Annotated in this window: 59 protein-coding genes, 3 tRNA genes and 1 other RNA gene (1 of these 63 running past the window's edge); 24 read left to right on the top strand and 39 right to left on the bottom strand. The window is 58.2% G+C overall.

What is annotated here, in order from left to right; all coding sequences use genetic code 11:
- The first annotated feature begins 78 nt into the window (after nt 1-78).
- Entirely contained in the window at nt 79-1,128 is a 1,050-nt protein-coding gene (locus FJ320_02710; protein ID MBM3924886.1) for an ABC transporter ATP-binding protein, read from the top strand.
- On the top strand, nt 1,098-2,231 hold the full coding sequence (locus FJ320_02705; GenBank protein MBM3924885.1) for an ATP-binding cassette domain-containing protein: 1,134 nt from the start codon (nt 1,098-1,100) through the stop codon (nt 2,229-2,231). The genes FJ320_02710 and FJ320_02705 overlap by 31 nt, the downstream gene beginning before the upstream one ends.
- Before the next feature lie 387 nt (nt 2,232-2,618).
- Here FJ320_02705 and FJ320_02700 read toward each other — a convergent pair whose 3' ends face one another.
- From FJ320_02700 to FJ320_02690, 3 genes are all read right to left on the bottom strand, one after another.
- Nucleotides 2,619-3,578: an adenine nucleotide alpha hydrolase family protein gene (locus FJ320_02700; protein MBM3924884.1), complete on the bottom strand. Its 960-nt coding sequence runs from the start codon at nt 3,576-3,578 to the stop codon at nt 2,619-2,621.
- A gap of 2 nt (nt 3,579-3,580) precedes the next feature.
- Nucleotides 3,581-3,778: a MoaD/ThiS family protein gene (locus FJ320_02695; protein MBM3924883.1), complete on the bottom strand. Its 198-nt coding sequence runs from the start codon at nt 3,776-3,778 to the stop codon at nt 3,581-3,583.
- A 75-nt stretch (nt 3,779-3,853) separates the two neighbouring features.
- Nucleotides 3,854-4,105, bottom strand: coding sequence for a hypothetical protein (locus tag FJ320_02690; protein MBM3924882.1), 252 nt, complete (start codon nt 4,103-4,105; stop codon nt 3,854-3,856).
- A gap of 564 nt (nt 4,106-4,669) precedes the next feature.
- Here FJ320_02690 and FJ320_02685 point away from each other — a divergent pair.
- Nucleotides 4,670-5,149, top strand: coding sequence for a hemerythrin domain-containing protein (locus FJ320_02685; protein MBM3924881.1), 480 nt, complete (start codon nt 4,670-4,672; stop codon nt 5,147-5,149).
- Nucleotides 5,150-5,325: 176 nt separating this feature from the next.
- Here FJ320_02685 and uvrC read toward each other — a convergent pair whose 3' ends face one another.
- Genes uvrC through xerD form a run of 5 tightly spaced genes read right to left on the bottom strand, consistent with a single transcriptional unit; the run spans nt 5,326 to nt 9,763 of the window.
- Nucleotides 5,326-7,197 (bottom strand): excinuclease ABC subunit UvrC, encoded by a 1,872-nt coding sequence (gene uvrC, locus FJ320_02680; protein ID MBM3924880.1) that lies wholly within the window; start codon nt 7,195-7,197, stop codon nt 5,326-5,328.
- Nucleotides 7,198-7,203: 6 nt separating this feature from the next.
- The gene (locus tag FJ320_02675; protein MBM3924879.1) at nt 7,204-7,521 is read right to left on the bottom strand and encodes a hypothetical protein; all 318 of its coding nucleotides are present in this window, start codon (nt 7,519-7,521) and stop codon (nt 7,204-7,206) included.
- A 32-nt stretch (nt 7,522-7,553) separates the two neighbouring features.
- Nucleotides 7,554-8,258, bottom strand: coding sequence for a cytidylate kinase-like family protein (locus FJ320_02670; GenBank protein MBM3924878.1), 705 nt, complete (start codon nt 8,256-8,258; stop codon nt 7,554-7,556).
- Between the two features lie 47 nt (nt 8,259-8,305).
- The gene (locus FJ320_02665; GenBank protein ID MBM3924877.1) at nt 8,306-8,797 is read right to left on the bottom strand and encodes an RpiB/LacA/LacB family sugar-phosphate isomerase; all 492 of its coding nucleotides are present in this window, start codon (nt 8,795-8,797) and stop codon (nt 8,306-8,308) included.
- A 57-nt stretch (nt 8,798-8,854) separates the two neighbouring features.
- On the bottom strand, nt 8,855-9,763 hold the full coding sequence (gene xerD / locus FJ320_02660; GenBank protein ID MBM3924876.1) for a site-specific tyrosine recombinase XerD: 909 nt from the start codon (nt 9,761-9,763) through the stop codon (nt 8,855-8,857).
- A 130-nt stretch (nt 9,764-9,893) separates the two neighbouring features.
- Here xerD and FJ320_02655 point away from each other — a divergent pair, with 130 nt between their 5' ends.
- Genes FJ320_02655 through FJ320_02645 form a run of 3 tightly spaced genes read left to right on the top strand, consistent with a single transcriptional unit; the run spans nt 9,894 to nt 14,269 of the window.
- Complete coding sequence (locus FJ320_02655) at nt 9,894-10,586, top strand: PHP domain-containing protein (GenBank protein MBM3924875.1); 693 nt, start codon at nt 9,894-9,896, stop codon at nt 10,584-10,586.
- A gap of 21 nt (nt 10,587-10,607) precedes the next feature.
- Nucleotides 10,608-13,409 carry a DEAD/DEAH box helicase gene (locus FJ320_02650; protein ID MBM3924874.1) on the top strand — a complete coding sequence of 934 codons (2,802 nt, stop codon included), beginning with the start codon at nt 10,608-10,610 and terminating at the stop codon, nt 13,407-13,409.
- Nucleotides 13,406-14,269, top strand: a complete 864-nt coding sequence (locus tag FJ320_02645; protein ID MBM3924873.1) for a DNA-3-methyladenine glycosylase 2 family protein — start codon at nt 13,406-13,408, stop codon at nt 14,267-14,269. The genes FJ320_02650 and FJ320_02645 overlap by 4 nt, the downstream gene beginning before the upstream one ends.
- A gap of 35 nt (nt 14,270-14,304) precedes the next feature.
- On the opposite strand, the gene FJ320_02640 is transcribed toward FJ320_02645, so the two are convergent.
- The 3 genes from FJ320_02640 to FJ320_02630 form a co-directional block, all read right to left on the bottom strand.
- Entirely contained in the window at nt 14,305-14,532 is a 228-nt protein-coding gene (locus tag FJ320_02640; protein ID MBM3924872.1) for an addiction module toxin, HicA family, read from the bottom strand.
- A gap of 374 nt (nt 14,533-14,906) precedes the next feature.
- Complete coding sequence (locus FJ320_02635; protein MBM3924871.1) at nt 14,907-15,284, bottom strand: DUF309 domain-containing protein; 378 nt, start codon at nt 15,282-15,284, stop codon at nt 14,907-14,909.
- Nucleotides 15,285-15,361: 77 nt separating this feature from the next.
- A complete protein-coding gene (locus FJ320_02630) occupies nt 15,362-15,946 on the bottom strand; it encodes a sulfite oxidase-like oxidoreductase (GenBank protein ID MBM3924870.1) in 585 nt (194 codons plus the stop codon).
- A gap of 216 nt (nt 15,947-16,162) precedes the next feature.
- Between FJ320_02630 and FJ320_02625 the strand changes: the two genes are divergently transcribed.
- From FJ320_02625 to FJ320_02595, 7 genes are all read left to right on the top strand, one after another.
- Nucleotides 16,163-16,891, top strand: coding sequence for an ABC transporter ATP-binding protein (locus FJ320_02625; protein MBM3924869.1), 729 nt, complete (start codon nt 16,163-16,165; stop codon nt 16,889-16,891).
- Between the two features lie 44 nt (nt 16,892-16,935).
- Complete coding sequence (locus FJ320_02620; GenBank protein ID MBM3924868.1) at nt 16,936-17,565, top strand: heme ABC transporter permease CcmB; 630 nt, start codon at nt 16,936-16,938, stop codon at nt 17,563-17,565.
- 99 nt (nt 17,566-17,664) lie between these two features.
- Nucleotides 17,665-18,312: a cytochrome C assembly protein gene (locus tag FJ320_02615; GenBank protein ID MBM3924867.1), complete on the top strand. Its 648-nt coding sequence runs from the start codon at nt 17,665-17,667 to the stop codon at nt 18,310-18,312.
- A gap of 3 nt (nt 18,313-18,315) precedes the next feature.
- The gene (locus FJ320_02610; GenBank protein MBM3924866.1) at nt 18,316-18,498 is read left to right on the top strand and encodes a heme exporter protein CcmD; all 183 of its coding nucleotides are present in this window, start codon (nt 18,316-18,318) and stop codon (nt 18,496-18,498) included.
- Nucleotides 18,499-18,557: 59 nt separating this feature from the next.
- The gene (locus tag FJ320_02605; GenBank protein MBM3924865.1) at nt 18,558-19,031 is read left to right on the top strand and encodes a cytochrome c maturation protein CcmE; all 474 of its coding nucleotides are present in this window, start codon (nt 18,558-18,560) and stop codon (nt 19,029-19,031) included.
- Between the two features lie 427 nt (nt 19,032-19,458).
- Complete coding sequence (locus FJ320_02600) at nt 19,459-19,902, top strand: hypothetical protein (GenBank protein ID MBM3924864.1); 444 nt, start codon at nt 19,459-19,461, stop codon at nt 19,900-19,902.
- 78 nt (nt 19,903-19,980) lie between these two features.
- Nucleotides 19,981-20,280, top strand: a complete 300-nt coding sequence (locus FJ320_02595; protein ID MBM3924863.1) for a hypothetical protein — start codon at nt 19,981-19,983, stop codon at nt 20,278-20,280.
- A gap of 360 nt (nt 20,281-20,640) precedes the next feature.
- Here FJ320_02595 and FJ320_02590 read toward each other — a convergent pair whose 3' ends face one another.
- The 7 genes from FJ320_02590 to FJ320_02560 all read right to left on the bottom strand — a co-directional run bounded on the left by FJ320_02590 (nt 20,641) and on the right by FJ320_02560 (nt 24,269).
- Nucleotides 20,641-21,015, bottom strand: coding sequence for a hypothetical protein (locus FJ320_02590; GenBank protein ID MBM3924862.1), 375 nt, complete (start codon nt 21,013-21,015; stop codon nt 20,641-20,643).
- Between the two features lie 3 nt (nt 21,016-21,018).
- Nucleotides 21,019-21,267, bottom strand: a complete 249-nt coding sequence (locus tag FJ320_02585) for a hypothetical protein (protein ID MBM3924861.1) — start codon at nt 21,265-21,267, stop codon at nt 21,019-21,021.
- Between the two features lie 70 nt (nt 21,268-21,337).
- Entirely contained in the window at nt 21,338-22,078 is a 741-nt protein-coding gene (locus FJ320_02580) for a DUF3179 domain-containing protein (protein MBM3924860.1), read from the bottom strand.
- Nucleotides 22,079-22,099: 21 nt separating this feature from the next.
- Nucleotides 22,100-22,624, bottom strand: a complete 525-nt coding sequence (locus FJ320_02575; GenBank protein MBM3924859.1) for a DUF3179 domain-containing protein — start codon at nt 22,622-22,624, stop codon at nt 22,100-22,102.
- On the bottom strand, nt 22,625-23,146 hold the full coding sequence (locus FJ320_02570) for a cytochrome c (protein ID MBM3924858.1): 522 nt from the start codon (nt 23,144-23,146) through the stop codon (nt 22,625-22,627).
- A 21-nt stretch (nt 23,147-23,167) separates the two neighbouring features.
- Entirely contained in the window at nt 23,168-23,689 is a 522-nt protein-coding gene (locus FJ320_02565) for a hypothetical protein (protein ID MBM3924857.1), read from the bottom strand.
- Nucleotides 23,690-24,002: 313 nt separating this feature from the next.
- A complete protein-coding gene (locus FJ320_02560) occupies nt 24,003-24,269 on the bottom strand; it encodes a hypothetical protein (protein ID MBM3924856.1) in 267 nt (88 codons plus the stop codon).
- 115 nt (nt 24,270-24,384) lie between these two features.
- Between FJ320_02560 and FJ320_02555 the strand changes: the two genes are divergently transcribed.
- Nucleotides 24,385-24,945, top strand: a complete 561-nt coding sequence (locus FJ320_02555) for an RNA polymerase sigma factor (GenBank protein ID MBM3924855.1) — start codon at nt 24,385-24,387, stop codon at nt 24,943-24,945.
- Nucleotides 24,946-24,989: 44 nt separating this feature from the next.
- Here the strand turns inward: FJ320_02555 and FJ320_02550 are convergent, their stop codons facing one another.
- The 3 genes from FJ320_02550 to FJ320_02540 form a co-directional block, all read right to left on the bottom strand.
- Nucleotides 24,990-25,856: a 2-oxoacid:ferredoxin oxidoreductase subunit beta gene (locus FJ320_02550; protein ID MBM3924854.1), complete on the bottom strand. Its 867-nt coding sequence runs from the start codon at nt 25,854-25,856 to the stop codon at nt 24,990-24,992.
- Nucleotides 25,853-27,568, bottom strand: a complete 1,716-nt coding sequence (locus tag FJ320_02545; GenBank protein ID MBM3924853.1) for a 2-oxoacid:acceptor oxidoreductase subunit alpha — start codon at nt 27,566-27,568, stop codon at nt 25,853-25,855. The genes FJ320_02550 and FJ320_02545 overlap by 4 nt, the downstream gene beginning before the upstream one ends.
- A 338-nt stretch (nt 27,569-27,906) precedes the next feature.
- Nucleotides 27,907-28,773: an alpha/beta hydrolase gene (locus FJ320_02540; protein MBM3924852.1), complete on the bottom strand. Its 867-nt coding sequence runs from the start codon at nt 28,771-28,773 to the stop codon at nt 27,907-27,909.
- 113 nt (nt 28,774-28,886) lie between these two features.
- On the opposite strand from FJ320_02540, the gene FJ320_02535 reads away from it, so the two are divergent.
- Together FJ320_02535 and FJ320_02530 are read left to right on the top strand one after the other, a co-directional pair.
- The gene (locus FJ320_02535; GenBank protein ID MBM3924851.1) at nt 28,887-29,123 is read left to right on the top strand and encodes a type II toxin-antitoxin system HicB family antitoxin; all 237 of its coding nucleotides are present in this window, start codon (nt 28,887-28,889) and stop codon (nt 29,121-29,123) included.
- A gap of 14 nt (nt 29,124-29,137) precedes the next feature.
- On the top strand, nt 29,138-29,374 hold the full coding sequence (locus FJ320_02530) for an addiction module toxin, HicA family (protein MBM3924850.1): 237 nt from the start codon (nt 29,138-29,140) through the stop codon (nt 29,372-29,374).
- 124 nt (nt 29,375-29,498) lie between these two features.
- Here FJ320_02530 and FJ320_02525 read toward each other — a convergent pair.
- The 7 genes from FJ320_02525 to mnmA all read right to left on the bottom strand — a co-directional run bounded on the left by FJ320_02525 (nt 29,499) and on the right by mnmA (nt 34,095).
- Nucleotides 29,499-29,572, bottom strand: a tRNA-Gly gene (locus tag FJ320_02525).
- Nucleotides 29,573-29,619: 47 nt separating this feature from the next.
- Nucleotides 29,620-30,279, bottom strand: coding sequence for a haloacid dehalogenase (locus tag FJ320_02520; protein MBM3924849.1), 660 nt, complete (start codon nt 30,277-30,279; stop codon nt 29,620-29,622).
- On the bottom strand, nt 30,279-31,259 hold the full coding sequence (thiE, locus tag FJ320_02515) for a thiamine phosphate synthase (GenBank protein ID MBM3924848.1): 981 nt from the start codon (nt 31,257-31,259) through the stop codon (nt 30,279-30,281). The genes FJ320_02520 and thiE overlap by 1 nt, the downstream gene beginning before the upstream one ends.
- A 45-nt stretch (nt 31,260-31,304) precedes the next feature.
- On the bottom strand, nt 31,305-31,712 hold the full coding sequence (locus FJ320_02510; GenBank protein MBM3924847.1) for a zinc ribbon domain-containing protein: 408 nt from the start codon (nt 31,710-31,712) through the stop codon (nt 31,305-31,307).
- A 256-nt stretch (nt 31,713-31,968) separates the two neighbouring features.
- Nucleotides 31,969-32,349, bottom strand: coding sequence for a YraN family protein (locus tag FJ320_02505; GenBank protein MBM3924846.1), 381 nt, complete (start codon nt 32,347-32,349; stop codon nt 31,969-31,971).
- On the bottom strand, nt 32,349-32,984 hold the full coding sequence (locus FJ320_02500) for a ribonuclease HII (protein ID MBM3924845.1): 636 nt from the start codon (nt 32,982-32,984) through the stop codon (nt 32,349-32,351). The genes FJ320_02505 and FJ320_02500 overlap by 1 nt, the downstream gene beginning before the upstream one ends.
- Nucleotides 32,971-34,095, bottom strand: a complete 1,125-nt coding sequence (mnmA, locus tag FJ320_02495; protein ID MBM3924844.1) for a tRNA 2-thiouridine(34) synthase MnmA — start codon at nt 34,093-34,095, stop codon at nt 32,971-32,973. The genes FJ320_02500 and mnmA overlap by 14 nt, the downstream gene beginning before the upstream one ends.
- 119 nt (nt 34,096-34,214) lie before the next feature.
- Between mnmA and rsfS the strand changes: the two genes are divergently transcribed.
- Nucleotides 34,215-34,583 (top strand): ribosome silencing factor, encoded by a 369-nt coding sequence (rsfS, locus tag FJ320_02490; GenBank protein ID MBM3924843.1) that lies wholly within the window; start codon nt 34,215-34,217, stop codon nt 34,581-34,583.
- Here the strand turns inward: rsfS and FJ320_02485 are convergent.
- From FJ320_02485 to thiL, 4 genes are all read right to left on the bottom strand, one after another.
- Nucleotides 34,570-35,022: a nucleoside-diphosphate kinase gene (locus FJ320_02485; protein MBM3924842.1), complete on the bottom strand. Its 453-nt coding sequence runs from the start codon at nt 35,020-35,022 to the stop codon at nt 34,570-34,572. The two genes, rsfS and FJ320_02485, sit on opposite strands and share 14 nt — an antisense overlap.
- 193 nt (nt 35,023-35,215) lie before the next feature.
- Nucleotides 35,216-35,941: a tRNA (adenosine(37)-N6)-threonylcarbamoyltransferase complex dimerization subunit type 1 TsaB gene (tsaB, locus tag FJ320_02480; GenBank protein ID MBM3924841.1), complete on the bottom strand. Its 726-nt coding sequence runs from the start codon at nt 35,939-35,941 to the stop codon at nt 35,216-35,218.
- 2 nt (nt 35,942-35,943) lie between these two features.
- Nucleotides 35,944-36,423 carry a tRNA (adenosine(37)-N6)-threonylcarbamoyltransferase complex ATPase subunit type 1 TsaE gene (tsaE, locus tag FJ320_02475; GenBank protein ID MBM3924840.1) on the bottom strand — a complete coding sequence of 160 codons (480 nt, stop codon included), beginning with the start codon at nt 36,421-36,423 and terminating at the stop codon, nt 35,944-35,946.
- Nucleotides 36,424-36,608: 185 nt separating this feature from the next.
- Complete coding sequence (gene thiL / locus FJ320_02470) at nt 36,609-37,616, bottom strand: thiamine-phosphate kinase (GenBank protein MBM3924839.1); 1,008 nt, start codon at nt 37,614-37,616, stop codon at nt 36,609-36,611.
- On the opposite strand from thiL, the gene FJ320_02465 reads away from it, so the two are divergent.
- The 3 genes from FJ320_02465 (at nt 37,435) to FJ320_02455 (ending at nt 38,663) form a co-directional block, all read left to right on the top strand.
- Complete coding sequence (locus FJ320_02465; GenBank protein MBM3924838.1) at nt 37,435-38,406, top strand: metallophosphoesterase family protein; 972 nt, start codon at nt 37,435-37,437, stop codon at nt 38,404-38,406. The genes thiL and FJ320_02465 overlap by 182 nt on opposite strands.
- Before the next feature lie 35 nt (nt 38,407-38,441).
- Nucleotides 38,442-38,517, top strand: a tRNA-Lys gene (locus FJ320_02460).
- A 62-nt stretch (nt 38,518-38,579) separates the two neighbouring features.
- Nucleotides 38,580-38,663, top strand: a tRNA-Leu gene (locus FJ320_02455).
- A 277-nt stretch (nt 38,664-38,940) separates the two neighbouring features.
- On the opposite strand, the gene FJ320_02450 is transcribed toward FJ320_02455, so the two are convergent.
- The 4 genes from FJ320_02450 to FJ320_02435 form a co-directional block, all read right to left on the bottom strand.
- Nucleotides 38,941-39,348, bottom strand: coding sequence for a type II toxin-antitoxin system VapC family toxin (locus FJ320_02450; protein MBM3924837.1), 408 nt, complete (start codon nt 39,346-39,348; stop codon nt 38,941-38,943).
- Nucleotides 39,317-39,562 carry an AbrB/MazE/SpoVT family DNA-binding domain-containing protein gene (locus FJ320_02445; GenBank protein ID MBM3924836.1) on the bottom strand — a complete coding sequence of 82 codons (246 nt, stop codon included), beginning with the start codon at nt 39,560-39,562 and terminating at the stop codon, nt 39,317-39,319. Before FJ320_02445 ends, FJ320_02450 begins: the two co-directional genes overlap by 32 nt.
- Nucleotides 39,563-39,656: 94 nt before the next feature.
- Nucleotides 39,657-40,151: a DinB family protein gene (locus FJ320_02440; GenBank protein ID MBM3924835.1), complete on the bottom strand. Its 495-nt coding sequence runs from the start codon at nt 40,149-40,151 to the stop codon at nt 39,657-39,659.
- Nucleotides 40,152-40,246: 95 nt separating this feature from the next.
- Nucleotides 40,247-41,122 (bottom strand): UTP--glucose-1-phosphate uridylyltransferase, encoded by an 876-nt coding sequence (locus FJ320_02435; protein MBM3924834.1) that lies wholly within the window; start codon nt 41,120-41,122, stop codon nt 40,247-40,249.
- 101 nt (nt 41,123-41,223) lie between these two features.
- Between FJ320_02435 and ffs the strand changes: the two genes are divergently transcribed.
- The 4 genes from ffs to lgt all read left to right on the top strand — a co-directional run bounded on the left by ffs (nt 41,224) and on the right by lgt (nt 44,240).
- Nucleotides 41,224-41,487, top strand: an RNA gene (gene ffs, locus FJ320_02430) — signal recognition particle sRNA large type.
- Between the two features lie 52 nt (nt 41,488-41,539).
- A complete protein-coding gene (gene rsmA, locus FJ320_02425; GenBank protein MBM3924833.1) occupies nt 41,540-42,340 on the top strand; it encodes a ribosomal RNA small subunit methyltransferase A in 801 nt (266 codons plus the stop codon).
- Nucleotides 42,303-43,193 carry a 4-(cytidine 5'-diphospho)-2-C-methyl-D-erythritol kinase gene (gene ispE / locus FJ320_02420; GenBank protein MBM3924832.1) on the top strand — a complete coding sequence of 297 codons (891 nt, stop codon included), beginning with the start codon at nt 42,303-42,305 and terminating at the stop codon, nt 43,191-43,193. Before rsmA ends, ispE begins: the two co-directional genes overlap by 38 nt.
- Nucleotides 43,194-43,268: 75 nt before the next feature.
- Nucleotides 43,269-44,240, top strand: a complete 972-nt coding sequence (lgt, locus tag FJ320_02415) for a prolipoprotein diacylglyceryl transferase (GenBank protein MBM3924831.1) — start codon at nt 43,269-43,271, stop codon at nt 44,238-44,240.
- Here lgt and recJ read toward each other — a convergent pair.
- The 3 genes from recJ to FJ320_02400 all read right to left on the bottom strand — a co-directional run.
- Nucleotides 44,237-45,913: a single-stranded-DNA-specific exonuclease RecJ gene (gene recJ, locus FJ320_02410; protein MBM3924830.1), complete on the bottom strand. Its 1,677-nt coding sequence runs from the start codon at nt 45,911-45,913 to the stop codon at nt 44,237-44,239. The genes lgt and recJ overlap by 4 nt on opposite strands.
- A gap of 60 nt (nt 45,914-45,973) precedes the next feature.
- Nucleotides 45,974-47,218, bottom strand: a complete 1,245-nt coding sequence (gene fabF, locus FJ320_02405) for a beta-ketoacyl-ACP synthase II (protein ID MBM3924829.1) — start codon at nt 47,216-47,218, stop codon at nt 45,974-45,976.
- A gap of 105 nt (nt 47,219-47,323) precedes the next feature.
- Nucleotides 47,324-48,543, bottom strand: partial view of a B12-binding domain-containing radical SAM protein gene (locus FJ320_02400; protein ID MBM3924828.1) — the 3' portion only. 400 nt of this gene lie beyond the right edge of the window; only the last 1,220 of its 1,620 coding nucleotides appear in the window; its start codon lies off the right edge, out of view; it ends in the stop codon at nt 47,324-47,326.

Below are 48,543 nucleotides of genomic sequence, written 5' to 3'. Positions count from 1 at the left end.
CGGTGCTTTCTCTGAACCTGCTTGGCGACTGGACGCGCGATAACCTTGATCCTAGAACGAGACAGGCAGTACGGTAAGATGACTACTACTGACAAAAAGAAGTCGGAAGGCGTCAAGAGCAACGACAAGGTTGTTCTTGAGGTCAAGGACCTAAAGACCTACTTTTTTAATAAGTGGGGCACCGTGAAAGCGGTGGATGGAATCTCCTTCTTCGTGCGGCAAGGAGAGACTATAGGAATTGTGGGCGAGTCGGGATGCGGCAAGACAATGACTTCTCTGTCATTGCTCAGGCTTAATCCAAAGCCGGCATCGCGCATCATTGAAGGGGAGATTATTCTGGACGGCCAGAACATTCTTGATATACCAGAGCAGGAGATGCGCAGCGTCAGAGGGCGCAAGATTTCTATGATTTTGCAGGACCCGCAGACTTCGCTAAACCCTGTTTATACCGTAGGGAATCAGCTGGTTGAGGCCTTGGCTCATAGAAAAGATGAGACGGAAGAGGAGCGAGACCTTCGCAAGGACGCTGAGGCCGCGCTTCGCAGTGTCCGCGTAGCCGCCCCGGACCGACGACTGCACGACTTTCCTCATCAGATGAGCGGCGGTATGAAGCAGCGTGTGGTGGGTGCCATTGCCATGGCGTGCGACCCGATGGTGATTATAGCCGACGAGCCCACAACGGCGCTGGATGTGACCATCCAGCTTCAGTACCTGAGGCTCTTGAAGGACCTCCAGGCACGTACAGGCATGAGCATCATTTTCATCACCCATGACTTTGGCATTGTGGCGAGAATGTGCGACAGAGTCGCGGTGATGTATGCCGGGCGAATTGTTGAAGAGGGTCCGGTCAGGGAAATCTTCAACAATCCCGCGCATCCTTACACTGAGGCTTTGATTGGCTCAGTGCCCAAGATGGAAGAGAAGGTGGAGAGGCTGTACCAGATTGAGGGCCAGCCTCCGCAGCTATTCAATCTTCCCATAGGGTGCAGATTCGCGGCACGATGTCCTTACGCTAAGGATAAGTGCCGGGATGAGTACCCTGGTTTCTACCAGATAGGTAAAGATCACAAAGCAGCATGTTGGAGGCATGATCCAATATGGGAGACACTCCAGTCCTCCTCGAAGTAGAGAATCTAAAAAAGCATTTCGCGGTGACCCAAGGTCTTCTTTTCCAGAAGACAGTTGGGCACGTGAAGGCTGTGGATGGAATCAGTTTTACCATTAAAGATGGTGAAACCATGGGCCTTGTCGGCGAGTCTGGATGCGGCAAGACCACCACAGCTAAGACTCTCCTGCGGCTGGAGACCCCTACCTCCGGCGAAGTGAGGGTATATGGCAAGAACGTCCATGTGCTCAAGGGTGATGAGTTAAAGGACTACCGCGCAACTGTTCAGGCGGTATTCCAGGACCCATGGTCCTCTCTAAGCCCAAGGATGAGAGTTAAGGACATCGTCGCTGAGCCACTTGTGGTCAACCGTCGTGTGACCAAACAAGAAGTGAAGCAGAGGGTTGAAGAGCTGCTCAGCATGGTGGGGTTGCATCCCTATCAGGGAACCCTGTTCCCCCACGAGTTCAGCGGCGGCCAGCGCCAGCGCATTGCTGTAGCCAGCGGGCTGTCCTCATACCCCAAACTCATTCTGCTGGACGAGCCGGTTTCAGCCCTGGATGTGTCCATTAGAGCCCAGATAATGAACCTTCTAGTGGACTTACAGCAGCAGACGGCTGTGGCGTACTTGCTCATCGCCCACAACTTGGCCACGGTTCGTTATATGGCCCATCAAACGGCTGTAATGTACCTGGGCAAAATAGTTGAGTACGGCAATACGGAAGCTATCTTCAAAGAGCCGCTTCATCCGTACACTAAGGCCCTTTTCTCGGCAGCCCTGCCCTCGCATCCGGACGTAGTGCGGGAAGAGATAGTCCTGCCGGGCGAAGTACCGTCTCCCATTAACCCGCCGACGGGATGCAGCTTCCACCCTCGATGCCCGGTAGCCCTGTCCGACCCCAAGCTGATGGAACGCTGCAAGGGACAGATACCGTTGCTGGTTGAGGCCGCCAAGGACCATAAAGTGGCCTGTCATCTCTACACGGGTGGCGCTACTGGGACCACCGGTAGCATTCCTGCGGAGGTTGCGGTGTCATCTAACGGCGCTGCCGCCGCCAATGCCGCTGAGGCGTCCAAGACAGCCGCAGTTTCCAAGGATAGCGGCAAGTCCAAGGCAAGCAAATAGGACTCCCTGAAGCTGATTTTAAAGCCCCTTGTAGTTTTACAAGGGCCTTTTTCTTTAGCTTAATTTGCTGATGGAGCTTTCTAAGTTCTGTTATAGTACTGTCACTCAGTAGCAGGTGATTTGGACCGGCTGCTCAGATGTGGCGAATAGGCATCTTACTTCTAGTAGTACTTGCTATAGTTTTTTACTTCGTCTTTCGACCGGGCAAGGTTCTTAAACTCACGGCTACAGTCATCTACTCTCCCGTGTCGCCTTTCCGAGGTTCCGCAATTCCCCTGTGGGCTAGCTATTATTTAGGAAAGACTATGTACGAGGTCCCTCCGGAATCAGTAAGGCAACTCGAAGAGAACGTGAGGGCCATAGGATACGCAATGCTGGCGGTGCCAGTTACGCTGCTGGTGATTGTGATAACCCTTTAACGTCATGGGTGGTGCGCACCGTTAGCCGCGTCCGACCATGGAGGGCGCGGTCCCAGGTCCGGCAAAATGAGCAGACTTCCGCCGTAGTGGGCTGTCCGCATAGCGAACACTCCCCTAGCGTCACTTGGTCCTGCTGAAGTATTGGTTGGAGCCTTTCCAAGAACCCTTGAAGGAATTGCTGCTTGCTCCCTGGAGCCTCCACTTCTATCCGATTTAGCACGTCTTTATATAAGAGTGAATGAGCGCCGGCCGCATTGGGGCATTCTTCTTCTACGTAGTCTATGCCGCGCAGCAAACAATAGCTGGCCATCTCCCTTTCTGTGAGGGTATATAGAGGCTTTACTTTTTTAACCAGCTTTGCGTGAGTGCTGGCCAGGGCTGGCGACTGCCTGCCCAAAGATTGTGTGTCCCAGTGCAGTATGTTTCCCAAAAGGGTTGCCGCCTCGTCATCCAGATTATGGCCTGTGGCTACAACGGTAAAGCCGTTGTCCAGAGCCGTTTTGTTGAAAAGGTATCGTTTATTGAGCCCGCAACCGGAGCAAGCGACGCGTCTTAGGGCGTTAGATAAGTCTGGTATGTTCAATCCGTAGGTCTGCTCGACGCTCATTTCGATTAGGGGAGCGTCGTTATTGCCGGCAAAGGCCCGGGTCTTATCCGCGGAGACTTTGGAATATTCTCCAATGCCTAGATGAATATGAAACCCGGAGGCGTTATAGCCCATTTTCAGCAGCAAGTCCCACAGCGCCAAGCTGTCTTTGCCGCCTGAAACCGCTACCAAGATACGATCGTGGGTAGAAAACATTCGGTGGCGTTTGATGCTTCTGGCCACCTGATTTTCGACAAACTCCAGGTAGTGGGGCGAGCAAAAGGCGGAATGGTGCCGTCGAAGCTCTACGCTGGCTTTGCCTTGACACTTTTTACATCGCATGTCTAGCCTCCGGAGATGGCCGACAATATCTCGACATGGTCGTCATCACTAACGAACTCGTCACTGGTAAGCAATTCGCGATTTCTAATGACAATATGAGACTCAGGGCTAAGGTTAAGGTCTTTAAGAAGTTGGATTACTCTGCGCTTGCCCTGGAGCTGCACTTCTCTTCTGACAGGATTGCGGATAATGATTTTCATAGGGTAAACGAGCTAAGGGCCTAGAACGAAAGCTAACACGGAGCTTGGGGGGTGTCAAATTTACTGAAGGGTCTCCTAACTGAGAACAGGAGACTTGAGTAGAACGGCTAGGCGGCCTTGCTCCGTGACGGTGTAATAGCCGTGGCGGCCGGGCACCCTTTGCAGCCATCTGTACGAAGAACGCGCCGCGTTGCGAAGGGTAAGCACCAGCTTTTCAGGCTGGGGCCATTGCAAGGCATGCAGCAGGCTCTGCAATTCGTCCGGGGAGACCTGAGGCATGTTCAAAAAGCGTTTTGCGCCCTCGGCAACCACTATCACCCGTTTCATGTCGCTGCCAGGGTTTAGGGATTTGCAGAAGTCGATAAACTTAGGATTATTGTATTGGGCCTCGCCGGTTGTGGCATGGGGATCAGGGGGCGCCCGCGAGACAGCCTCTTTAGCGATCCGAGGGAAGGTTTGCCGGTCCTGAGGGATACCGTTTAAGGGAGGGGCAGCGGGGGCTTTAGCGCTTGCTGCCGGGCTCCCATTAGTAGCGCCGTCGGTAGTCAAGTAATGTTTTAAGGACGACATGAGGTCTGGATATGTATTAGGGTCGCTGCATTCGAGCGAGACCACAATGCCGCTGGGATACGAGATGTTAAGTTTAAGCATGGCGATATCGATTACAAAGAAAGAATACGTAAAGGGAAGGAGTTAAATCAAGAGAAATTACGGGTGGCAAAAGTCGATTTTTAGAAGCCTGCCGAAGAAGCAGGGAAAAATCATAATTGTTACTCCACGCCTTTCAGCCTATATACTCTTGGCTTTGTTGAATTAGTCTTTCTGTGCGGTTTGGTGTACTTTTACAGAAAGTACGCTTAATTAGAATCCAATTAAGGGGTGGTGGGGAAGATGAAGGCTACAAAGCGATCCAACGGCAACTCAAAAGTTTCTACGCTGCCGCAAGTGCTTGAACTGATCAAAAAGGACCATGATGAAGTAAAGGGTCTGTTTGAGCAGTTCGAGGAGAAGAAAGAAGACGATACTTCGAAGGCAAAAGAGCTTGTTCACAAGATTATGGATGAAGTCACACTCCATTCTCAGATAGAGGAGAAGCTTATTTACCCACAGTTGAAACAGTTGGATGAAGAGCTTTTCTATGAAGCCCAGGAGGAGCATCACGTAGTTAAGCTCTTTATGGAGGAGTTGAAGAGGGGGCCGGATGACGCTTCCTTTATAGCTAAGGCTGTGGTTATGAAAGAGAACCTGGAACACCACATAGAGGAAGAGGAGAGTGAGGTGTTTGAGGCTCTTCAGAAGCTTCCGGAAGACATTCTTTCAGAACTGGGAGATACCTGGCAGTCTCAAAAGAAGGCGATGGCCCGATCTTAGAGTTATCGCCTTTGGTGTTAACCCGGGCTACGGAGGACGGGAATAGAAAATAGGAATTATGGATTTCCTATTCGGCTCTGAGTGAGAGATGGTGTACCGACACCACGTGGCTGTTTCGCCAGTCCCTGCCGCCGAGAATGAGACGCGGCAGCGGCCCCGAGTTTAAAAGACGCCTACTAGAGGGTCTGCTTAAGCCGTAGGGCCAGGGACTGGGTCATGCCTGGGACCGCCGCGATGTCTTCCACAGGGGCGTCTTTGATCCCCTTGAGGGAACCAAAGCGTCGCAGCAGCATCTTCTTGCGCTTGGGGCCTATGCCCGTAACCAGGTCTATAGATGACTTGAGGCTGCCGCGGCTTCGCAGCTTGCGATGGTAGGTGATGGCGAACCGATGCGCCTCGTCACGTACACGCTGGACAAGATGTAAGGCCGCCGAACTTTTAGGCAGAATTATAGGCTCAGGCGTGTGAGGGAGGAATATCTCCTCGTTCTCTTTGGCGATGGAGGCCAGCGGTATGAAGTCGAGGCCTAGCTCGAGGAACACCTCCAGGGCCGCCGACAGGTGGCCCTTTCCGCCATCGATTAGCACCAGGTGCGGCTCGACACCCCAGCGCCCGTCCTTATCCTCAAAGTATTCGCCATCGGGCGCCTTATCCTTTGCCTTGCCGCGCATCTCCGAGAGGCGCTTAAACCGCCGTCGAAGCATCTCCTGCATCATGGAGTAGTCGTCTACGCCTGGCACGCTTTTAATTTTGAATCGGCGATATTGGGCGGGCTTAGGGGCGCCGTCCTCAAAGACCACCATGCTCCCCACAGAATTGGTGCCCTGTATGTTGGAGATGTCATAACACTCTATGCGTCTGGGAGGGCCGGACAGGTCCAGGGCCTCCTGGAGTTCGGTCACGGCTTCCTGAAGCGCGTCAGCGTTGCTCCACCACTTCACCCTTAGCTGATTGAGGTGCTGCTGGGCGTTCTCTGAGGCCATCTGCACCAGCTTTCGATTGTCGCCCCTTTGCGGCACTTCCAGGGACACCGCGCCCTGGCGTTTCTGACGAAGCCACGACTGTATGTCTTCCGCTTCCTCAGATGCGGATTGCAAGAGGATGCGCCGGGGGACGTAGGTGGCGGAAAGGTAATATTGCTGCAGAAACCGGGCTATTACCCGTTCAGGCGGTTCATCTTGGGTGCCGTCCATGACAAAGTTTTCGTGACCAGTAAGCCTGCCGTTGCGTATGAAGAAGACCTGGACGGAAGCCTGGTTGTCGCGCTGGGCGAGCCCGACGACGTCCATGTCGTCGCCGCCGACGGAACCCGTCTTGATTCGTTGCTCTTCGACTACTCGTTCAATCGCCTTGAGCTGGTCCCTCAAGGCGGCCGCCCTCTCAAACTCCAAACGGTCGGAATGGTCCGACATCTTTTGCTTTAGGTCCGTCATCACCGACTCGGTCTTGCCTTCCATGAAGAGGATGACCTGATCTATGATCTTATGGTAGTCCTCTTTGTTAATGGCGCCGATGCACGGACCGGAACACCTATTGATGAAGTATTCGAGACAGGGCCTGGGATCCTTACCCGTGATGACCTTGGTGCAGGAGCGGTAGGGGAAGAGCTTCTTTAGCAGGTCCAGCGTTTTGCGAATGCTGTGGGCGGTGGCAAAGGGGCCGAAGCAGATGGAGCCATCGTTCTCGACGCGCCTGGTGACGTATATCTGCGGGAAGTCTTCCTTGCGGTCTATCTTAATGTAAGGATAGGTCTTGTCGTCCTTGAGGCGGGCGTTAAAGGGCGGCTTGTGACGCTTGATAAGAGTGTTTTCGAGGATAAGAGCCTCGGCAGCGGAGTCGACGACAATAAACTCAAAGTCCGCCAGCCGTGACACCATACGGGTGATCTTTGGCTCGTGAGTCGAGGAGTGGAAATAGGAGCGCAGGCGGTTTTGAAGGTTGGCGGCCTTGCCAACGTATAAGACCTTGCCCTGAGCGTCTTTCATGATGTAGACGCCCGGTCTCCCAGGGGTTATTCGAAGCCGCTCGGCGAACCGGTATCCAGCCATGGGAACCTACTTGATCAGGAAGGAGGCAATCACCAATACGGCGACTATTACGCCGGTAAGTATGATAATGCGGCGCATCTCAGGCCCTACGTAATGGTAAACCATGTGCCTCTGCTCAGTGCGGCGGGGTGGGGCCTGGGGAGTCCTGGATTCAGCCCGCACTGCGCCGACTGTCGGCGCAATAGGCGACGGTGCCAGCGTATCCAGGGTGGCGCTGGCGGAGCGAGGCTGGTCCGCAGGTATGCTGGCGGGGCCATGGTCCCGCCTTTTTCGCCGGCTTAACTGGGCCTGTCGTGCCGCAACGCGGCGTCCTCTACTGGGCATGAATGGATGATTGCTCCTTGCAAACTTTAGCTTTATGCGGCCATATCACGGGCGGCATCGGCAACGATTTGGGCTACCGTGTCGGTCTTGATGTCCGCCATGTTCATCATGAGGTGATAGCAGCTGGGGCTGTCCGGGTGCGCTCCAAAGAACTTGTTAAAGTATGAGACTCTAGCCGCCTCATGAAGGTCCACAAATTCAGAGGCTTCTTTAGCTTCTAAATGTTCTCTCTGCATTATAGTACGAATTCGACGGTCTTTGGGAGCTACGACGCCTACGTGCAAAACGCCCGGCATATCCTTGAGGATCATATTGCCGCCCCGGCCTACGATAACTACATTGCCGCCCTTGGCAAGGTCTTTCACGACGGCGGTGGTCACTTGTATGAATTTCTCGTCATCCAGCTCATGGCCCTGGGTAATAGGCTCGTCAGGATTTTCGGTATAATAGTCCCTGGACAGTATCACCTCAATGCCAGGCCCGAAGTAGGGTTCGCCGCCCGCACCTGACATCGCGGAGCGCTCCAGCAAGTTTTGCATAAACCTGGCGACGCGGTCGCGCAGCCTTAGCACCTCCCGTTCCTTTTCTGCCACCGCCTGGACTGTGGCCCCAATTCTCTTGGCCGCTTCAGCGAATATTAAGCGGTCGACGTAGTCAGCCTTTAAGAGATGGGCGGTCTTAAGTCCTACTTCCAGGGCGCCGCTGCCTATCTGCCCGTTCAACGTCACTACTGCCATAACTTCGCCTCCCTTTAGGTAATGGCCCAGGTATCTAGACTAAAGGCTTAATACTCTTGGGATGGGTGAGGGGCGCTTCCAGCCAGTGCGGTCCCGGCATGGAGGGCGTCCGCCTTTTTGATTTTGTCTATATTGGGTTTTTCAGTTGGGTCAATACCTTCCGTAGAGAACCAGGCGTCCAAGATTTCCCTGGCTACCTGGGGAGAGGTTAGCCTCAGGCTTAGGCACAGAACGTTGGCGTCGTTCCAGAGGCGGGCGCCTCTGGCGGTTTCAGCGTCGGAGCAGAGGGCGGCCCTGACGCCGGGCACCTTGTTGGCGGCAATGCTAACGCCGGTGCCGGTGTAACAGAAGAGGATACCCTGCTGGCATCTGCCGCTGGCCACCACCCGTGAGACGCTGAAGGCGACGTCCGGCCAGTTAGGATCGCAACCCTCTCGCAACGCTCGGTACGTTTCGACCTCGAAACCGCGTCGTTGGAGATCCTCGAGTACGCTCTGGGTAAGGAGGCTACGGTCGTCACTGCCCATAGCTATTCGCATGGCGATAGCCTGGGATTTCGCAAGGCGACAGGAATTGAGGCCGGGGCGACAGCGCGCTTAGGCCCTTGGGTGACTCCTGTCGTACTCCTTGCGCAGATGTTCATCTGTTAAATGCGTGTATATCTGTGTGGTGGTAATGCTGGAATGGCCTAGCATTTCTTGAACGTGCCTTAGAGGGGCCCCTCCTCTGAGCATGTGGGTTGCGAAACTATGACGCAGAACATGTGGAGTCAGGGGCTTCTTTATATTAGCTTTCCTGGCCGACGCTTTCAAGATTGCCCAAATCCACTGACGCGTCAGACGCTCTCCGCGACGGTTCAGGAAAAGGGCCTTGTCTTTAGAATCCCCCAGCAGCTTATGGCGGGCCGTCTTGATGTAGCTCTCCAGGGCTGTGGCGGCCTGGGGATGAATATGGGCGAGACGCTCTTTGGCGCCTTTGCCAATGCAACGCACGTAACCCTCTCGGAGGTTCAGGTCGTCCTGATTTAGGGACACCAGCTCCGACACCCGAAGGCCGGTGGCGTATAACATTTCGAGGATAGCGTAGTCGCGCTGTCCTTCCGGGCTGGACTCCTTTTTAGTCTCTTCCAGGAGGCGATTTACCTCATCCTCGGTTAGATACTTGGGCAAGGTACGGCCTGGCCTGGGGCCGGTCAGGCTCTCGCTGGGGTCTTTATCCAGCAGCCCTTCTTGCAGCAAAAAGCCAAAGAAGGACTTGATTGCGGCCACTTTTCGGGCCGCGGTGCTGTCTCGATAGCGCTTCTTTCCACGCAGGTCGACGACGTATTCCGTCAGGAGCTTCATGTCGACCTGGGACCAGGTGCCTGCGCCATTAGGGGAAGGGACTTTGCCTCGGACGTACTCCATGAACTGGTTCAGGTCGTTCCTGTAGGCCTCAAGGGTGTTGGGAGAGAAGCCCTTTTCTACTACCAGGTGATGGAGGAACGAATTAACGGTCTCTTGCATAGCCTCCCTCTAGTGGGGAATGGTGTATCTTGGCGATTCTAGCATTGGGAGCGCGTAAAATATTCAGGAAACCCTTACATAATTCAATCAATTGACGCTTCCTGGAGAGGACAATAAAATAACTCTGCCCATGGCTACCGTTATCGATCTTCACGTGCACACTACCAAAGGCAGCAGCGACAGCAGTCTTACGCCGGAGGAGATGGTTCTAGAAGCAAAGCGCTTAGGACTGCCGGGTATTTGTATAACTGAGCATAACGCGCCATGGGATAGACATCAGTTCGCCGATTTCGCCAGCAAGCATGACCTATTGCTTATCAGAGGTGTGGAAGTGGATACCGATATGGGACACGTGCTGGTCTTCGGCCTGGACAGCTACGTGTCGGGGATTTCAGAGATTGGCGAACTAAGGCGGGTAGTGAAGGAGTGCGGCGGGGCCATGGTAACGGCCCACCCTTTTCGCGGCATACACGACCCGCGTCCCAACTCGCGGCCGTACCTCTACCGCGACGGCCGGCCATTTCCTACCAATGTGGAGGAGGGGACGGAGCATCCTGTGTTCCAGATGGTGGACGCCGTGGAGGCGGCCAACGGCAGCACCATAGACAGCGAGAACCTTTTTGCCTGGGAAGTGGCCAAACGGCTGAAATTGAACACTACGGGCGGCAGCGACGCCCACTCTGTTCACGGGCTGGGACGCTGCACCACCATGTTCCTAGACGATATCCGCTCAGAGGCGGAGTTCATCGAAGCGCTGAGGAACGGGCGATATTACGCCGGTTATGGCCTGCGGGTCGGCCTGGTCCAACCCTTCAAGGGCTAGGGTCTTCAGTCAGGGGGTGATATGAGCCTGTTCTCTCAAAGGGAGCCAGCCCGGGAAAGGGTCTACGTATCTTTAGATTTAGAGACCACCGGCCTGGACCACAAGCAAGACTCAATAATAGAAGTGGGGGCTGTGAAGTTTCGTGGGTCGGAAGTCCTGGAAACCTTAAGCACCTTTGTAAATCCATATACGACTATATCCCAATTCATCGAGAGGCTGACGGGCATACATCAGAAGGATGTTGACTCGGCGCCTCCCTTTGCCGTGGTGGCGGGCCGGTTGGCGCAATTTGTGGGCTCGTACCCGGTGGTGGGACATAACATCGCCTTCGACCTCCAGTTTTTGGCCAAGCACGGCCTAACCTTAAATAACACTCCCTACGACACATGGGACCTGGCATCGCTATTCCTGCCCAGCGCGCCTGAATACTCGTTGTCGCTGCTGTCAAAGCGGCTGGGGATAGAACACGACAGGCCGCACAGAGCGCTGGCCGACGCCCAGATAGCCAGGGAGGTTTTTCTGGCGCTGCTGAAGCGAGTGGAGGAGGTGGACGCGGCGGTGCTGGACCAGGTGAGGGTAATGGCGGAGCGGGCGCGATGGCCAGTGTCGGATCTGCTAGCGGTTTCGGACAGTCGGAGGAGCAGCGTTGGCCTCGGCGGCTTTGACTTGAAGGCCGTGGAGGCGCGGCTGGTCCGACTGACGCCGCTGCGGGAGTCGCAAACGCGCCAGGCGCTGGACGAAAGGGAGCTGGTGGGGATGGTTTCGGTGGGTGGACTTCTAGCCCGAGAGATTCCGAATTTTGAACACCGGCCCCAGCAGGTTTCGATGATGAGGGCAGTGGTCAAGGCTTTTAACGAGGGCGGACGGGTGATAGTGGAAGGAGGGACGGGGGTAGGGAAGTCGGTGGCGTATTTGCTGCCTGCCATACTCTACGCTGTCAAGAATGGCGTGCGTGTGGTGGTCTCCACCAACACTATCAATCTACAGGAGCAGCTCCTGACAAAAGATATCCCAGCCCTGGCACAGGCTTTGGAGAAGGGCGACACGCTAACGCTGGGCGAGTTCAAAGGGACGAGCCTGAAGGGCCGCACCAACTATCTGTGCATGAGGCGATGGGCCGCCCTGTCCCGCAGCGACAACCTGTCCACGGACGAGGCGCGGCTTTTGAGCAAATGCCTGGTCTGGCTTCAGACTACGAGTACCGGCGATAAGGCAGAGATGAACCTATCAGGGAAGGATGCCGGCATGTGGGCCAAGGTTTCAGCAGGGGAGAAGGGGAAGTGTTTAGGCTTGCGGGAAGGGGCCTGCTTTCTGCGGTCGGCGAGGGAGAGGGCCGAGGGGGCGCATGTAGTGGTGGTGAACCACGCGCTGCTGCTTTCAGACATGGCGAGGGGAGGCAGCCTTATACCTCACTATGAACATCTGATTGTGGATGAGGCCCATAACCTGGAAGAGGAGGCTACAGACCAACTTGGATTCAAGGTGTCGCAGGGCTGGCTCACCGAGCAGACGGAGACCTTAACTCGATGGATGTCGGACTTGAACCTGATGCTCCGAAGGCCGAGCCTAACAGAGCTACAGAAGACCGACCTCAGGACCTTGATGAGCGATGCCGAGGGTTTTGTCCCGAGGCTGCGGGACGCCTGGGCACGCTTTTGGGGGGCCAATGAAGAGTTTATGCAGACCCATCGCAGCGAACTGAATGACCGGCTTCAGGTGCGGGTCACTCGCAGCGCTAGGGCCCAGGGCGCGTGGTCGAGGGTGGAGGAGGCGTGGGACAACGCCAGCGTGGCCCTGGGTGAGGTGCAGACACGGGTGGAGAAACTGCACAGATATCTATCAAGCCTTTCTTTGACCGACGCTCCCGAGGCTAATATGCTGCTGTCCAACTTTGAGGCGTGGCTGGAGGAGACGGCGGAGGTCAAGGGACAGGTAGAGGCGGTGTTAAGCGTGGAGGGGCAGGAGGAGAGGGTAGACTGGCTGTCGCAGGACAACGAGGGCGCTCTGTCGCTCCACTCCGCGCCGCTGGACGTAGGCGCCAGACTTAAAGAGGAGCTTTTTGATGAGAAAAAGACGGTAGTACTGACCAGCGCTACGCTTAGCACCCAGGGCAGCTTCGAGTTTATACGTCAGAGATTGGGCCTAGAAGACTGCGATGAACTTACCGTCGGCTCGCCCTTTAACTACAAGAAGGCGGCCCTGGTGGGTTTGCCCATCGACCTGCCGGAGCCTGGGGATAGGAGCTATAAGGAAGCGTTGGAACGGGGACTGGCATCGATAGTGAGAGCGGCCAAGGGCCACACGTTAGCCTTGTTTACCTCGCATTCTTCGCTGCGGATGGCGCGCAAGTCGCTCATTGATGCCGTGGAGCCGGAGGGGCACCCAGTGTTTGCCCAGGGGGTAGATGGCTCGCCCCACAGGGTGATGCAGCAGTTCATCGATAACCCCCAGGGGGTGCTGCTCGGGGCCAGCAGCTTCTGGGAAGGGGTGGATATGCCGTCGGGGGTGGTGAAGGTGCTGGTGCTGGTGCGGCTGCCTTTTAACGTTCCCACGGACCCAATATTCGCCGCCAGGTCGGAGCAGTATGACGACTCGTTCAGCCAGTATGCGGTGCCTCAGGCGGTGCTGCGGTTTAGGCAGGGGTTCGGCAGGCTCATACGCAACAGCAGGGACAGGGGTGTGGTGGTGATTATGGACCGGCGGCTGGTCAGCAAGGGCTATGGACGCACCTTCCTGGACTCGATACCCGAGTGCAGCGTCCGCACTGCGCCTATGGCATCCATGACCGACTACATAAGCCAGTGGCTGGGGAAACAGGCATGAGGCTGGAATTCCCTCACCCCTTCGACCTCAAGGAAACGCTGGAGAGTGGGCAGGCGCATCGATGGAAGCGTTACGGGCAGTGGTACTCAGGGGTGGTGTACGGGAATCTGCTGCACATGCGCCAGGACCTCTTCGGCGTCGAGGTGTACTCAGCGCCGGAGAAGCCTGAGAAGCTAACGCCGATGCTGCAAAGCTACTTTCGGCTGGACGATGACTTACCCGCCATATACCAAGGGATAAATAAAGACAGTCGGATAGCGGAAATGATAGGCCACTATCCGGGGATGCGGCTGCTGCGGCAGGAGCCTTGGGAGTGTCTGGTAGCGTTTATATGCTCAGCCACTTCTAACATTCCACGCATACACAACAATATGGAGTCCATCGCCAACACCTATGGGACGCCGGTGACACTGCGGGACGAGACCAGGAGTACCTTCCCATCGCCGCAACAGGTGGCGGATGCGGGTGAGACGGCCTTAAGGAAGCTGGCCCTGGGCTTTCGGGCCAAGTACCTGGCGGTGGCGGCGCGGCAGGTAGCGGACGGGGAGCTGAATCTGGAGTCGCTGCGGACGATGCCCTACTGGGAGGCGAGGGCGAGGCTGGAGGAGCTGCCGGGTATCGGCGCGAAGATTGCCGACTGTGTACTGGCCTTCTCGCTGGACAAGATGGAGGCTTTCCCCATCGACCGGTGGGTAAGCCGGGCGATGCACGAGTGGTATCTGAATGGCAAGAAGATGAATTACGACGACATTGTGCGCTGGGCCCACGAGTATTTTGGGCCGTACGCAGGGTACGCGCAACAGTACCTGTTTCAGGGGAAGAGGCTTGAGAAGAAGGTGGCTAGGAAAACGTCGACTTGAAAAGAAGGTTAAGGAAGGCCGAACCGTTCAATAAGTTACTGCAGGCCGGTTTTACCAAGCCCTGTTTGCTTAACGCCTAGAATCGCACCAAGGGCTCCGTCTAGAAGAGTGCCAGATTTATCCGGTACAACAGTTGTCCTAGGGAGTTTTTCACCTGGAAGGCGTTTATATAAAAAGATTCCGTGCGTTCTTCTACCTGCTTCAGTCCAGCCGTCTTTCTTTAGTAAGGCGATAAGCTGTCTGCCGCTAACAGCGGGAGGCATTTCAGACGCCTGTCACCGTTAGCCATCTACCAGAGTGCGCTCCTGTTGCATAATTCGCGGGAAGAGATGTCCGAGATACTTTGCGTTCGGTAAGATAATCGTCTAGGAACCCTAGCTTTTCCACCTCTTCAAGTTGGAGCAAGATGGACTCTTCAAGTTCTTTACGGAGTGATTCCAGGTCCTGAGAATAAGTTGATGTACCTAGCTCAAGACAGGTTCCTACCCACGTCTCGTCCTCTTTGACGAAGTCGGCTGTGAGAAGCATGGCCTCTTTAGGAATTTGGCCATCCATTCTCAAGGCGACAAAGTGTTGTCTCATAGTGCAAACCCCTTAGTTACTGCCCCTTGAAATTTGCTTTGACTAAATAATAGCACTAGTTTGCGGCCTTTGAGCTTTGAGGAACAATCTTTTGTATTAGTGGTAATGCTCTTTGCTCTATCTGTTCTTTGTTTTCTAGCCAGCGATTTACCTCTTCTATCAGACTGTTTAATTTGACCTCCATGTATTGGGGTGCGAAAGGCCCCAGGGTTTCAAGACCCTCTCGCAGCTTGGCCAGGCTACCGCGACGGTTGCCGCGCTGTTGGTGATAGAAGCCGACAGCGATTTTCAGAATGCCTTGATAGAAGAGGCGGACGGGGTAGCCTTCCTTGAGCCAGAGGGCTTCCAGGGTCTCGTGGCATTTAAAGAAGTCGCCGCGATTGAACTCGGCGATGGCATGGGCGAGTTGGGGAGGAGGCGGAGGTTCGGGGATAGAGGCGCGGCCTTGGAGGCGGAGTTTTTCGAGCCAGGCCAGGTCGCGGTCACGACGGGGGTTGGAGGGGCGGCGGGTCACCCCAGCTCCGGCCAGAAGCGCTCCTCTTTGTTGTAGTCGCCGTTGTTGTGGTAGCCGCGTACTTCCCAGAAGCCTGGCTTGTCAACATCCGAGAACTCGATGGCGTTGACCCACTTGGCGCTTTTCCACCCGTAACGGCTGGGAACGACAGTGCGGACGGGACCGCCATGCTCGGCGGTGAGGGGCTTGCCGTCGTGGATATGGGCGATGAGGGCCACGCCGTCCATGACGGCGTCGATGGGGGTGTTGGTGGTGTAGTCGCCGTAGCAGTGGGCGATGACGAACCTGATCTCGGGCTTGGGTTTAACGATGGAGGCGATGTCGGTGAAGAGGACGCCCTCCCAGGAGTTCTGGAGCTTGCTCCACTGGGTGACGCAGTGAAAGGGGGCTTCGACTTTAGTCCAGGGGAGCTTGGTGAAGGCCTCCCAGTCTAACTCGATGGGATTTTCTACCAGGCCGAAAACTCGCAGCCGCCAGTCTTTCAGGTCGATGTGCTGGGTGGGGCCGTAAGTGAGGACGGGGAACTTTTCGGTGACGAACTGGCCCGGCGGAAGGTCTGGCCGGTAGGGAGCCTTTTTGATTTTGTCGGGGCCTTTGCGAAGCACGAGGCGCTCCTTATGGGGACTGTAAGATAGTATCCCAACGTCCAATTCGGGTGTCAAACGGAAATTGTCACGAGTTGATAAAAGTTTCACATACTAATATCCTGGTTATGCCTCACTTAAGAGGCATGAACAAGCTGCTAATAGCGCTCGAGTATAATTACTCCAATCGCAGACCTGATTCCATGGTGAGTTTTGAACGGCACGTCGCCAACTTACGCCATCAAAGTCCAGGGCCTGGTTAAAGGCTTTGGTGAGTACCCTGTACTTAATGGCTTGGACCTGACACTGGACTGGGGCAGGAGACTCACTATCTTCGGGGCTAATGGGTCGGGCAAGACCACCCTCCTTCGTCTGTTGTCAACCCAGTACAGGCCAGACGGCGGAAAGATTTGGGTTGGAGGTATAGAGCGGGGCCAGTCGCCGGCGGCCATTCGCGGGATGATTGGGGTGGTGGCCCACAGCCCGATGATTTATGAAGACCTCACATGCGAAGAGAACCTGCGGTTCTTTGGCCGCATTTTTGGGTTGAAGGGACTGGGACCGCGGATAGACCAGGTCTTGGGGCAGGTGGGGCTGCGGCAGAGGGCAGACCAGCGGGCGCGGACGCTGTCCCATGGAATGCAGAAGCGCCTAGCCATCGCCAGGGCTATTCTGCACGACCCGCCGATCTTGCTGCTGGACGAGCCGGAGTCGGGGTTGGACGCGGAGGCGCTGGAGGGCTTGCGCAATGTAATCATCGGCGGGGCAGAGCGGTCTCGGACGGTAGTCATGGCGACCCATAACGTAGAGGTGGGGCTGGCCTGGGCTGACGAGGTGGCTGTGCTGGGTGACGGAAGGATTGTATATAGAGCTGAGAGGCATGAGGTTAATGAGGCTCACCTGCGTGGCGCGTATCTGCGCAGGGTGGAGGTGGCGGCGTGACCGCCCTGGTGAGGCCTGCCCTGGTCCTGGCGTGGAAGGACGTGATGCTGGAGCTTCGCAGCAGGGACGTGCTTATATCTTCGCTGGTGTTTGCGCTGCTGACGGTGGTGGTCTTTAACTTTGCGCTAGATATAGAAGCGAGGACGGTGGACGCGCTGGCGCCGGGGGTGCTATGGGTGGCTTTCGCCTTCGCGGGGGTGCTGGCGATGAGCCGGGCCTTCGTAATCGAAAAAGACAAGGGGAGCCTGGACGGGCTGCTGCTGTGCCCGGTGAGCCGCGACTCGCTGTATTTCGGCAAGATGCTGTCGCTGTTCCTGTTCATGGCCGTGATAGAGGCGCTCCTGCTGCCGGCGTTTATCATCCTCTTCGACTACTCGGCGTTTACGTGGGAGATGGGCGTAGCGATGGGGCTGGCGACGCTGGGCTTCGCCATTGTGGGGACGCTGTTCTCGGCCATCGCGGTGAACACTCGGTCAAGAGAGATTATGCTGCCGGTGCTGTTCTTTCCGGTGGTGGCGCCTTTGATCATCGGGGCGGTGGAGGTGTCAACAGGCGCGGTGGGCGATGTAGTGGGGGCCATGGGCGCGGGCCGGTGGCTGCAACTGATGGCTGTATTTGACGTCGTGTTCCTGTTTGTGTGCCCGTGGGTATTCGGACTGGTCATGGAGGAGTAGTTGAGCACAGTCGAGAAGACAGCACCCGCCGTATCGGCAAGAGCCTCCGGCAGAGCAATTCCGGTATCGCTAGTGTTGCTGGCGTTGGCGTCAGTGTTGATGCTGGTAGATATGTACCTCATCTTCATGTGGGCGCCTACCGAGGCGGTGATGGGCCACGTGCAGCGCATCTTCTACATCCACGTGCCTATGGCGTGGCTGGCCTTTACAGCCTTCGGGTTGGTGTTCATCGGCAGCGTGATGTACCTTTGGAAGCGGGACACGAAGTGGGACAACCTGGCGAGCTCGGCGGCGGAGATCGGGGTGGTGTTCACCAGTCTGGTGCTGATCACGGGGCCGATATGGGCCAAGCCGGTGTGGGGCATCTGGTGGACGTGGGACGCGCGACTGACGACGACGCTGGTGCTGTGGCTGATATACGTAGGGTATTTGATGCTGAGGGCGTACAGCCCCAATCGGTCGCAGGCAGCGCTGTACTCGGCGGTGGTGGGGGTGGTGGGGTTCATCGACGTGCCGATAGTGTACTTCGCTGTGAACTGGTGGCGGACACAGCACCAGCGTCTGGTCATAGGCAGCGGCACTATAGAGGGTAGTCTGCACTCCGATATGCGAGTGACGCTTTACTTCTCACTGCTGGCCTTCTCCTTCCTCTTCGCCTACCTGCTGTGGCAGCGCATGAGCACTCGCAGGATGGAGGACGAGTTAAGGGCGGCGCGATATCAAGTCGAGAGGGAAACGAGGCGATAAGACATGTTCGACACACCTGCCAACAACATACCGTACCTGTTCGCCGCCTATGCGATAGCTTGGGCGGTGTTCTTCGGCTTCGCGTTCATGGCATGGCGGCGGCACCATGAGGTGGAGCGGGAGGTGAGGGCGCTGCGGGAGGAACTGCGGCGGCGCGACAAAGAGGGGGGTACTTCGACCCGCTAGAGGTTGCCAAAGCTACTACAGGCCTATAACATGGACGTGACGAAATTCGACGTGAAGATATGATCAATAATCCTGCGCCAAATAGCCCACCGCCCAGCCGCTCCTTCCTGAGCGGGCGAGGGCGGCTGGTGGTCCTGGCGGTGGTGATAGCCCTGGCGGTGTCTTACCTAGGCTATGCGGCATTCTCAGGCAGCACCAGCTACTACCTCACCGTCGATGAACTACATGCTTTTGAGGGGGAGAAGGATGGACGCAGTTTCAGGGTGAAGGGGAAGCTGGAGCCGGACACCTTTGTTCGCGAGGACGGCGGCACCAGGGCGGTGTTCACCCTGACGGCGGGCGGCGCCGAGTTACCCGCCACGTATGTCGGTGTGGTGCCGGACCTGTTCTTCAACCCGCATTCAGACATCATCTTGCAGGGCCGCTATAACCCCCACGGTGCCTTTGAGGCGGAGACGGTGAGCGTGTTGTGTCCCACCAAGTACCAGGCGCTGGAAGAAGCGCAGAAGGCGGAGCAGGGGTCAGGGTCTTAGGGGGCCATCGCGGACGGGTGGGGGCGGGGTTGGATTGTGCTAAATCATTCTTTTGACCTCTTATTCGTTTTTGTAAGGGGCGAAACGAATCCTCTTCTAACAGGTTGTTTCTCTAAATTAAGGTCTCTTTCCGCGCCTAAAGCGCCCCAAAACAACCTCCCGCCAGCTATTCGTTTTGTAGCTGACCCTTTTAACATCTTTTTTATTTGACAAACGAATCAGGAACGAATGAGAGTCCAGGACTTTCCAGGTTGGCCTGGTGACAAAAGTGGGCATGTAGGATTAAGTGACGCGGTCATGGGGGGAGGATAACGGGAGCGGAGAGTTTAAGTAAAGGGGCAGATGTCACTGAGGCGAGTCCTTTTTGTGAACCTCATTTCCCTTTCTCTCATCAAATAATTAAGAGACAAGGCGCAAGGAGGCAGGAATGGACTGGCTGGGAATTATTGTGGCAGGGCTAGCCGGCACAGCGGCCATCACCGTGATCATGTATTCGGCTCCGATGATGGGGATGGCGAAGATGGATATAGCCCAGATGCTAGGGTCAATGTTCCTTCCGCAAGGAAGCACTGCGTTCGCATTGGGTATGATGATGCACTTCATGAACGGCGTCATCTTCGCCATAATCTACGGGCTGGTATGGGAGGGTTTGGACGTTGACGTCACATGGTGGAGCGGACTCATCTTTGGCGCAGTACATTTCCTGGTAGCTATGGTGGGGATGGCGATGATGATGTTTATGCACAAGGAGGTGAAGGCGGGACGCATGGAGAATCCAACGAAGGCCGGGCCCAAAGGGATAATAGGCTCGCTGATGGGGCACATGCTCTTTGGGCTGGTGGTGGCCCTGGTGTACGGGGCATTTGTTTAGTTTTAGTGACTAATGGGCATGAAAAAGGGAACATCAACCCAGCCTAGATTTACAGTTCGCTCTGTTGCGGGGGGCACTGTGGGAGCGGTGGTCGCCAGCCTATGCTGTCTTCCAGGGGCGGCAGCCGTAGCCATTGGAACCAGCGCTGGAACAGCGGCATCCCTTTACCGGCTACAAGACTACCAGAGGCTAGCCCAGATTGTTGGGTTGGCGATAGCTGGGATTTGGATTTTATGGCTAGTAAGCAGGAGCAGGAAGGCCTGCTCGATAGAGGGTTATGCGGCCAACCGTCAAAGGGTGCCGCTACTTGTCCTGGTGAGTTTCACGGGAATTTTTGCCGTCCTGAACCTGCTGGTCATACCGTTGCTGGAAGGCTAACTGGCGGAAGCTACCCGGAGGTCTAATGAAACTCATCCTTCAAACAAATTTAAAGTGCCCATTGTGCAGGCATGTCCAGAGGGCTGAAATGCCTGAGAACGCTTGACAGATCTACTATGAGTGCGCCGGCTGCGGCAACACAATTGGGTCCAAGGGCGGGCAATGCTGTGTTTTTTGTTCTTACGGCGGTGTCCCGTGCGCATCGAAACAAACAGCAACGACTGGCAAGCCGACCAAGGTCATCTGTAGGCCGGAAGGGAGCCGTGAGGGAACCTGTAGAAACTCTCGCGATAGACGCCGCGCACCAAACGCTGTTCAGGAGATGACGTCTTGATAAGCTTCTCTCCGGCTTAATTACAATTACTTCGGCGGTCTTACCAGGTTCACGAAAGTCTTATTTTTCTGGCCTTCCTTAAAGGGCAACTTCTCCGAGACGGGTTCCCATTCCCGCCCTGCTTCCATCTCTGCGCCCAGCCCATCAGCTATACGCACCATATAGTTATAAAGGGCCACGACGTGAACCATATCAATGATATCTTCGTCCCGCCATCCCAAGTTGCGGAGTTCCAGGTGGTAAACCTCCGTGATAGTTGAGGGGTCGCGAGTGAGGTGCTCGGCGAACTCGAGCATGGCGACTTGCCTGGGAGAAAACCCGGCGTTGCGGTAGTCCAGTCCAAAAATTCCTTCGACATGCGAGTTGGGATCAGCCTTACGCAGAGCCTCTGCGTGAGCCACAGTTCAATACTGGCATTTGTTTATGGCTGACACCAGGGTGGCGAACATTTGTTTTTCGGCTTCCGTGAGGCCTGAGGTATCGTCCTTCATTACTGCGTCGTTAAGGTCTTGAAGGGCGCGCAGCGTTTTAGGCCGCAGGCTACTCACCGCCATGACGTTACCGATGCGCCCACGAGAGGTTAGATACTCGTCATAAATATCTTTTAACAAGCCTTTGGCCTGGCGATAGGCAACCACGGACACGTATGCCATAATCTGCCTCCTTTTAACTTGCTGCTCTATTGACCGTACTATACTAGATAAATCGTAAGTTTCCTTAAGGTTACTGAAGTCTGTAGATAAGGGTGTCAGGCCGGTAGGTGACCCAGCTGAACCAGAAGGAACCAGCGCGGTGGACCACAGAGTCAAGCTGACGGCCCGCCAGGGGACCTGACTCTGCCCGCCCCAAAAGAGTCCATGTACTCCCGGTTTGCTCATCCATAATCTCCTCGCCGTGGGGTTGGAAGGTGAGCCTTTGGCCATCCAGATGGGGGCTGAAAACTCCAACGGCGCCAACGTCCCTGCCCGACTTTATGGACCTGTTGTCTAAGGACGAGGTTGCGCCCTTTTTAAAAAATACGACGAGTTCCTCTCCAGCCAGCGACAGATGGACCACCCTGCGCTCCTCTAGGACCGAGTATGGCACCGCAATGGACAGGTCACTTTTGTCAATTCCCACTACGCGCTCCGTTGGCGGCAGCCTAACATCGCGAGGCCCTTCAAATAAAAAGGGGTCCGAAGTATCGTACAAAACATAAGGATTTAGACCATAAGGGCGGCTATGTCCTGTTCTCCTTGATAAAACCTGGCCCTGAGGGAAGGCGGCTTTAAACTCTTTCCAGGGTACTATTTCAAGGGCCAGTAATTCCAACTTGTGACCGGTCATTTCGCCCACGATGGCCTCTCCGCTAAACTCCTGCCACCACGAATGAGTCTGCCGATCATACATCACAAGATTACTAAAGCGCAGAAGGCCGCTGGTCCCGAAGTCCAGGACTGTGCCGTTCACCGTCCGCCTAAACACGAAGGCGGTGTTGCAAAGTGGTCAATAAGTAATGGTGACCGGCTCACCCCCAACGGTGTCATTGACGATTTCGTGCCAAATAAGGACCTGCTGGGGGTAGGCCCGGGCGTCCCCGTTGATTTCAACGACCTGGACCAACTCATTATCGGAGAGCCACTCGCCGGCTTCAACAACAGACTCGAAAAAAGGATGGTCGATGGGAGGGATATCGTCTCTACCCGGACCGCCGCCCGTGAACTCGTCAAGGGGGATGGTCCGGATGCGGAAGTCCGTGTCGGGCCAGTCTGACGCTTCGAACTGCGCCCTGTTCAGTTCACCGTCTAACTGTTCCTGGCTGATGGGTGTGGGTCTTACCACCGGCGATTTCACAGCTTCAGGGATGCCGGCGGCATTGGCATCTGGGGAAGAAGCCGGCGGTGAGGATGCGGGGCTGTCGGTGGCTTGACTAGTGCATGCCAGTATGAGGGCCAAAGCAAAAATAATGGACATGGCCCCCCATCTGAGGGATTTTGCTACTTTGGCGAGACGGGCCATGGATTTAACCATTTAACGCAGAGTCTTGATGTATTCAATTACGGCCTGGACTTCCTGGTCCGAGAGCTTATCGCGAAAGTCCTGGGGCATGATGCCTGGGTTGAACCCCTGGGCTATTTTAGCGTTAGGAGAGAGGATGGACTCCTGGATATAGGCCTCGTCAGCGGTGACGGTGGAACCGTCGGAAAGGAGGCGGCTGCGGCTAAAGAGGCCTTTCCATGTGGGGCCGACGCTGGGGTTGCCATCGATGGAGTGGCAGGCGGAACAGCCCATTTGCCTGGCTAGCTGGGCGCCGGCCTCTGGGCTCAGGGTTACATGCTCGTGGGTTGGGGACGGAGTGGGGATTGGGAGGTGTGTTGGAGTGGCAGTGGGGCCGGCGCAGGCGACCATGCCGCCCATAACCAGGAAAACAACTATAATTCCGAGGACTTTCATAATCGACGGCCTCCAATACAAGGCTTGATAAGAGGCGGCACGCTTAGCGAGTTTGTAGACGTAGACATGCCGCCCTGATAGAAGGCTAAACGCCAGCATTGGGCTGAAATTGTCTGGCTGTTAGCAGTCGGTTGCGGGAGTGGGCATGAAGTTGTTGTCTATACCTTGCTTGACCGCTCCTCCGGACATAGGAGACTCGAAGTCGCGTACGGCGGTATGAACAAACCAGACACCTTCAGCGCCGGGAGCGCCACCGTGGGTGTCGTTCATCATGTCGTGGAAATGGGTGAATCCGGGCCCGAACTGCGCCTCGACGCGCTGCTGGTCGGCTTTGCAGAACTTACCCGGGACACCCAGGACGACCCAGTTGAGGTTCTCGGCTTTATTCAGGTCCATGTTGTCAAAGTGCAGGGCCAGGACTCCGCCGGTGGGAAGCATGAAAGCGCGGTGGTCTGTCATGGACGTCATTTCGACAGGCTTCATCAGGGACGTAAGCTGCGTCCAGTAGGCGCTGTTCTTTTGAGAGCCGCTTAACTGGGCCTGCAGGCTGGCGATTTGCTGGTCTTTGGCAGCCAGCTCGTCGTCGGCGCCGTCGCCGCAGGCAGCTAGAGTTACCAGGGCTATGGCAAGAGCCGATATCAACCAAAGGGGACGCGTTTTCCAGAACCGCATGGCGGGGTAGACCTCCAGAATGACTTTTGATTAGGCCAGGCAATCCGGATTCATGCCCTCTGGGGAAGGGACCGCGGGTAGGTGGGATCGCCTGGCCTCAAAGAGTTAGATGAGCCAGGCGGGGAATCGGTGCTATGTGATAGACAGACTTGAAGGGAAACCTGTTCTGAGCCAACGCCATGCAAAAGAGGTAATGAGGGCACAGTTTAAATAACAGGATATTGAAGAGATAAAGCCGGCGGAGTTGAAGGGACAATGATGGTGAAGGACGAGGAGGCTGGGGCTAATCTTTGCCCTTCTTGGCGTCCTTCACTCTCTGGAAGACACGATCCGTAAAACCGTCGGGCGCAGTCTGAGGGGCTTCCGTCTCGGACAGCATGCGGACAGTGACGGCCAGGCTGCGGACGAAGGCTGTGCACAGGTGGCACTGGTCCAGATGCTTCTTAATCCGCTCCATTAAGGACGGCGACAAATCCTTTTCAAGGTACGCCGAAGCCTTAGCCCTGACCTGGGCGCACTCGGAGCGGCGCATAAATGGTAGCCTAAACATAGGTTTACGGTTGCCTAATTCTTCTCTGAGCCTGTATTGCAGTGTACAGCGCCAGTTACAACAATTGCCGCAGAGCCGTCTCGCATCTCAAATCCGTTAAGTTAGATGCTGGAATTTGGAAAAAGATTTCTCTGAAACCAAGGCCAAGCTAGATGTTGGCGCACCTGTCACCTTTGAACAGGTGGTAGAGACCCACGGCGGTTTTGTTTATAACCTGGCCTTTAGAATCATGGGCAACGCCGCCGATGCCGAGGATGCGGCACAGGACGCCTTTATATCGGTCTATCGCAACTTCCATCGCTTCAGGTGGGACTCCAGCCTCACTACCTGGCTCTACCGCATCACTACCAACGCCTGCTTGATGCGTTTGCGAAAGGACAAGCGAAATCGCACGTTGACGCAAACAGGGGTGGAGGACATGCAGGTGGCGGACTGGACCCAGGGGCCAGAGAACGAAGCATTGAATTCCGAGTTGAAGGCAAAGCTTAATGAAGGGCTAGGTTTGTTACCGCCGCAGTTGAAGGTGGCCGTGGTGCTGCGGGATGTCCAGGGACTGCCTAATGAGGCGGCGGCGGAGGTGCTGGGCATCAGCGTGTCGTCCTTCAAAGCACGGTTGCATCGCGGACGGGTTCTATTGAGGAAGTACCTGGCGGACTATGTCAGCCAGAAAAAGTAAAAGCCCCCGTATACGGAGGCTTTTACTTTTGGTTACTTACGAAGCTAGATGGCGTAGGAGTCCAGGAGCTGCTGGACGGACTTGGGCTTGACCTTCTGGTTCAGCTTATCGATTTGCTGGTCCAGGGAGGGGCGGTCTGTGTTCTTGTAGAGGATGCCGATGGGCCAGCCGCCGGAGTTGGCGGCCTTGTAGGCGGCCTCTCGGTTGGAGGCGTCGTGGTTGGCGGGGATGTCCCACATCATGGGCTGGAGGCCCTTCTTGGGGTTGCCCTTGAGGATTTCAAAGGTGTCGTTGTAGGTGGTGCAGGGGGACTGGACGTGGACGATGGAGAAGCCGGGGTGCTCCATGCCGGCGACAATGAGCTTCGCCAGGTCCTTAGGCTTGCCGGAGAAGCCTCCGGCGATGAAGGAGACGCCGATGCTGAGGTAGAAGTCCAGAGGATTGAGGGCCTGCTCGGCCTTGCCGTAGGGGGTAGAGCTAGTGACGGCGCCCAGGTTGGTGGTGGGGGAGCTCTGGCCTTTGGTCAGGCCGTAGACGCCGTTGTCCATGATGACGGCGCAGACGTTGAGGTTCCGGGCGGCCTGGGGGGCGATGTGCTCCATGCCGATGCTGAGGAAGTCGCCATCGCCAGCGACGACCATGACATTGAGGTCGGGCCGGCCCATCTTGACGCCCAGGGCTATGGGGAGAGTGCGGCCGTGGATGCCGTGGAAGCCGTAGGGCTGGGGGCCTTCCAGGAGGTGGACCAGGTTGCCGGAGCAGCCGATGCCGGCGACAACCACGTTGCGCTCGGCGGGGACCTCTTTAGAGACGGTCCACTCTTGCATAGCAAACTCGATGGCGCGGCGGACGCCGAAGTCGCCGCAGCCAGGGCACCATTTAAAATCGTATTCAGGATTCTTGGCGCTCATACTCTTACCATCCTCTGTTTAGACTGTATCTTTTGCTTTACGCGAGACACCAGGTCCCGGACTTTGAAGGGGAGGCCGGTGTACTGGGTAATGGACTCGGCCTTGACGCCGTGGGAGCGCAGGATAGAGGACCACATACCCTGGAAGTTAAGCTCAGGAACAATGACCAGCTCTTTCTTTCGCAGCTCCTCCAGCAGGGCCGGAGGCAGGGGGTGGAGGAACATGGTGTAGTTCCAGCCGATGGGGACACCCTCGGCGCGAAGCTGGTGATAGGCCTCCAGGGCGGGGCCTTTGGTGCCGCCCCAGGGCATGATCACGATAGACTCGCGGGAGTTGTCGGACTCGAAAGAGCCGTCGTGGAGGAGCTTCAGCTTGTTGAAGCGGCGCTCGGTCATATGGATGTGGCGCTGGGGCAGGTGGGTGGTATCGCCGATGGCGTCGTGTTCACTACCGTTGGCGACGTAGGCGCCGGGGCCGCCGGGGATAGGCATGGGGGAGGCGGTGGAGGCCTCGTATCGCATATAGCCGTTGCTGCCCTTATAGACCTTTCGATTTTCGACCTTGAGCTTGGAGAGGTCCGGCGCGGGGATGTTCTGGGCGCGCTCGGCCATAGCCATCTCGTTCATGAGGATGACGGGACCTTGATACCGCTCCGCCCAGTTGAGGGCGGTGACGGCGGCGTAGAAACACTCCTCGACAGAGCCCGGGGCGATGACGGGGAGGGCAACGTCGCCGTGGGCGGGATGGAGGCATTTGAAGAGGTCCGACTGCTCCGTCTTGGTGGGGAGGCCGGTGGCTGGGCCGCCGCGCTGGACGTCCACGACCACGATGGGGATTTCCGCCATCCAGCCGAGGCCGAGGCCTTCGCTCATGAGGCTGAAGCCGGGGCCGGCGGTGGCGGTCATGGCCTTCTTGCCGGCGAAGCCCGCACCCAGGATGGCGGTGATGGCTTCGATTTCCGAGCTGACTTGATATACAAACCTGTCCTTGCCCACCAGGTTGCGCTCCATCCAGACAAGGATGGTGGTGGCAGGAGAGATGGGGTATCCGACGTAGAAGTTGAGGCCGGCGGCCAGGGCGCCCAGGCTGATGGCCTCGTTGCCGCGAACTAAAATCTGCTTGCCTTCCGGCGTTTTGGGATCGGGGAGGCGCTGAAGCTTGAACTGGGTGCCGGCGGCGGCCTGCCGGCCAAGACCGAGGGCTTTGATGTTGGACTCGATAATCTCTTTATCGCCCTCGCGGCCTCGAGTGAAGCGCTTGGTGACGAACTGCTCCAGGTACTCCTGGGGCATATCGACGAGGTGGGCGATGGCGCCGATGATAACCATGTTGGCGGCGCGGGTGTTGCCGGTAGACTTGGCCATCTCGTCGACGGTCATGCCGAAGCTGCGGCCGTCGTCAGGGAGCTGAAACTCGGCGGAGTTGTAGATAACCACGCCTCCCTTTCGCAGCTCGCTGATATGAGCGTCGTAGCCCTCCTTGTTGAAGGCGACGAGGACGTCCAGGTCGTCGCCTGTGCTCAGGACGGGGGAGGTGGAGACGCGGGTCTGGGTCCAGGTGGGGCCGCCAAGGATCTGGGAGGGGAAGGTGGCGTAGGTGAGGACGTGGTAGCCCACCTGGGAGGCGGCCTGTGCTAGGCCTTCCGCGGAGGTGACGACGCCTTGCCCGCCTTCGCCGGCGAATCTGACGATGAGGTCTTGTTTGTCCACCATGCTTCTCCGATATAGGGTTTTAGGGCGTTACACGAAAACTCCGCCCTTTTGGGAAGGACGGAGCCTTAGAGGCGAGTTAGGTACAGTGGCCGCCGAGGCCCCAACCGGGCGCGACTGCCCATGATTGATGCGCAAGATAGTTAATGCTCCGGCCTAGGGCGTTTGAGGGCTGGATATGGCTGGGCATGCCAGGCAGTCGTGTAGTTAAACGCAATTAATTTAGCCTACCCAATATAGCAACGCAGGCGGGAATTGTCAAAGTCGCGTTAGCTATGAAATGGCCGACAATTAATTATAACAGAGGGAGGGTAAAAGAGGGCGGAATCAAGGCTTTTCGGCTAGATTTTATTCACCAAGCCCAGGATGATTTCCGCCAGGTCGCGGGGGCGCTGGAGGGGGACGTCGTGGATGGTGTCGTCCAGCCAGCGGACGTCGGCGTTGGGGAGGAGGCCGCGGGCCCTTTCCACCTGGACAACCCTGGGGTCTTCGGAGGGACCCTTGGGCAGTCCCTGCCGGCAGGCGAGGACGAGGGTAGGGCATTGGACTTGTCGATAGAGATGGGAGGGCTTCTGGTCCCACATAGCGCGGATAATTTTCAGGTGGTTTTCCCTAGAGAGGTGGGGCTTAACCTGACCTTCCGGGGAGATGGAGAAGTTGTCTATGACGATACGCTCGATGTCAGGGTTCCACCATCGGGAGAGGCTGCCAGTGCGAATGCGCTCGCGCATCTGCTGGGTGGTCCTGCCGTTGAAGTTGGGCGGGGCCATCTCGCGGAGGGCGATTTCCAGGGTCCAGCCGGGCCGGGAGGAAGGCTCCAGAAAACCGCCGTCCACCATGACGAGGCCGGCGACCTGGCCGGGGTAGTCGACGGCGCACTGGAGGGCAACGTTGCCACCCCAGGAATGGCCGACGATGACGGGGGAATGGAGGTCGAAGGTGTCCCAGAATTGATGGGCGTCACGGGCGATGGATTCGAAGTCATAGCCGTCGCCGGGCTTGTCGCTGCGGCCGTGGCCGCGCTGGTCGTAGGCGACGACGCGGCAGCCACCTTCCACCAGGTGGGGGGCAACGAGGTCGAAGATGGAGCAGTTGGAGGCAAGGCCGTGGAGGAGGAGGAGGGGCTGGCCTTGGCCGCCCCAGTCCTTGTAGTGAAGGCCGAGGCCGTGAATATCGGCGAAGCCCTCTTTGGGAAAGGTAGTTGTCATAAAGCAGCGGTCTGATCAGGCCTGTTAATTACAGCTTACAGCCTATGGGAAAGGGGAGGTAATATTGGTGTATGGTGGGCTATACTATCTAGCATAGATGACGGAGTGACCAGATGACTAAGGCGAAGTTTAATGTTCTCATTGAATGGGAGAGAGACGATAGAGCTTGGGTAGCCTACGTTCCAGCCTTGAATTGGCTTTCCACATTTGGCGAGACGCGTGAAGAGGTCCTGGAGCGTGTGCATGAAGCTATCATTGGATACATGGAAGCTGCAGAAAAGGAAGGTATAGAGATTCCAAAGAGGGAATCTAAAGCTGAGCTCACAGCAGTGGAAGTTAAAGTGCCGTGAACAGGCTCCCCAGAATGACGGGGCGGGAAGTGCTCCGTATTCTGCAACGAGGCGGGTATAAACTAAGTCATGTGAGAGGCAGCCATCACTATCTTAGAAAGCCAGGGGCGCCAAACCTAGTCGTAGTCCCTGTACATGGAAGCAGGGATCTGCCTATCGGAACATTCAGGGCCATATTGCATCAAGCTGGTCTCACAGTAGAGGAGTTTATGAACCTTCGAAAAGGGCGACGCGAAGAGGGAAATAGCTGATAGAAAAACCGGCTAGAACTTGCTATCAGTTGGCCCTTGGCTACCACCAATGGTACTCGTGTGTAAGAGCTAGAGTCAGGAATAACTCAGAACTTTGCTCTAAAATGGCGGTTTTGGGTGGCGGTGGAGCGGGCGATGGGAATCGAACCCACGTAACTAGCTTGGAAGGCTAGAGCTCTACCATTGAGCTACGCCCGCTCATTAGACGAGACCAGACTATTCTATCAAAAAGCGGCGTATTGTATTTAAAGGCCGGGCTGGCCGCCTTGGTCGCTCTCCAGGGACGCCAGGCGTTTTTCTAGCTGACGCTGGCGGTAGGCCATGGTGAAGTCGCCGCGGGTGCGCTCCAGGGTGCCGCGTACCATGTCCGTGGTGTGGCGGAGACCGCCGGTGACGCCTTCCGGAAAGTCCAGGGTGACCATGACGCTGTAAAGCTCATCCATGGCGTCCATCATCTCCTCGCATCGGCCCCAGTCGTCATGGCGGAGGGAGTCGAGAATGTATCGGCGGAGCTCACCGGCGGCGTCGCCCAGGCCTTTGAGGTAGTCGCTGACGTCGACGCCGAGGTCTTGAGGCTGGGGGAGATTTCTGCCGGAGAGGAAGGCTAAGGTGATGGAGGCCTCGGAGAACTCCTTGCGGGCGTCGGAGGAGTAGCCGGAGTAGTAGATGTCCGGGTGGGTGTCTAGGATGGAAGCCGTCCCCTTTAGCTGGATGGTGGCCTGGTCGATGAGGGTCTGGGCCTGGTCGAACTCGGCGCGATGGGTGGCGCGGATGGAGTTGGCGGAGAGTCGGATAACCTCGCGGGAGATTTTTAACGCTTGCTCGCGGGCGGCGTGCTTGGCGGTAAAGTCTTCCACGGCTTTGGCGGCTAGTTGGTTGAAACTTTCGGAATGGGGTGAAGGCATCAGACGCGACCTCCTGCGGCGCGAATGGATTCGACCAGCCTGGCGGCGGCGTCGCGGGGGCTGGGGGCCAGGCCGACGGCGCTGATGACGCACAGGGCGTCGGCGCCGGCGCGGACGACTTCGGCGACACGTTCGGCGGTGATGCCGCCGATGGCGACGACGGGCACATCCACGGAGCCTTTTACTTTTTTAAGGAGCATGGGGCCGCCGACGATGGGCTGGTCTTTGGAGCTGGTGGGGAACATGGCGCCGACGGCGATGTAGTCGGCGCCGGCCTGGGAGGCTTCCAGGGCCTCTTCTAGGTGATGGTTGGAACGGCCGATAAGCTGGTGGGGGTGGAGGGCCTTTCGGGCTTCGGCGACGGGGAGGTCGGTGAGTCCCAGGTGGACGCCGTGGGCGTCGCAGAGAGCGGTTATATCGGCGTGGTCGTTGACGATAAACAAAGCGTCCTTTTCGTCGCAAAGCTGCTTCATGGCCCTGGCGAGGGGAAGGGACTGGCCCTTGTCCCGCGCCTTATCTCTAAGCTGGACCATGCGTGCGCCGCCATCCAGAGCGTCGCGGGTTACATGCAGGGGATCACGGCCAGCGGTCGCCTGGGGGTCAATAATAACATAGAGGCCGAAGGCCTTCTGGCGGGCGGCATCGCGGGATCGGTGGCCTAGCTGGCTTTCGAGGGTATCCAGGGTAGCGTGGAGGCCGCCGGCGAGCCTTTCGCCAAGCTGGCTGAAGTGGCCAGCGGAGGAGAGGAGGTCCAGGGAGGAGCGGGCGGTGACGACAAGCTTTAGGGCTTGCTCTGGGGTTAGGGCTGAAGATTTGGGTTGGTCTAGGGTGGGGCCGGGGAGTCGACCGTTGAGGTCATGGATCTGGCGGGCGATGGCGGCGTTATGAAGGAGATTCTCGGCGACGGCGCTGAGGATGGCGCAGTCGTGGCGGAGGGAGTCCAGGTGCAGTTGGTGTAGAGAAGAGCGAGTAACCACCAAGAGATTCTAACAGAGAGAAGGGGCACGGTCTCCGCGCCGTCGCGTTTAGGGGATGTCGCTAGTGCTGGGCTTAGGGCCTTCCTCATCATCACCGGGGGCTTCCATGCCGCCCAGGCCTTCGCCATCGCCGAGGTCACCTTCGTCGGGAAGGTTGCCGGATTCCATCTGGTCCAGCATCTCCTCGAGTTCTGGTGTGGACTCCTCTCCCATCTCGCTCTGCATCTGGCGCATGGCTTTAGCCATGGCGCGAGGGTCTTCCATGGCGGAGTCGTCGAGGTCCATGTTGTCGAAGGTGGAGTCAGCGGAGCGGTGGACTGCAAATCGGGAGATTAGGCGGTAGGTGTCCTGGCTGCCGCAGTGCTCACAGGAGGGCTGGGAGGACTGGGAGAGGCTGCGGACCAGGACGGTGGTGCGGCGGCGGCACTTGCGGCATCGGTATTCGTAGAGGGGCATAGAAGGAGACCTTAATGCTCTTTTATGAGTAGTGAGGGAATTAATATACCATCCTTAGCGGATGGAGAAAGGATGTGGGGTGTGTTAGTGAGATGCTTGACGTAGTTACCGACATAACAGATTCCTCAACTGCGTCCCGATGAGTACATCGGGTCTGCCGCTCGGAATGACAAACTGATGTTGGTAGTGATGAAGGGGGCGTTGCAGCAGTCACGTTGATTAGATTCTTCGCAGGCTCAGAATGACAATTCGCAGGCTAGAAGTCGGTCTGCTCAACGACGTTTTGAAGGTGGCGGAGAGGGGAGAGGCGGCCCTGGGAGTCCATGGGGACGGCGATGAGGTCTATGCGCCAGGAGCTTTGCTCAAGGCCTCGCTCTTCCAGGAAGGTCTGGGCGGTGAGGACTAGTTTTTGGGCCTTTCGTTTGGTAAGGGACTCCTCGGGCTGGCCGAAGGCGTTGCCGCGTTTGGTGCGGACTTCGACGAAGACCAGGGTGTCGCCTTCCTGGGCTATCAGGTCGATTTCGCCCCAGCGGCATCGATAGTTGGGGCAAAGGATGGTGTAGCCGCTGGCCTCTAAGAGGCGGCGGGCGAGGAGCTCGCCTCGATTTCCGAGGCGGGTGCGGCGGGTGGGAGGCATCAGGCCATGCCCAGGGCGTCGGCGGCCAGACGCACGGGAGCAAAGCTGCGGCGGTGGATGCGGCAGGGGCCGATCTGCCGGAGGGCTTCCATGTGGCCGGCAGTACCATAGCCTTTGTGCTGGTGGAAGCCATAGGCGGGATAGGTAGAGTGGAACTCGGTCATGATGGTGTCGCGGGCTACCTTGGCGACTATTGAGGCTGCCGCTATGGAGACACAGCCTTCGTCGCCGCCAGGGACGGCGGTGTGGGGGACGCGGCTGGCTTTGAGCGAGAAATAGTCGATAAGCACATGCTGAGGCTTGAGGGGGAGGTTGGAGATGGCGCGGGTCATGGCAAGCTCGGAGGCGGCGGCGATGCCTATGTCATCAATCTCCCAGGGTTCCACCCGGCCAATGCCGATACCCAGGGCATGACGGAAGATAACATCGGCGGCCTTCTCGCGCTGCTGGCGGGTCAGGAGCTTGCTGTCGTTAATCAGTGCGAGCCAGTTGGAGCGGGGGTTGAGATTGGTGGGCAGGACAACAGCGCCGGCCATAACGGGGCCGGCGAGGGGGCCTCGGCCCACCTCATCCACGCCTGCCACCAGGGACAGGCCTTTTTTGTGGAGGTTTAGCTCGAGGTCAAGGGACGGCATAGGCCGCGCTGGGCTGGGAGGCGTCACGGGCCTTGGGATGGGCGATGCGCCCGCCGCCTAGGACTTCGTCGCCCTGATAGAAGACGACGGCCTGGCCGGGGGTCACGGCGCGCTGGGGCTGGTCGAAACGCACCAGGACATCGCTGCCCTGTGGGTACAGGTGGGCAGGCGTCTCCTGGGACTTGTAGCGAATCTTGACGGTGACATCGGCGCCAGCGGCGGGGACCTGGCCGGAGATGTAGTTGACCTGCCCGGCCCAAAGTTCCGTCTGCATCAGCGCGTCCTCGGGACCGAGGGTGACGTCGCCCGTGCCTGGGTCGATGGCGGTGACGAAGAGGGGCTGGGTGGCGGCGACGCCGAGGCCCTTGCGCTGGCCGATTGTAAAGAACTCGATGCCGCGGTGCTGGCCGAGGACTTGGCCCCGGGTGTCCACCAGGCGGCCGGGCTTGGTGGTAATACGGCCCTCAAGGAACTTGCGGTAGTCGCCCAGAGGTATGAAGCAGATCTCCTGGCTGTCCGGCTTGGCGGCGTTGGGGAAGCCGGCATCGATGGCGAGGCGTCGGATTTCCGGCTTGGGGAGGTGACCGACGGGCATGAGGGTGGAGGCGAGCTGCGCCTGGCCCATGCCGTAGAGGACGTAGGACTGGTCCTTGGAAGGGTCGGCGGCCTTGAGGAGGTGGAAGCCGTTGGGGCGGCCTTCGATGCGGGCGTAGTGGCCGGTGGCGACGTACTTGGCGCCAAGGTAGTGGGCGCGCTGCATGAGGAAGGAGAACTTAATGCGGTCGTTGCAGGCGATGCAGGGATGGGGGGTGCGGCCTAGCTGGTACTCGCGGAGGAAGTAGTCGATGACGTGGGCCTGGAACTCGCGCTGGACATTGAAGACATAATGCGGCACGCCCAGCATTTCGCAGATGCGGCGGGCGTCCTCGACATCGTCGAGGGAGCAGCAACCCTTGTAGTAGGCGGGGAGGTCCTTTTCGTCGATGCTGTAGAGGCGCATGGTGACGCCGATGATGTCATAGCCGGCGCGCTTCAGCAGCAGGGCGGCCACGGAGGAGTCGACGCCGCCGCTCATGGCGACGATAACTTTTCGTGGGTCTAGGGCAATCATAACTAAATCAGCCTAACATATTAGACCAGCGCGGGGGTAGGGCGTTCGCAATTTTATCTATACCTGTTAGCATAGCCTTATGCGTTGTTGGAGATTAAAGGCGAGACTATAATTCAGGGATGGTAAGAGGAGAGTCTATACTGACCCCATCGGAAATCGCCCGCAAGCTGGTAGATATCGCGTCGGACGTGCAGGCAGAGGACATTGTCCTACTGGACATTTCAAAGATATCAGTCTTCGCCGACTACTTTGTCATCCTAAGCGCTGAATCAGACCGGCAGATCCGCGCCATCCACGAAGAGATGGAGATGAGGCTGAAGAAGGATGACGGCGTAAGGCTGAAGCACTACGAAGGCACGGCGGAGTCGGGGTGGCTGCTGCTGGACTTTGGCAACGTGATAGTGCACATCTTCAGCCCGGAGCAGCGGGAGTTCTATGGCCTAGAGCAGGTGTGGTCGAAAGCGTCCCAGGTGCTCAGGGTTCTATAATCCAGGCCTCCGTGGCCCGCTGATAGCTCACCAGTTCCGACGGCTTAAAAAAGAGGGCGATTTCGCTTTTGGCTGTCTCGGGCGAATCGGAGCCGTGGACCAGGTTGCGGCCTATGTCTACCGCCAGGTCGGCACGGATGGTGCCAGGGGCGGCCTCCAGGGGGTTGGTCTTGCCCATGGTGTTGCGCGTCATGGCGACGGCGTCGGGGCCTTCCCAGACCATGGCGACGAGGGGGCCGGAGGTGATGAACTCCACCAAGCCCTTGAAGAAGGGGCGCTCACGGTGGACGCCGTAGTGTTTTTCGGCCATGGGGCGGTCCATATGCAGCAGCTTCATGCCGACGGCTTTGAGGCCGCGGGCTTCCAGCCTGGAGATGATGGCACCGATGAGACCACGCTGTACGCCATCGGGCTTTACTAGGACAAGGGTGCGCTGAATCTCTTTGCTCACGTTCTCTCCTTTGATTGCGGGTGCTAATTATCTCAATACATTTATGCTATGAAACGATAATGGCAAGTGGTTCTGGTGCGTGTCTTGTAGTGCTAGGGTTTACCCCTCATCCTTCGCCTTCTCCCCTTGTGGGAGAAGGAATTGTCTTGGAGCAAGCGATTCGTTCGATGCACCTCAGTCCTCAATGAGCACCAGGCATTTTAGGGTCTAGTCCAAACTTTACTTTTATAGGTGGGTTGGCTTTGGTTATGGTGGGACGCCGCAGGTAAAAGGGCTGGAGGGTGGCGGCGTCATCGGCTTTGTCCTGGGCCAGACGTTCCGAAGCCAGTTTTGCCAGCGCCCACAGCCGTACGTTAGGGCCAGGGTATTCTACTACGACGGCTTTCTCGCTCAAAGCCTGCCGCAATTCTGCCCCGTAGATGGAGATGCCCTCGCCACAGATGATAGATCCCTGGGGGATGGATCGTGAGAAGTCTGGGAGGCTGGCGATTTCCGGCTCACGGGCCTGACGCCAGGCAGCGTCGGAAGATTGGTAGATGGCCCAGGCGACCTCGCCACGGCCGATGTCCAGGATGGGGCAGACGGGGAGGCCAAGGTTGGCGTAGGGCCAGGCTTCCATTTCGAGGGTCGAGATGCCGATAAGGGGTGTGTCGAGGGCGAGGCAGAAGCCCTTGGCGGCGGACATGCCGACTCGCAGGGCGCTGAAGCCGCCGGGGCCGAGGGCAATGGCTATGGTGGTGAGGTCGGCGGGCTTGAGGGCGGCGTCCTTCAAGATGCCGTCGATGGCGGGCAGGAGTTCTTTGGTGTGGCTCTGCCTCGAATACCAGGAGCGAGAGGCAATTTGTTGGCCGTCCTTCCACAGAAGGACACCGGCGTAGCGGGTAGAGGTGTCGATGGCTAGGAGCATGTTCAGGCTTTCACCTGGTTGGCGATGGCGTCGAGGAGGGTCTGGTGGCGCGAGTCTTGGGCAGCCATGCGTATCACGCGCTCGGAGTCGGTCTTGCCGTAGTCCAGTCCAATCCACAGACCGCGGTCTTCAAAGAGTTCCGTGGCGCGGTCAGCCCATTCGATGACGCAGACGCCGTCACCGCCCAGATACTCCTCGAGACCCAGGTCGGCGGCCTCAAGAGCGCCTTCGACGCGGAAGAGGTCGACATGATAGATGGTGAGGCGGCCTTTATAGCGGGTCATGAGGACGAAGGTGGGGCTGCGGGCGTGCTCCTTGACGCCCAGGCCCCAGGCAATCCCCTGGGTCAGGGAGGTCTTGCCAGCGCCTAGGGGGCCGAGGAGGAGAAACACGTCGCCGGGTTGGGCGGCCTCGCCCAGAAGGCGGCCCAGGCGTTGGGTCTCTTCGGGGCTATGAGTGGTAAGTTCAAGGTCGTTGGACATTTAAACTCTGGTCATAAGTTTCTAATTTGGATAGGAGAACTAATGTTCACTTGGATGTAATGTCCGTATTGTAGTATTAGGGTTTCACCCCTCATCCTACGCCTTCTCCCACAAGGGGAGAAGGGATTTCCTTGGGAGTTGACAGAACTCATATACCCATACGTACTGTGGGGTATCCGCAATATCTAGCGGTAGTGGTCCCAGCCGCCGTGAGCGGGAGTGATGTCTTTGCCTGAGGCGTCGACGACGGTAACTTTTCCTGGAGAGTTAGCAGTAATGGCACCGATGATGGAGGTGGGAGGCGGGAGGAGGCATACAACGCGGTCCATGACCTGGGGCGGCGCGGTGAATATAAGGCCATAGTCCTCGCCGCCGCCGAGGGCCAGGGTGGTGTAGCCCTGGGGGAAGGTGGCACGAAGGGCTGGATCGATGGGCAGCTTGTGGGCGTCGATGCGGGCGGAGACGCCGCTGGCTTTGCAGAGCTTGGACAGATCGTCCACCAGGCCGTCGCTGACATCCATGGCGCACCGGACGCCGTGCTTGGCGAGGATGCGGCCTTGGAGGACGCAGGCTTTAGGCTTGCGATGGGCATCGGCCAGTCGGTCAAAGATATCCTTGGGGATGGACTGTCGATGTTGAAGCAATCGGAGGCCGGCGGCGGAGGATCCCAGCCAGCAGGTGGTGGCAACCAGGTCGCTGGGGTGGGCGGCGGAGCGGAGGAGGGGTGGCTCGTCGGTGGCGCCGGTGAGGGCGACGGTGATAAAGGCGGTGGGGGAGCGGACGATGTCGCCGCCGATAATTCGGAACTTGTACTCCTGGGCGGCGTCGATCATGCCGGCGTAAAGTTCGTCTATGGCGGACACGGAGGTGTCAGGGGGCATGCCGAGGGTGACAAGGGCATAAAGAGGAAGGCCGCCCATAGCGGCGATGTCGCTGACGTTGGAGGCCATGGCCTTCCAGCCCAGGTCTCGCCAGGGGGTGGTAGAGCGGAAGAAGTGGACGCCTTCCACCATGGTGTCGGTGGTGGCGAGCTGGGTGACGTTGTCGGCGCGCCAGGCGGCGGCGTCATCACCAACGTCAACTAGAAGGCGGGAGCCGAAGAGGGGTTGGACATCGCCCAGTCGCTGGTGGATGGCGGCGAGGAGGCGGTCGATTAAGGCGAACTCGCCCAGGTCTTTTACGGTATTAGCCATACCTTGCGATTATATCGCAGTCGGCGCAGAGGGGCCTGACGGTTATAATTTAGGCCTGATGAGAGCGTTAATAGTGTCCGATATTCACGCCAACCTGGAGGCCTTGGAGGCTGTGCTGGCCGACGCACGAGCCAGGGGAGGGTTTGAGGAGGTGTGGTGCCTGGGGGACGTGGTGGGCTATGGGCCGGACCCAGGGGCGTGCCTGGCGTTGCTTCGAGGGCTGAAGTTGACATGCATCGGCGGGAACCACGATTACGCGGCGTGTGGGAGAGCGGGAGTGGAGGAGTTTAACAGCTACGCCGCACAGGCTGTCTTGTGGACGGCGTCGCATTTGAAGAAGGAGGAGAAGGAGTTTCTGGCGGGATTGAGGGAGGTGGAGCGCCAGGAGGGGTTCACGCTGGTGCACGGGACGTTGAAGGAGCCGGTGTGGGAGTACCTGGTGAACCAATATGCCGCGCTGGATACGTTTGGCAGGATGGAGTCGTCGTACTGTCTGGTGGGTCACTCGCACATGCCGTTTGTTTGCACAGAAAGCGAGGGGATGGCCTTGTTCGGGCCTTTTATGGAGGACATATCGGTGAGATTGGACTCGCGGCGGCTTATTTTCAACCCGGGGAGCGTAGGACAGCCCCGGGACGGTGACCCGAGGGCCAGCTATGCGATGTATGACGGGGACGAGGCTGTGATCACGAGGCATCGTGTGGGGTATGACATCGGGAGGGTGCAGGAGAAGATGCGGAGGGCGGGGCTGCCGGAATATCTGGCGGAGAGGCTGTCGCACGGGAGGTGAGAGGAGGGCGTGCCTGTGTTATAATTTTTGGTCGTGGCCCGCTAGCTCAACTGGCAGAGCAAGTGACTCTTAATCACTAGGTTCTCGGTTCGATTCCGGGGCGGGTCACCATTGCATCTCATTCAAGCCACCAGTCCAGCAAAGTTTTTAGTCCACGCGGCTTATTTAGGACGGGGGAAGTGGCGGAACGGCAGACGCGCAAGGCTTAGGACCTTGTGTCGAAAGACGTCCGGGTTCAAGTCCCGGCTTCCCCACCACTTTGGATGAGAGGGATATCTATGCCTATCATAATCACACGAGATGCAGTACTTCTTCTTCGGAAAGAGGCGGGGATTGCGGTTGGCGCAGCCGTGCTAGCCGCCTTTGCTCTTTTTCTATCAGGTTTTGCGGGAATCGATTTTATGGCCCAGACCTACATCTGGTCGTTTGCCGTCTTTTATGGGGGCCGCCTTCTAGTCCTAGCCTTCCAGGCTCGGGGACGACCCAACCGCGGGTGACTTGGGGTTCCAGCCCCGGCTTCCCCAACAAGTTTTGCTACCGAACCATCAGGATATGTATCCCGAGAGACAACCTGGCCCAATTTCTATCTGTCGTCATGGCTGGCAAGGCCAACTGCCTAGCTAGAACTAAACAAGCCCTGTCTCCAAGGGATAGACCCGCGAATTTGGTGTCAGGCTGTAGAAGCCCGGCCTGAACGGCCTGTTCCGCCGTAAAATCGATAATTTGGAATGGCAGATTTTCCAGCAATCCCTTAATCTCGATAGCTGAAAAGTTGTCCTGGCAGAGTTTTGCCACAACCTCCGAAAGGTTCACGGAGCTAATGGCAGACCGTCTCACTACAGTTTTAACTCTCTCCGCCCCTGGCTCATCGTTAATTAAGGCTAAGAGGGCGGATGAGTCCAGAACGACTTCACTCTCGCTTGGCTTCTTCTCTTCGCTCACGAATCAATTCTTCTGAGAGCATTCGGCCTGCCGGCACGCGACGTCGCACTATTTCTTGGGCTTTCTTGATGCCTTGCTCGACTGTAAAAACGCGAATCTCCTTGTCTTCAAGGATGACAATAAGGTCGTCACCTTCTTCAAGGCCTAAGGCTTTACGGTGGGAAGAAGGTATGACGAATCTACCGTTTCTGCCCAACTTTGTCATAGTCTTCATAATGACCACAATATAGCATAATTGGCATACTTACATAAGTATGCCAATTAAAGGAATTATTGCCAGTAACGAGGTTAAGACTGTAAATTTATAATTAGTCCATCCCCAGACTCTTCCTCAAATCTTTGAGTTGCTGAGTATGACTTCGCCAATGGCGGAGATAGAGGCCTTCTAGCAGGTTTTGGGCGGAGCGGTCCTCGCGGTGGTTGCGGAGAGGGAACCAGCAGGAGGTAGTGACCTCACGGATCTGGCCGTCGGTGGCGGCGCCCACCACCTCGCGCGCTCGAGCGAAGAACTTTTTAAGCTCCTCGCGGATGTCGTTTAAATCCATGGCCTGACGCTGGGCGTTGATGTGGGTCTCGTCGGCGATGATGGTGAGCTCGGGGAGAGAGCCTTTAATCATGGCGTCGATGTTGTTGGGGATGCCGCCTTCGGGGTCTTCCAGGATATGCCACAGAACCTCGCGGGCGGACCACTCCCTGGCGTCGGGCTTCCAGTCCAGGCAATAGTCCATGCCGTCGAGGACTTTGAATATCTCTTTTTCGACTTCGTCGGTGCCTTGCAGGATGGACTCTTTAATTGATGGCATGAAGGGCCTCCCTAGGGTTCAATGGGTTAAGTCGGCGATTATGATAGCAGAAGAAGGGCTGGGAATCCGCCTCCTCCTGGAAGACGGCGAGTCTATCAGGAGGTGAGGCGTTTGATGGTGTCGAGGATGGCGGGGCGGGCGTCTTCGCGGGCGAGGGCTTCGGCCAGGGAAGCTTTAAGGAGACCTAGAGGGTTGCCGCCGTCGTGGCGGGCGCCGGGGAACCGGTAGGCGAAGAGAGGGTGGGTCTCCATGAGGAGGGCGAGGCCGTCGGTGAGCTGGATTTCGCCCTTGGCGCCGGGCTTGGTGCGCTCCAGGCAATCGAAGACCTCGGCGGGGAGGACGTAGCGGCCCACGATGGCGAGGTTGGAGGGGGCCTTGTTCTGGGGAGGTTTTTCTACCAGGCCATCGACTTGATAGACGCGCTCGCCGAGGGGCCGCGGCTTGATAACGCCGTAGGCGCTGACGTTTTCCAGAGGGACTTCTTCGACGGCGATGACGCCGCCGTTTCGCTTTTGGAAGATATCTATCATGCTGGCGAGGGCGGGCTTTTTGTCCTGGATAACGTCGTCGGGGAGCATGACGGCGAAGGGTTCTTCCCCAACGGCGTCTTTGGCCATGAGGACGGCGTGGCCGAGGCCCAGGGGGTCTTTCTGCTCGGCGTAGGAAAAGCGGGCCATGGAGGTGATTCGGCGCACGGTTTCCAGGAGCTTTGCCTGGCCTTTTTGTTCCAGGAAGGACTCCAGGGCAGAGTCAGGCTCAAAGAATCTCTGAAGGGCTTCCTTGCCGGGGGACGTGACCAGGATGATGTGATTAATGCCGGAGGCTACGGCTTCTTCGACGGCGTAGAGGATAAGGGGTTTGTCGAAGAGGGGGAGAAGCTCCTTGGGGATGGCCTTGGACGTGGGGAGGAATCGGGTGCCCACGCCGCCGGCGGGTATAACGGCTTTACGGACTTTTTTTTCGACTTTCACGGGGCCTCCGTTTAGCCGATTCTAACATTGGGCGCAGGCATGGACAACGTTGCTTTTCCGTTTGACAGTGTGCGGCGGTGGGCCTAAGATGGAGTTTGAGGCTGTGCTAGGCGGGGAGCTAGCGGTGCCCTGTACCCGCAATCCGCTATAGCGGGGCTGAATCCCGTCCCCAGGCTCGGCTGATGGACCTAGGTCCTGTCGAAAAAGTGTTGAGGGCTGGGTCCCACGCGGCGGAGACCTGTGAACCCCGCCAGGTCCGGAAGGAAGCAACGGTAAGCAGAATTCTTCGGGTGCCGTGGGGTTGCCTGGCCGGAGCTTTTCCGGCGGGATATGTTCATTGGCCGCTGTCAAAGGCGGGTGCACGGCCTCATCTACCCGCAACCGTTGGCCTAATGCGCACCACGCTTCACGTTTAACATGCCCAGACGACCTTACGGCCAGCACTTTCTAACAGACCAAGGCGTTTTGAGTCGAATTATCGAAGCCGCCGAGCTTTCGCCGGAGGACTGGGTGGTGGAGGTGGGGCCGGGGCGCGGCGTGCTGACTCGCGAGCTGGTGTCGAGGGCGGGGCGTGTGGCGGCGGTGGAGGTGGATGCGGAGCTGTCGGCGTCGTTGAGCCAGCGCCTTGGCAACCCGCCTAATCTAGCAGTATTGCAGGCCGACGCCCGGTCTGTGGACTTGGAGTCGTTAGCGCCGCGAGGGCAGGCGTATAAGGTTGTCGCCAACCTGCCGTACTATGCCGCTAACCCTATCCTCCGTCGATTTTTGGAGGCGGAACACAAGCCTTTGCTTATGGTCGTCATGGTGCAGAAGGAGGTGGCGGAGGCTATCGTCGCGGAGCCGGGTGAGATGTCCATGCTGTCGGTGGCGATGCAGTTTTATGGCGCGCCCAGGCTGGTCTGCCACGTGCCGCCCGAGGCCTTTAACCCTCCGCCGGAGGTTACGTCGTCGGTGCTGAGGATAGACATTCTGGCGGAACCGGCGGTGGAGGTGGATAACGCCAACGCCTTTTTTAAGCTGGCGCATGCAGGCTTTGCGGCACCGAGGAAGCAGATTCGGAACTCGCTGGCTATTGGGCTGAAGGTGGCGGCGGCAGAGGTGGATGGGCTGCTGTCGCGGTGCGGCATCGATCCTGCGCGGCGGCCGGCGACGCTGAGGATGGACGAGTGGGCGTGCCTGTATCGGTCTAACGCCGCGGAGGGCGTCGGTGCGCGCTGAGGCCTACGCCAAGGTCAATCTGGGCCTGGAGGCGCTGGGGCGCCGCCCGGACGGCTACCATGATGTCGTGACGGTGCTGCATACCATCGACCTGAGCGACGCGATGGAGATTGGGCTGGCGGAGGGAATATCGGTCCATTGCTCAGTCCCTCACTTGTCGGGGCCGGAGAATCTGGCTTATAAGTCTGCGCTGGCATTGAAAGAGAAGGCAGGTTATAAAAAGGGCGCGAAGATATTTATCGAGAAACGGATACCGGAGGCGATGGGGCTGGGGGGAGGAAGCTCGGACGCGGCGGCGGCGCTGGTGGCGCTGAACAGGCTGTGGGGCCTGGGTCTTATCGAGGAGCAGCTTTGTGAAATCGCCGCATCTATAGGCTCCGACGTGCCGTTTTTTGTGAAGGGTGGGGCGGCCCTGGGGGAGGGACGGGGAGAGGTTCTGACGCCGCTTCCGAGCCTGGAGGAGCAGGCGCTGGTAATGGTGTGCCCTGAGATTTCGATTCAGGGGAAGACAGGCCGGTTGTACTCTATGCTCAAGCCCAGCGCCTATACGGACGGGCACGCGACGCGCTCCTTTGCCGACGCCCTGGGCAGGGGACGCTTCTCCCCGCATCTGATATTTAACGTCTTTGAGCAGGTGGCTTTTGACGCGTTTCCAGGCCTGGACGCGGTCATGAGGGGGATGGAAGAGGCCGGGGCGGGGACGGTGAGCCTGTCCGGGTCGGGGCCGGCGCTGTTTTCGCTGGTCGATAACCGGATAGCGGCGCGCCGTATGGCTGACAAGCTGCGGGGCATGGGATTGAGGGCGTACAGTCTGACTACGGTGGCAAAATCGCCCGTCTTGACGCTCCCGTGAACCCCACATAGACTAGCAAACGTAATATTTATAGCTGATAGTCTTGAGGGACTACTCCTAGCGAGAGAGGAACTAATGCTGGATATAGTGCCTGGTATCTTGAGTGTAATACGCATAGGGATGGACCCCGACCTGGTGGACGCAGGCGGGTTTGTTCTAACCTGGCATGGCTTCTTTACCTTTATCGGTGTCGCTCTGGCGGTGGCGCTGACGGCGCACTGGTCGAAGAAGGAAGAGATTGAGCCTGACACAGTCTATTCGATAGCTATCTGGGCGATTTTGGGCGGCGTTATCGGCGCGAGAATCGTACACGTCATTGACTTCTGGTCTCGCAGCTACAAACACGATCCCATCAGCATTTTCTACGTGTGGGAAGGCGGCATCGCCATTCTGGGCGCCGTGCTAGGAGGCTTTATAGGCGGTTCGCTTTACCTTCTGCTTCGCAACAAGGACGGAGTGATTAATTTTTGGAACAAGGGGCTCTTCTGGCTGGGACGCCTGCAAAAGGTGCAACTGCCTTCGATAGGCCGGATGGCGGACCTGACAGCGCCGGCTCTAATTCTAGCGATGGCAGTGGGCCGTATCGGAGACATCATTAACGGCGAGCATATTGCCCAGGTCACCAGCGTACCATGGGGATTTGTATACACGCACCCCCAGACGCAGCAGCTTTACGTTGACCTGGGGGCAAGCCATTTGTCGCTGGCGCCGTCGCATCCAGCGGTGGTGTACGAGATGATATGGGACGTGGCGATTTTTGGAATCCTCTGGTTCTTCCGCAAGCGGTTGCTGCCGCACGGTATGACCTTTGTGCTGTTCCTGGCGCTGTACTCGCTGGGCCGGTTCTTCATCAGCTTCATTCGAGAGGACCGGATATGGGTGGTAGGGCTGGATGAGGCGCAGATAATATCGTTGATAACGATGATTATTACGATTACGCTGCTGATATCCAAGGCTCGATTGGTGAAGCCGCCGGTGAGGCGCCCCGCGGCGCCGGAGTCGCCGACGCCTGCGCCTGTGACCGAGAGACCGGGGGCGACTTCCTAAGGGGACTGGCTGGGCCGGAAGTCCACCAGACGCATAGCTAATAGCTGGCGCCCGTCCCACACGTCGGTTTTGAGGCAGTAGACGGCGTCGATGCGTTGGGTCTCGGGGAGCCTGCCGTTGCCCTGGCGAAAGGCGATGGCGTCCCAGGTGGCGCGGCCGTCGTGGAGCTTAAATCGAAGGTGCTGGTCCTGGCTGCCCATGGCGCGGCTGCGGTCGATGCGCAGGCCTCGCGCGAGAAATAGAGGCTCCCTGTTGCCTGCGCCGAAGGGTTCCAGGGTGGTCAGGAGCCGGTAGCAATCGCCCATGAGCTTATGGGGCGGGGCTTCGGCGTCGACCCAAAGGGTGGGCGTGAGGTCCAGGTCTTTTAGCTGGGCGTGGGCGGCGGCTAAAAGACGCTCTTCCAGGGCTGGCAGGTTTCCATGTTCCATGACGAAGCCCGCCGCCATGGGATGGCCGCCGACCCGGCTGAACAGGTCCTGGCACTGGTAAAGCGCTTTGACGAGATCAAAGTCCGGGATGCTGCGTCCGCTGGCCCGAAGGAGACCTTCGTCCGGGGACATGACTATCGCGGGCCGGTAGAATTCTTCGGCAAGGCGACTCGCTACCAGGCCGTTGATGCCTGGCGAGAAGGACTCATCGACCATCAGGATGATGGGCGGCAGGTCAGCGGGGGCTTTGGCGAGGGCCAGGGCGTAGGCGTCGTCGGTGGCCTTGCGGCGGTTGTAGTTGTACTGCTCGATCTCCTGGGCCAAGGCTTCAGCTTCAGATTCGGTGCGGCTGTTGAGCAGGTTGAAGCTGGCCTCGGCGTGCTTAACCCGGCCCGAGGCGTTAAGGCGGGGGGCGATGCCGAAGGCGATGGATTCGGCGCTGAGGGTTTGGGGGCGGAGGCCGGCGCGTTTATAGAGGGCCTGGAGTCCCAGGTTGTTGGTCTTGCGAAGCTCGACCAGGCCTGCCTTGACGATGGCGCGGTTCTCATCGAGAAGGGGCGCCAGGTCGGCCACGGTGCCCAGGGCGGCCAGGGCTATGAGGCTGGGAGGTAGGGGCTTATCCAGGGACTGATAGAGGCCCTGGATTAGTTTTAGAGCAAGGCCGGCGCCGGTAAGCTCTACGAAGGGGTAGGTAGAGCCGGGGACTTTAGGGTCCACCAGGGCAAGGGCGGGAGGAAGGGTGGGAGGCGGCATGTGGTGGTCGGTGATGATAACGTCCATGCCTGAATCGACGGCCTGGACTACCTCGTCATATGAAGAGATGCCGCAGTCCACGGTGACGAGGAGGGAGACGCCGGACTTTTTCATGGCCGATACAGCCTCGCTATTAAGGCCGTGGCCTTCCGTTACACGATGGGGAATGTAGGGAGCGACACGGACGCCAAGGGGTTCCAGCGCTTGGGTAAGGAGGGTGGTGGCGGTGACGCCGTCGACATCGAAGTCGCCAAAGATGCCGATGGTCTCGCGGCGCTGGATAGCCTGCGCCAGCCTTTCGACGGCACGCTCTATGCCGGGGAGGAGGAAGGGGTCGTGAAGCTGGGCGGGGGCGTGGGAGGTGAAGGCGCGGGCCAGTTCCGATGAGGCGAGATTTCGATTGTAGAGGACCTGGGCGACGATGGGAGGGAGGTTGAGGGAGGCGGCGAGGCCTTCAGGGCACAGGGCGCGGAGCTTCCAGGTTTTCTGCATAAGATGACTTTAGCAGGATAGGAGGCAGGAGGGAACCCAGGAGCGGCAGAGACCGCCAAACTAGGCGCCGTTGGCGCGGGTGAAGGCGAGGACGGAGTTGTGGCCGCCGAAGCCGAAGGAGGTGCTGAGGACGGCTTGGAGGTCCTTTTTTCGCGCAGCGTTGGGGACTATGTCCAGGTCGCATTCTGGGTCGGGGTTTTCGTGGTTTATGGTGGGCGGGACAACGCCTTCTCGGAGGGCCAGGACGCACATGGCGGCCTCGACGGCGCCGCCTGCGCCCAGAAGGTGGCCGGTCATCGATTTTGTGGAGCTGACGGGAATCTTATAGGCGATTTCGCCCAGGGCTAGTTTGAGAGCCTTGGTCTCCAGCTTGTCGTTCAGAGGGGTGGAGGTGCCGTGGGCGTTGATGTAGTCGATATCGGCGGGTTCAAGGCCGGCGTTTTTAAGGGTGCGCTTGACGGCCTTGGCGGCGCTCTCACCCTCCGGGGCAGGCTCGGTGACATGGAAGGCGTCGGAGGTGGAGCCGTAGCCCGCCAACTCGGCTAGAGGCTGGATGCCGCGCCGGATGACGCTCTCGTGGCTTTCCAGGACCAGGATGGCGGAGCCTTCGCCCATGACGAAGCCGTCGCGCGTGGCGTCGAAGGGCCGGCTGGCCTTCTGGGGGTCGTCGTTGCGTCGGGAGAGGGCTTTCATGGCGCCGAACCCGGCGACCGCGATGGGACAGATGGGGGCCTCGCTACCGCCAGCGAGGACGATGTCGGCTTCGCCAGCGCGGATGAGCTTGAGGGCGTTGCCGATGGCGTCGGCGCCGCTGGAGCAGGAGGAGACGGCGCAGAAATTAGGACCCAGGGCGCCGCTGAGCATGGATATCTGGGCTGAGGCCATGTCACCCAGCATCATGGGAATGAGGAAGGGGGAAACCCGATTGGGGCCTTTTTCCAGGAGGTTGGCGTGCTGCTGAGAGATGGTGAGGAGGCCGCCGATGCCGCTGCCCACAAGGACGGCGACGCGGTAGCGGTCGACCTTGGAGACGTCAAGCTGCGCCTGGGCCATAGCCTCTTTGCAGGCGGCGACGGCGAACTGGGCAAAGCGGTCTGTGCGGCGGGCCTCTTTGGGGCCGAGGTGGGCGACAGGGTCGAAGCCCTTGACCTCGGCGGCGATACGGGTCTCGAAGTTAGTAGTGTCGAAGGACTGGATAAGATCGACGCCGGAGCATCCGCTTTTGAGGGCCTCCCAGGTGGAGGAGGCGTTAAGCCCCAGAGGGCTGATAACGCCTATGCCTGTAATAAAAACGCGGGTAGTCAGTTAGGGCCTCCAAACAGATTGGCTGATGGCAATATCGCAAGGCGACATAATACTCGGTAGATTTTACCTGTTGGACGGCGCTATTGCCAGAGTTTTAGGCGAAATCTACGGGCCAGCTTCAGGCCTGGGAGGCAAGACGCGGAGGGAGTTCTTGCCTAGGAGCTTGGCGGAGGTGTCCAAGCGGTCTTTCAGGGTGCTTCCCAGGTTGTTGACGCGACTGGAGATGGACTCGGCGATCTCTTTCTTGACCGCCGCCAGGTCGCGCTTTTTATAGGCTAGGGACTCAGAGATCTCCTGGCCTGTGTTAGTCAATCTGATGCGATACCTCTCCACCACGCGGAATAGGCGGGCGTAGAGGTTATCGACCGGGTTTAGCTTGGCGTGGTAGCGGTTGAAGAGGCGGCGAGATTCCTCCATGCCCCATCGCGGGTCTTGATGGACGAACTGGCGTCCGGTGTAGAGGTGGTAGGGGCGCATTTCACCTTCCTGAAGCACATCGCCGTTGGCGTCCAGGGGGACCAGGCCTTCCCAGTTGGAGGTGGCGGGCAGAGGCGTGAGGAGGTTCGCGGTCTGGTACTTGCTGACCTGGGTGACCCAGTCCGCCATCTCCATGATGCCTTCCTCGGTGTCGTAGGGGAGGCCGATGATGGTCATGGCGACAATGGCAAAGCCAAGCTCGTTGAGCTTGGTGAGGCCTTTATGCATCTGGCCCGGGTCCTGGCGCTTGTTGACCGCCTTGAGGTTGTCGGCGTTGGAGGACTCGACGCCGACATAGAGCATTTCCATGTTGATGTTACGAAGGGCATCAGCCAGCTCAGGGTCCTGCCCTATCTCCGCCCTGGTCTGGCAGATGAGGTACATGTCGTCGGTGTGGCCCTTCCAGGCCTTGATGCGCTCCAGGCGCTCGTTGCGGTACTTGACGGCGCGAAGAGGCGGCGGGTGCAAGTCATCGGATACAAAGATGCTGAAACGACCGTCGCGGTTGGTGGCGATGAGGCCGTCGGCGGCCATCTGGCTTAGCTGGGCCAGGCGCTTGAGTTCCGTCTCCCGCTTGACCATCCGATAGCCGAGGAATTGCTGAATGACCTGACAATAGCTGCACTTCTCGGTGCAGCCTCGGACGGTCTCCATGACACCGCCCATGAGGGGCTTTGAGGGGGTGAGGTCTTTGATGGAATAGAAGTCCGGAAGTTCGACGAAGTCCGGTTCCACCAGGCCGCGCCGGGTGGTCTGGACCAGCCCGCCGTTCTCCATGAAGGCGATGCCGGGTATCTTCTTGAGCTCTTGGAGGCGGTTTTGACCTTTGTAGGCCAGCAGCACATCGC

It is taken from the genome of SAR202 cluster bacterium, assembly GCA_016872285.1.
In the GTDB taxonomy this organism is placed as follows: Bacteria; Chloroflexota; Dehalococcoidia; order Lucifugimonadales.
The sequence above is the reverse complement of the archived record's forward strand: the minus strand, read 5'-3'. Positions and strand labels throughout refer to the sequence as shown.

What these genes read in the sequence shown, in the direction of transcription:
- FJ320_02710 (MBM3924886.1), top strand. Translation starts at nt 79, where the DNA reads ATGACTACTACTGACAAAAAGAAGTCGGAAGGCGTCAAGAGCAACGAC.
- FJ320_02705 (MBM3924885.1), top strand. Translation starts at nt 1,098, where the DNA reads ATGGGAGACACTCCAGTCCTCCTCGAAGTAGAGAATCTAAAAAAGCAT.
- FJ320_02700 (MBM3924884.1), bottom strand. Translation starts at nt 3,578, where the DNA reads ATGCGATGTAAAAAGTGTCAAGGCAAAGCCAGCGTAGAGCTTCGACGG.
- FJ320_02695 (MBM3924883.1), bottom strand. Translation starts at nt 3,778, where the DNA reads ATGAAAATCATTATCCGCAATCCTGTCAGAAGAGAAGTGCAGCTCCAG.
- FJ320_02690 (MBM3924882.1), bottom strand. Translation starts at nt 4,105, where the DNA reads ATGAAACGGGTGATAGTGGTTGCCGAGGGCGCAAAACGCTTTTTGAAC.
- FJ320_02685 (MBM3924881.1), top strand. Translation starts at nt 4,670, where the DNA reads ATGAAGGCTACAAAGCGATCCAACGGCAACTCAAAAGTTTCTACGCTG.
- uvrC (MBM3924880.1), bottom strand. Translation starts at nt 7,197, where the DNA reads ATGGCTGGATACCGGTTCGCCGAGCGGCTTCGAATAACCCCTGGGAGA.
- FJ320_02675 (MBM3924879.1), bottom strand. Translation starts at nt 7,521, where the DNA reads ATGCCCAGTAGAGGACGCCGCGTTGCGGCACGACAGGCCCAGTTAAGC.
- FJ320_02670 (MBM3924878.1), bottom strand. Translation starts at nt 8,258, where the DNA reads ATGGCAGTAGTGACGTTGAACGGGCAGATAGGCAGCGGCGCCCTGGAA.
- FJ320_02665 (MBM3924877.1), bottom strand. Translation starts at nt 8,797, where the DNA reads ATGCGAATAGCTATGGGCAGTGACGACCGTAGCCTCCTTACCCAGAGC.
- xerD (MBM3924876.1), bottom strand. Translation starts at nt 9,763, where the DNA reads ATGCAAGAGACCGTTAATTCGTTCCTCCATCACCTGGTAGTAGAAAAG.
- FJ320_02655 (MBM3924875.1), top strand. Translation starts at nt 9,894, where the DNA reads ATGGCTACCGTTATCGATCTTCACGTGCACACTACCAAAGGCAGCAGC.
- FJ320_02650 (MBM3924874.1), top strand. Translation starts at nt 10,608, where the DNA reads ATGAGCCTGTTCTCTCAAAGGGAGCCAGCCCGGGAAAGGGTCTACGTA.
- FJ320_02645 (MBM3924873.1), top strand. Translation starts at nt 13,406, where the DNA reads ATGAGGCTGGAATTCCCTCACCCCTTCGACCTCAAGGAAACGCTGGAG.
- FJ320_02640 (MBM3924872.1), bottom strand. Translation starts at nt 14,532, where the DNA reads ATGCCTCCCGCTGTTAGCGGCAGACAGCTTATCGCCTTACTAAAGAAA.
- FJ320_02620 (MBM3924868.1), top strand. Translation starts at nt 16,936, where the DNA reads ATGCTGGAGCTTCGCAGCAGGGACGTGCTTATATCTTCGCTGGTGTTT.
- FJ320_02615 (MBM3924867.1), top strand. Translation starts at nt 17,665, where the DNA reads ATGCTGGTAGATATGTACCTCATCTTCATGTGGGCGCCTACCGAGGCG.
- FJ320_02610 (MBM3924866.1), top strand. Translation starts at nt 18,316, where the DNA reads ATGTTCGACACACCTGCCAACAACATACCGTACCTGTTCGCCGCCTAT.
- FJ320_02605 (MBM3924865.1), top strand. Translation starts at nt 18,558, where the DNA reads ATGATCAATAATCCTGCGCCAAATAGCCCACCGCCCAGCCGCTCCTTC.
- FJ320_02600 (MBM3924864.1), top strand. Translation starts at nt 19,459, where the DNA reads ATGGACTGGCTGGGAATTATTGTGGCAGGGCTAGCCGGCACAGCGGCC.
- FJ320_02585 (MBM3924861.1), bottom strand. Translation starts at nt 21,267, where the DNA reads ATGGCATACGTGTCCGTGGTTGCCTATCGCCAGGCCAAAGGCTTGTTA.
- FJ320_02575 (MBM3924859.1), bottom strand. Translation starts at nt 22,624, where the DNA reads ATGGTTAAATCCATGGCCCGTCTCGCCAAAGTAGCAAAATCCCTCAGA.
- FJ320_02570 (MBM3924858.1), bottom strand. Translation starts at nt 23,146, where the DNA reads ATGCTGGCGTTTAGCCTTCTATCAGGGCGGCATGTCTACGTCTACAAA.
- FJ320_02560 (MBM3924856.1), bottom strand. Translation starts at nt 24,269, where the DNA reads ATGTTTAGGCTACCATTTATGCGCCGCTCCGAGTGCGCCCAGGTCAGG.
- FJ320_02550 (MBM3924854.1), bottom strand. Translation starts at nt 25,856, where the DNA reads ATGAGCGCCAAGAATCCTGAATACGATTTTAAATGGTGCCCTGGCTGC.
- FJ320_02545 (MBM3924853.1), bottom strand. Translation starts at nt 27,568, where the DNA reads ATGGTGGACAAACAAGACCTCATCGTCAGATTCGCCGGCGAAGGCGGG.
- FJ320_02540 (MBM3924852.1), bottom strand. Translation starts at nt 28,773, where the DNA reads ATGACAACTACCTTTCCCAAAGAGGGCTTCGCCGATATTCACGGCCTC.
- FJ320_02535 (MBM3924851.1), top strand. Translation starts at nt 28,887, where the DNA reads ATGACTAAGGCGAAGTTTAATGTTCTCATTGAATGGGAGAGAGACGAT.
- FJ320_02530 (MBM3924850.1), top strand. Translation starts at nt 29,138, where the DNA reads ATGACGGGGCGGGAAGTGCTCCGTATTCTGCAACGAGGCGGGTATAAA.
- FJ320_02520 (MBM3924849.1), bottom strand. Translation starts at nt 30,279, where the DNA reads ATGCCTTCACCCCATTCCGAAAGTTTCAACCAACTAGCCGCCAAAGCC.
- FJ320_02510 (MBM3924847.1), bottom strand. Translation starts at nt 31,712, where the DNA reads ATGCCCCTCTACGAATACCGATGCCGCAAGTGCCGCCGCCGCACCACC.
- FJ320_02505 (MBM3924846.1), bottom strand. Translation starts at nt 32,349, where the DNA reads ATGCCTCCCACCCGCCGCACCCGCCTCGGAAATCGAGGCGAGCTCCTC.
- FJ320_02500 (MBM3924845.1), bottom strand. Translation starts at nt 32,984, where the DNA reads ATGCCGTCCCTTGACCTCGAGCTAAACCTCCACAAAAAAGGCCTGTCC.
- mnmA (MBM3924844.1), bottom strand. Translation starts at nt 34,095, where the DNA reads ATGATTGCCCTAGACCCACGAAAAGTTATCGTCGCCATGAGCGGCGGC.
- rsfS (MBM3924843.1), top strand. Translation starts at nt 34,215, where the DNA reads ATGGTAAGAGGAGAGTCTATACTGACCCCATCGGAAATCGCCCGCAAG.
- tsaB (MBM3924841.1), bottom strand. Translation starts at nt 35,941, where the DNA reads ATGCTCCTAGCCATCGACACCTCTACCCGCTACGCCGGTGTCCTTCTG.
- tsaE (MBM3924840.1), bottom strand. Translation starts at nt 36,423, where the DNA reads ATGTCCAACGACCTTGAACTTACCACTCATAGCCCCGAAGAGACCCAA.
- FJ320_02465 (MBM3924838.1), top strand. Translation starts at nt 37,435, where the DNA reads ATGGTGTCGGTGGTGGCGAGCTGGGTGACGTTGTCGGCGCGCCAGGCG.
- thiL (MBM3924839.1), bottom strand. Translation starts at nt 37,616, where the DNA reads ATGGCTAATACCGTAAAAGACCTGGGCGAGTTCGCCTTAATCGACCGC.
- FJ320_02445 (MBM3924836.1), bottom strand. Translation starts at nt 39,562, where the DNA reads ATGAAGACTATGACAAAGTTGGGCAGAAACGGTAGATTCGTCATACCT.
- FJ320_02440 (MBM3924835.1), bottom strand. Translation starts at nt 40,151, where the DNA reads ATGCCATCAATTAAAGAGTCCATCCTGCAAGGCACCGACGAAGTCGAA.
- rsmA (MBM3924833.1), top strand. Translation starts at nt 41,540, where the DNA reads ATGCCCAGACGACCTTACGGCCAGCACTTTCTAACAGACCAAGGCGTT.
- lgt (MBM3924831.1), top strand. Translation starts at nt 43,269, where the DNA reads ATGCTGGATATAGTGCCTGGTATCTTGAGTGTAATACGCATAGGGATG.
- recJ (MBM3924830.1), bottom strand. Translation starts at nt 45,913, where the DNA reads ATGCAGAAAACCTGGAAGCTCCGCGCCCTGTGCCCTGAAGGCCTCGCC.